This is a genomic window from Marinobacter sp. 1-4A (assembly GCF_016597725.1).
GTDB lineage: Bacteria > Pseudomonadota > Gammaproteobacteria > Pseudomonadales > Oleiphilaceae > Marinobacter.
Map to the genome: position 1 here is coordinate 230,687 of NZ_VCGY01000004.1, position 57,339 is coordinate 288,025.

Annotated in this window: 54 protein-coding genes (2 of these 54 only partly in view); 34 read left to right on the plus strand and 20 right to left on the minus strand. The window is 52.4% G+C overall.

The annotated features are described in order from the left end of the window. Positions 1 to 463, minus strand: partial view of a type II secretion system protein N gene (locus FE845_RS10820; RefSeq protein WP_200364410.1) — the 5' portion only. 188 nt of this gene lie to the left of the window's left edge; 463 of the gene's 651 nt are visible here — the first part of the coding sequence; its start codon is at positions 461 to 463; its stop codon lies beyond the left edge, outside the window. A gap of 231 nt (positions 464 to 694) precedes the next feature. On the opposite strand from FE845_RS10820, the gene gspE reads away from it, so the two are divergent. From gspE to gorA, 11 genes are read left to right on the plus strand one after another with little or no spacing between them, the layout of a single operon-like run. Beyond that, positions 695 to 2,203, plus strand: coding sequence for a type II secretion system ATPase GspE (gspE, locus tag FE845_RS10825; RefSeq protein ID WP_200364412.1), 1,509 nt, complete (start codon positions 695 to 697; stop codon positions 2,201 to 2,203). Between the two features lie 3 nt (positions 2,204 to 2,206). Further along, complete coding sequence (gene gspF / locus FE845_RS10830; protein WP_200364414.1) at positions 2,207 to 3,418, plus strand: type II secretion system inner membrane protein GspF; 1,212 nt, start codon at positions 2,207 to 2,209, stop codon at positions 3,416 to 3,418. A gap of 36 nt (positions 3,419 to 3,454) precedes the next feature. Next, positions 3,455 to 3,907 carry a type II secretion system major pseudopilin GspG gene (gene gspG, locus FE845_RS10835; protein WP_200364416.1) on the plus strand — a complete coding sequence of 151 codons (453 nt, stop codon included), beginning with the start codon at positions 3,455 to 3,457 and terminating at the stop codon, positions 3,905 to 3,907. 3 nt (positions 3,908 to 3,910) lie between these two features. Further along, positions 3,911 to 4,447, plus strand: a complete 537-nt coding sequence (gene gspH, locus FE845_RS10840; RefSeq protein ID WP_200364418.1) for a type II secretion system minor pseudopilin GspH — start codon at positions 3,911 to 3,913, stop codon at positions 4,445 to 4,447. Then, on the plus strand, positions 4,444 to 4,845 hold the full coding sequence (gene gspI / locus FE845_RS10845) for a type II secretion system minor pseudopilin GspI (protein WP_320159687.1): 402 nt from the start codon (positions 4,444 to 4,446) through the stop codon (positions 4,843 to 4,845). Before gspH ends, gspI begins: the two co-directional genes overlap by 4 nt. A gap of 10 nt (positions 4,846 to 4,855) precedes the next feature. Next, complete coding sequence (gspJ, locus tag FE845_RS10850) at positions 4,856 to 5,596, plus strand: type II secretion system minor pseudopilin GspJ (protein ID WP_200364420.1); 741 nt, start codon at positions 4,856 to 4,858, stop codon at positions 5,594 to 5,596. A 6-nt stretch (positions 5,597 to 5,602) separates the two neighbouring features. Then, positions 5,603 to 6,613 (plus strand): type II secretion system minor pseudopilin GspK, encoded by a 1,011-nt coding sequence (gene gspK, locus FE845_RS10855; RefSeq protein WP_227714262.1) that lies wholly within the window; start codon positions 5,603 to 5,605, stop codon positions 6,611 to 6,613. 2 nt (positions 6,614 to 6,615) lie between these two features. Beyond that, complete coding sequence (gspL, locus tag FE845_RS10860) at positions 6,616 to 7,920, plus strand: type II secretion system protein GspL (protein WP_200364422.1); 1,305 nt, start codon at positions 6,616 to 6,618, stop codon at positions 7,918 to 7,920. A gap of 4 nt (positions 7,921 to 7,924) precedes the next feature. Continuing rightward, positions 7,925 to 8,455: a type II secretion system protein GspM gene (gene gspM, locus FE845_RS10865; protein WP_200364424.1), complete on the plus strand. Its 531-nt coding sequence runs from the start codon at positions 7,925 to 7,927 to the stop codon at positions 8,453 to 8,455. 55 nt (positions 8,456 to 8,510) lie between these two features. Then, complete coding sequence (locus tag FE845_RS10870; protein WP_200364426.1) at positions 8,511 to 9,179, plus strand: GNAT family N-acetyltransferase; 669 nt, start codon at positions 8,511 to 8,513, stop codon at positions 9,177 to 9,179. Between the two features lie 26 nt (positions 9,180 to 9,205). Beyond that, positions 9,206 to 10,567: a glutathione-disulfide reductase gene (gene gorA / locus FE845_RS10875; RefSeq protein WP_200364428.1), complete on the plus strand. Its 1,362-nt coding sequence runs from the start codon at positions 9,206 to 9,208 to the stop codon at positions 10,565 to 10,567. Between the two features lie 29 nt (positions 10,568 to 10,596). On the opposite strand, the gene FE845_RS10880 is transcribed toward gorA, so the two are convergent. From FE845_RS10880 to FE845_RS10890, 3 genes are read right to left on the minus strand one after another with little or no spacing between them, the layout of a single operon-like run. Next, positions 10,597 to 12,543 (minus strand): ATP-binding protein, encoded by a 1,947-nt coding sequence (locus FE845_RS10880; protein ID WP_200364430.1) that lies wholly within the window; start codon positions 12,541 to 12,543, stop codon positions 10,597 to 10,599. Then, positions 12,536 to 13,522, minus strand: a complete 987-nt coding sequence (locus tag FE845_RS10885; RefSeq protein ID WP_227714263.1) for an ABC transporter substrate-binding protein — start codon at positions 13,520 to 13,522, stop codon at positions 12,536 to 12,538. The genes FE845_RS10880 and FE845_RS10885 overlap by 8 nt, the downstream gene beginning before the upstream one ends. Before the next feature lie 35 nt (positions 13,523 to 13,557). Continuing rightward, positions 13,558 to 15,756 carry a TonB-dependent receptor plug domain-containing protein gene (locus tag FE845_RS10890; protein WP_320159688.1) on the minus strand — a complete coding sequence of 733 codons (2,199 nt, stop codon included), beginning with the start codon at positions 15,754 to 15,756 and terminating at the stop codon, positions 13,558 to 13,560. 132 nt (positions 15,757 to 15,888) lie between these two features. Here FE845_RS10890 and FE845_RS10895 point away from each other — a divergent pair, with 132 nt between their 5' ends. Then, positions 15,889 to 16,344 (plus strand): hypothetical protein, encoded by a 456-nt coding sequence (locus FE845_RS10895; RefSeq protein ID WP_200364432.1) that lies wholly within the window; start codon positions 15,889 to 15,891, stop codon positions 16,342 to 16,344. A 13-nt stretch (positions 16,345 to 16,357) separates the two neighbouring features. On the opposite strand, the gene FE845_RS10900 is transcribed toward FE845_RS10895, so the two are convergent. The 4 genes from FE845_RS10900 to FE845_RS10915 form a co-directional block, all read right to left on the minus strand. Then, the gene (locus tag FE845_RS10900; protein ID WP_200364746.1) at positions 16,358 to 17,344 is read right to left on the minus strand and encodes a bile acid:sodium symporter family protein; all 987 of its coding nucleotides are present in this window, start codon (positions 17,342 to 17,344) and stop codon (positions 16,358 to 16,360) included. 2 nt (positions 17,345 to 17,346) lie between these two features. Further along, on the minus strand, positions 17,347 to 18,024 hold the full coding sequence (locus FE845_RS10905) for a FadR/GntR family transcriptional regulator (protein ID WP_200364434.1): 678 nt from the start codon (positions 18,022 to 18,024) through the stop codon (positions 17,347 to 17,349). Positions 18,025 to 18,106: 82 nt separating this feature from the next. Next, positions 18,107 to 19,588, minus strand: a complete 1,482-nt coding sequence (locus tag FE845_RS10910; protein WP_200364436.1) for a flavin-containing monooxygenase — start codon at positions 19,586 to 19,588, stop codon at positions 18,107 to 18,109. A 108-nt stretch (positions 19,589 to 19,696) separates the two neighbouring features. Next, on the minus strand, positions 19,697 to 20,590 hold the full coding sequence (locus FE845_RS10915; RefSeq protein WP_200364438.1) for a LysR family transcriptional regulator: 894 nt from the start codon (positions 20,588 to 20,590) through the stop codon (positions 19,697 to 19,699). Positions 20,591 to 20,711: 121 nt separating this feature from the next. Between FE845_RS10915 and FE845_RS10920 the strand changes: the two genes are divergently transcribed. Together FE845_RS10920 and FE845_RS10925 are read left to right on the plus strand one after the other, a co-directional pair. Beyond that, on the plus strand, positions 20,712 to 22,331 hold the full coding sequence (locus tag FE845_RS10920) for an NADH-quinone oxidoreductase subunit L (RefSeq protein WP_200364440.1): 1,620 nt from the start codon (positions 20,712 to 20,714) through the stop codon (positions 22,329 to 22,331). Beyond that, positions 22,328 to 24,838 (plus strand): YbcC family protein, encoded by a 2,511-nt coding sequence (locus FE845_RS10925; RefSeq protein ID WP_200364443.1) that lies wholly within the window; start codon positions 22,328 to 22,330, stop codon positions 24,836 to 24,838. Before FE845_RS10920 ends, FE845_RS10925 begins: the two co-directional genes overlap by 4 nt. On the opposite strand, the gene FE845_RS10930 is transcribed toward FE845_RS10925, so the two are convergent. Both FE845_RS10930 and FE845_RS10935 read right to left on the minus strand, forming a co-directional pair. Further along, positions 24,835 to 25,107, minus strand: a complete 273-nt coding sequence (locus FE845_RS10930; protein WP_200364445.1) for a YebG family protein — start codon at positions 25,105 to 25,107, stop codon at positions 24,835 to 24,837. The two genes, FE845_RS10925 and FE845_RS10930, sit on opposite strands and share 4 nt — an antisense overlap. A gap of 127 nt (positions 25,108 to 25,234) precedes the next feature. Continuing rightward, positions 25,235 to 26,203 carry a beta-ketoacyl-ACP synthase III gene (locus FE845_RS10935; protein WP_200364447.1) on the minus strand — a complete coding sequence of 323 codons (969 nt, stop codon included), beginning with the start codon at positions 26,201 to 26,203 and terminating at the stop codon, positions 25,235 to 25,237. 741 nt (positions 26,204 to 26,944) lie between these two features. On the opposite strand from FE845_RS10935, the gene FE845_RS10945 reads away from it, so the two are divergent. Further along, positions 26,945 to 28,003, plus strand: coding sequence for an NAD(P)H-dependent flavin oxidoreductase (locus FE845_RS10945; RefSeq protein WP_200364449.1), 1,059 nt, complete (start codon positions 26,945 to 26,947; stop codon positions 28,001 to 28,003). Between the two features lie 87 nt (positions 28,004 to 28,090). Continuing rightward, complete coding sequence (locus tag FE845_RS10950; RefSeq protein ID WP_200364451.1) at positions 28,091 to 28,816, plus strand: glutamine amidotransferase-related protein; 726 nt, start codon at positions 28,091 to 28,093, stop codon at positions 28,814 to 28,816. A 45-nt stretch (positions 28,817 to 28,861) separates the two neighbouring features. Here the strand turns inward: FE845_RS10950 and gabT are convergent, their stop codons facing one another. Next, a complete protein-coding gene (gene gabT / locus FE845_RS10955) occupies positions 28,862 to 30,193 on the minus strand; it encodes a 4-aminobutyrate--2-oxoglutarate transaminase (RefSeq protein WP_413785080.1) in 1,332 nt (443 codons plus the stop codon). A gap of 29 nt (positions 30,194 to 30,222) precedes the next feature. Then, on the minus strand, positions 30,223 to 31,686 hold the full coding sequence (locus FE845_RS10960) for an NAD-dependent succinate-semialdehyde dehydrogenase (protein ID WP_200364453.1): 1,464 nt from the start codon (positions 31,684 to 31,686) through the stop codon (positions 30,223 to 30,225). A 114-nt stretch (positions 31,687 to 31,800) separates the two neighbouring features. On the opposite strand from FE845_RS10960, the gene FE845_RS10965 reads away from it, so the two are divergent. After that, positions 31,801 to 32,718, plus strand: a complete 918-nt coding sequence (locus FE845_RS10965) for a LysR family transcriptional regulator (RefSeq protein ID WP_200364455.1) — start codon at positions 31,801 to 31,803, stop codon at positions 32,716 to 32,718. A gap of 10 nt (positions 32,719 to 32,728) precedes the next feature. Here FE845_RS10965 and FE845_RS10970 read toward each other — a convergent pair whose 3' ends face one another. Continuing rightward, on the minus strand, positions 32,729 to 33,931 hold the full coding sequence (locus FE845_RS10970; protein WP_200364457.1) for an esterase/lipase family protein: 1,203 nt from the start codon (positions 33,929 to 33,931) through the stop codon (positions 32,729 to 32,731). 245 nt (positions 33,932 to 34,176) lie between these two features. Between FE845_RS10970 and FE845_RS10975 the strand changes: the two genes are divergently transcribed. The 5 genes from FE845_RS10975 to FE845_RS10995 all read left to right on the plus strand — a co-directional run bounded on the left by FE845_RS10975 (position 34,177) and on the right by FE845_RS10995 (position 37,971). After that, positions 34,177 to 34,581 carry an antitoxin Xre-like helix-turn-helix domain-containing protein gene (locus tag FE845_RS10975; RefSeq protein WP_200364459.1) on the plus strand — a complete coding sequence of 135 codons (405 nt, stop codon included), beginning with the start codon at positions 34,177 to 34,179 and terminating at the stop codon, positions 34,579 to 34,581. After that, entirely contained in the window at positions 34,581 to 35,297 is a 717-nt protein-coding gene (locus FE845_RS10980) for an RES family NAD+ phosphorylase (RefSeq protein WP_200364461.1), read from the plus strand. Before FE845_RS10975 ends, FE845_RS10980 begins: the two co-directional genes overlap by 1 nt. A 71-nt stretch (positions 35,298 to 35,368) precedes the next feature. Then, positions 35,369 to 36,034: a response regulator transcription factor gene (locus FE845_RS10985; protein WP_200364463.1), complete on the plus strand. Its 666-nt coding sequence runs from the start codon at positions 35,369 to 35,371 to the stop codon at positions 36,032 to 36,034. After that, the gene (locus FE845_RS10990) at positions 36,031 to 37,362 is read left to right on the plus strand and encodes an ATP-binding protein (RefSeq protein WP_200364466.1); all 1,332 of its coding nucleotides are present in this window, start codon (positions 36,031 to 36,033) and stop codon (positions 37,360 to 37,362) included. Before FE845_RS10985 ends, FE845_RS10990 begins: the two co-directional genes overlap by 4 nt. Positions 37,363 to 37,485: 123 nt before the next feature. Then, complete coding sequence (locus tag FE845_RS10995; protein WP_200364468.1) at positions 37,486 to 37,971, plus strand: hypothetical protein; 486 nt, start codon at positions 37,486 to 37,488, stop codon at positions 37,969 to 37,971. Positions 37,972 to 38,033: 62 nt separating this feature from the next. Here the strand turns inward: FE845_RS10995 and FE845_RS11000 are convergent, their stop codons facing one another. From FE845_RS11000 to FE845_RS11010, 3 genes are read right to left on the minus strand one after another with little or no spacing between them, the layout of a single operon-like run. Next, entirely contained in the window at positions 38,034 to 40,259 is a 2,226-nt protein-coding gene (locus tag FE845_RS11000) for a PepSY domain-containing protein (RefSeq protein WP_200364470.1), read from the minus strand. Between the two features lie 18 nt (positions 40,260 to 40,277). Next, the gene (locus tag FE845_RS11005) at positions 40,278 to 40,751 is read right to left on the minus strand and encodes a DUF2271 domain-containing protein (protein ID WP_200364472.1); all 474 of its coding nucleotides are present in this window, start codon (positions 40,749 to 40,751) and stop codon (positions 40,278 to 40,280) included. Positions 40,752 to 40,768: 17 nt separating this feature from the next. Beyond that, positions 40,769 to 41,146, minus strand: a complete 378-nt coding sequence (locus FE845_RS11010; protein WP_200364474.1) for a PepSY domain-containing protein — start codon at positions 41,144 to 41,146, stop codon at positions 40,769 to 40,771. 167 nt (positions 41,147 to 41,313) lie between these two features. Here FE845_RS11010 and FE845_RS11015 point away from each other — a divergent pair, with 167 nt between their 5' ends. From FE845_RS11015 to FE845_RS11060, 10 genes are all read left to right on the plus strand, one after another. Continuing rightward, positions 41,314 to 41,979: a response regulator transcription factor gene (locus FE845_RS11015; protein WP_200364476.1), complete on the plus strand. Its 666-nt coding sequence runs from the start codon at positions 41,314 to 41,316 to the stop codon at positions 41,977 to 41,979. Continuing rightward, complete coding sequence (locus FE845_RS11020; protein WP_200364479.1) at positions 41,969 to 43,306, plus strand: ATP-binding protein; 1,338 nt, start codon at positions 41,969 to 41,971, stop codon at positions 43,304 to 43,306. Before FE845_RS11015 ends, FE845_RS11020 begins: the two co-directional genes overlap by 11 nt. Positions 43,307 to 43,362: 56 nt before the next feature. Next, complete coding sequence (locus tag FE845_RS11025; protein WP_200364481.1) at positions 43,363 to 44,649, plus strand: ferric reductase-like transmembrane domain-containing protein; 1,287 nt, start codon at positions 43,363 to 43,365, stop codon at positions 44,647 to 44,649. Between the two features lie 44 nt (positions 44,650 to 44,693). Further along, the gene (locus FE845_RS11030; RefSeq protein WP_200364483.1) at positions 44,694 to 45,020 is read left to right on the plus strand and encodes a BON domain-containing protein; all 327 of its coding nucleotides are present in this window, start codon (positions 44,694 to 44,696) and stop codon (positions 45,018 to 45,020) included. A 58-nt stretch (positions 45,021 to 45,078) separates the two neighbouring features. Beyond that, a complete protein-coding gene (locus tag FE845_RS11035) occupies positions 45,079 to 45,768 on the plus strand; it encodes a VIT family protein (RefSeq protein ID WP_200364485.1) in 690 nt (229 codons plus the stop codon). A 204-nt stretch (positions 45,769 to 45,972) separates the two neighbouring features. Further along, positions 45,973 to 46,362 carry a GtrA family protein gene (locus FE845_RS11040; RefSeq protein ID WP_200364487.1) on the plus strand — a complete coding sequence of 130 codons (390 nt, stop codon included), beginning with the start codon at positions 45,973 to 45,975 and terminating at the stop codon, positions 46,360 to 46,362. Continuing rightward, positions 46,346 to 47,386, plus strand: coding sequence for a glycosyltransferase family 2 protein (locus FE845_RS11045; protein ID WP_200364489.1), 1,041 nt, complete (start codon positions 46,346 to 46,348; stop codon positions 47,384 to 47,386). The genes FE845_RS11040 and FE845_RS11045 overlap by 17 nt, the downstream gene beginning before the upstream one ends. Continuing rightward, the gene (locus tag FE845_RS11050; RefSeq protein WP_200364491.1) at positions 47,370 to 48,869 is read left to right on the plus strand and encodes an ArnT family glycosyltransferase; all 1,500 of its coding nucleotides are present in this window, start codon (positions 47,370 to 47,372) and stop codon (positions 48,867 to 48,869) included. Before FE845_RS11045 ends, FE845_RS11050 begins: the two co-directional genes overlap by 17 nt. Then, the gene (locus FE845_RS11055) at positions 48,859 to 49,578 is read left to right on the plus strand and encodes a response regulator transcription factor (protein ID WP_247114688.1); all 720 of its coding nucleotides are present in this window, start codon (positions 48,859 to 48,861) and stop codon (positions 49,576 to 49,578) included. Before FE845_RS11050 ends, FE845_RS11055 begins: the two co-directional genes overlap by 11 nt. Then, positions 49,575 to 50,864: a sensor histidine kinase gene (locus FE845_RS11060; protein WP_200364495.1), complete on the plus strand. Its 1,290-nt coding sequence runs from the start codon at positions 49,575 to 49,577 to the stop codon at positions 50,862 to 50,864. Before FE845_RS11055 ends, FE845_RS11060 begins: the two co-directional genes overlap by 4 nt. On the opposite strand, the gene FE845_RS11065 is transcribed toward FE845_RS11060, so the two are convergent. Then, the gene (locus tag FE845_RS11065) at positions 50,849 to 52,864 is read right to left on the minus strand and encodes an LTA synthase family protein (protein WP_200364497.1); all 2,016 of its coding nucleotides are present in this window, start codon (positions 52,862 to 52,864) and stop codon (positions 50,849 to 50,851) included. The genes FE845_RS11060 and FE845_RS11065 overlap by 16 nt on opposite strands. Positions 52,865 to 53,012: 148 nt before the next feature. Beyond that, the gene (locus FE845_RS11070) at positions 53,013 to 54,221 is read right to left on the minus strand and encodes an MFS transporter (RefSeq protein WP_200364499.1); all 1,209 of its coding nucleotides are present in this window, start codon (positions 54,219 to 54,221) and stop codon (positions 53,013 to 53,015) included. 94 nt (positions 54,222 to 54,315) lie between these two features. Between FE845_RS11070 and FE845_RS11075 the strand changes: the two genes are divergently transcribed. After that, on the plus strand, positions 54,316 to 54,669 hold the full coding sequence (locus FE845_RS11075; RefSeq protein ID WP_200364501.1) for a YkgJ family cysteine cluster protein: 354 nt from the start codon (positions 54,316 to 54,318) through the stop codon (positions 54,667 to 54,669). A gap of 24 nt (positions 54,670 to 54,693) precedes the next feature. Here FE845_RS11075 and FE845_RS11080 read toward each other — a convergent pair whose 3' ends face one another. Then, positions 54,694 to 56,028, minus strand: coding sequence for a sensor histidine kinase (locus tag FE845_RS11080; protein WP_200364503.1), 1,335 nt, complete (start codon positions 56,026 to 56,028; stop codon positions 54,694 to 54,696). Next, positions 56,015 to 56,680: a response regulator transcription factor gene (locus FE845_RS11085; RefSeq protein ID WP_200364505.1), complete on the minus strand. Its 666-nt coding sequence runs from the start codon at positions 56,678 to 56,680 to the stop codon at positions 56,015 to 56,017. Before FE845_RS11085 ends, FE845_RS11080 begins: the two co-directional genes overlap by 14 nt. Before the next feature lie 205 nt (positions 56,681 to 56,885). Here FE845_RS11085 and FE845_RS11090 point away from each other — a divergent pair, with 205 nt between their 5' ends. Then, a protein-coding gene (locus FE845_RS11090; RefSeq protein WP_200364507.1) for a cupredoxin domain-containing protein crosses the window boundary here: on the plus strand, positions 56,886 to 57,339 show its 5' portion. The gene runs 80 nt beyond the window's last position; only the first 454 of its 534 coding nucleotides appear in the window; its start codon is at positions 56,886 to 56,888; its stop codon lies off the right edge, out of view.

Genomic DNA, 57,339 nt, shown 5'->3' on the forward strand with positions numbered 1-57,339 from the left:
ATTCCGGGAAATACAGGTTTTCCAATTTTCCACCGCGGTCAAGAATAACGCGGTTAGCGTGCACGGAACGGAGTTTTGCATTGCCGGGAAGTTCGTCACCCACAAGGAAAACATCTGTTTTGCTTTTGTCATCTTCAATGAGCGCACTGCCGGGGAAGTCGCCGTCGGCTGCCAAGACGCCACGGAGAAAAATTCTGAGGTTGGTTTCGGGTAAGTCCTCGGTGTCTTCCTCTATGTCCGTTCCATCAAGTTGTGCTGTGCCAAAAAACTCTAACGATGACAGTGCAACGTTTGGCGCGCTGCGTTTTTCGGTTAAGGGTTGCGTAATTGCCTTTTGGCTTTGCGCCGTTTGTTGGCTTTGCGCTTGCCAAAAACTATAGCCCTGCCATGCGGTAACCCCCACCATGGCCAACCCCGCAACAAGAGCCAGAGCGAGTGGAATCTTCGGATTGATAGAGAGCATTGATAATCCTGAATGCAAGTTCGCAAACTGCCAAAACCGGTAACCTAGAAAAACACTGAAAGTACCACAGGTTATCAGAATAGCGTCTTTTATTGAGAGTATAGTGTACAGGGTTATTCAGCAGGCCTATATCCTGTGGTAGCCTTCCTGAACTCTATAAAACAGAAAGGGTTGCAGAGTGTGCGGGCGCGCACAAAACCCTGAAAGCCTGATAATAAAACGAGGAAAACCTTGACCACAGAAACCGAACTTCAGCCGCAGGATGCTCCGCTGGGTCGTCTTCCCTTTACCTTTGCAAAGCGCAACGGCGTTATTCTGACTCGCTCAGAAGAGGGCAACCCGGTTATTTTGGTCAGGCCCGGCGCTCCTCACTCTGCACTGGCGGAAGCCAACCGCATCAGTGGTGGCCGTGCACGATTTACCACAATCGACCCGGACCATTTTGATCAAGCGTTAAATGCTGCTTATCAGAACGACTCGGCTGAAGCCATGCAGATGGTTGAAGGCATTGGCGATGACATGGATTTGGCCTCGCTGGCTGACTCGGTTCCCGAAACAGAAGATCTGTTAGAGCAGGAAGACGATGCGCCGATCATCCGCCTTATTAATGCCATTCTTACCGAAGCGGTAAAGAGCAGCGCCTCCGACGTGCATATTGAAACCTACGAAAAGCGCTTAGTTGTGCGGTTTAGAGTTGATGGCGTATTGCGGGAAGTGGTGCAGCCCAAACGAGCGCTGGCGCCGCTGCTGGTTTCGCGGATAAAGGTTATGGCAAAGCTCGATATTGCGGAAAAACGGGTGCCTCAGGATGGCCGGATTGCACTGAGAGTAGCGGGTCGCGAAGTGGATATCCGGGTTTCCACCATGCCGTCATCCAGTGGCGAACGCGTTGTACTGCGATTGCTGGATAAACAGGCCGGGGCTATACGCCTTGAATCACTGGGCATGGCGCCAGACGACCTAAAGATACTGCGCCGGCTCATTCATCGGCCATACGGCATCTTGCTTGTAACCGGGCCGACCGGCTCTGGTAAGTCCACAACCCTGTACGCCTCACTTCAGGAAATAAACGATCGTACCCGCAACATCCTCACGGTCGAAGACCCTATCGAGTACAACCTGCCGGGTATTGGCCAGACTCAAGTTAATCCCAAGGTTGAGATGACCTTTGCGAGGGGCTTGCGTGCCATACTGCGTCAAGACCCTGACGTGGTGATGATTGGTGAAATTCGGGACCTAGAAACCGCAGAAATTGCCGTTCAGGCCAGTCTCACAGGCCATCTTGTTCTCTCCACACTGCACACCAATACTGCCGTTGGCGCCATCACCCGGCTTATGGATATGGGCATCGAGCCCTTCCTTATCTCATCAAGTCTGGTCGGCATTGTTGCCCAGCGGCTTGTGAGAGTGTTGTGCAAAGAATGCCGTGAACCTTATACGCCCACAGAAGAGCACTGTGAATTTCTGCAGCAGGACTTTGCAACGCCGCCGACTATTTATCGGGCAAAAGGCTGTGAGCACTGCAACCAGCTGGGTTACCGAGGTCGAATCGGTATTTATGAAGTGGTTGAGGTAACGGAGGACATCAGCGCATTGATTCACAAGCGTGCGGGTGAGCTGGAACTGGAGAAAGAAGCGCGGCTGAAAGGCCCGAGCATACACTCAGACGGTGTTCGCAAAATACTGGAAGGTGTAACCACTGTGGAAGAGGTGCTCCGCGTAACGCACCGGGGCCAGTAAACTATGCCAGCCTACGAATACAAGGCCTTAGATGCCCGGGGAAAACAGAAGCAGGGCGTGGTGGAAGCCGATGCTCCCCGTGCAGTACGCCAACAGCTTAGGGAAAAGGGGCTCACGCCACTGACGGTTGAACCGGCTGTTCAGAAGCGCACACCCAGCAACCCGTTGAGCAGTGGAGGCTCTCTGGCAGCCGCTGACCTTGCGCTGGTAACTCGCCAACTGGCAACCTTGATTCAATCGGGCATTCCGATTGAGCAAGCATTATCTGCAACGGCCCAACAAACAGCCAAGCCGCGTATCAGAAGCATGCTGATCGCCATTCGCGCCAAAGTGATGGAAGGGTATACGCTAGCAGATAGTCTTGGCGAATTCCCCAAAGCTTTTCCGCGCTTATACCGATCAACAGTTGCAGCGGGCGAGCATGCCGGGCACCTAGACTTGGTTCTGAATCGGCTGGCTGATTACACAGAGAATCGGCAGGAAGCGCGCCAGAAAATACAGCTAGCGGCCATTTATCCCATTATTCTAAGCTTTGTGGCGATAGCCATTGTGGTGTTCTTGCTGACCTATGTGGTACCGGACATTATTGATGTTTTCGTGAAGCAGGGGCAGGAACTGCCAGCGCTGACCCAAGCCATGCTGGCTATGTCGGAATTTCTTTCCAGTTTCGGTGTCTACCTCTTAGTGCTATTGGTTGCGGCCTTTATGGCGTTTCGCTACGCACTCACGAAACCGGCCTTTCGCATGCGCTTTCACAAACGTCTGCTGCATTTGCCGTTATTTGCCGGAATGGTTCGGGGGGTTAACACCGCCCGCTATGCCAGTACGCTTAGTATATTGACAACCAGTGGTGTGCCCTTGGTTGATGCTATGAGAATCGCCGGAGAGGTGTTGTCCAACGACTACCTGCGTCAGGAACTTCGGGATGCCGCACGCAAAGTGAGTGAGGGTGGGTCTCTGCATCGGGCACTGGATCAGTCCGGCTACTTCCCGCCCATGATGCTTCACATGATCGCCAGCGGTGAGGCCAGCGGGGAGCTGGATAGCATGCTAGAACGCACCGCCAACATGCAGGAGAACACGCTGCAATCCAAGATAGCTGCCATTGTTGGGCTTTTTGAGCCCATGATGCTGTTGATAATGGGGGTGGTTGTTCTGATTATTGTGATGGCGATCATGCTCCCCATACTGAACATGAGTAATCTGGTCGGTTAGTATTTTTAACATTTCAAGCCAACAACGAGTGATGTAATGACGATGAAAAATGTAAACATGCCGCAGTCCAGCCAAGGCTTCACCCTTATTGAAATCATGGTTGTGATGGTGATCCTCGGCCTTTTGGTAGCAGTAGTAGCACCAAATATTATGGGCCGGAGTGATCAGGCAAAAGTCACCGTAGCGGAAACCCAGCTCACCAACATTTCGAAAGCTCTGGATATTTATCGATTGGATAATAGCCACTATCCCTCAACCCAGCAGGGCTTGGAAGCTCTGCAATCGCGCCCAAGCGGCAGCCCAGAGCCTAAAAACTGGAACCCCGACGGTTACATGAAAAGTATCCCGCAAGACCCCTGGGGCAATGAGTTCCAGTACGTAAGCCCTGGACGTGAAGGCGCATACGATCTTTACTCTTTTGGCTCCGATGGCCAGGAAGGTGGTGAAGGTGACGCTGCTGATATCAGTATCTGGAACATCGGCGGCTAATTCATGCGTTATGTGGAACCAGGAAACAGCAGCGGCTTTACGCTCATTGAGATAATGGTTGTCCTGGTTCTAGTGGGGCTGCTTGCAGCTCTGGCGGTTTTCACCATGGGTGGAAACTCACAACAGCGGGAACTGCAGAACGAGGTGCGGGAACTGTACCTGTTAATGCAGACCGCATCGGATCAAGCTGTGCTCAACAACCGGGAACTTGGCTTGCTGTTTGAAGAAAACGGCTACCAGTTTGTTACCTACGAAGACGAAACGGGTGACTGGGGAGCCTCAGGAGAGCGCATATTCAGAGCCAGAAGCTTCCCGGATTGGTTAGTAGCGACTCGGTTCGTTGAAAACGATGCGCCTCGGCTAGCGTCGGCTGAAGACGAACTCCGGCCCGATGTGGTGTTTTTCTCCAGTGGCGAGACTACGCCTTTCGAGTTGGAGTTCACGGTCGGTAGCGAGACAGATTACACCCAAATTTTGGCGTCCGACGGGATCTCTCCCATCGAATGGCGTCGTCCCGGCCTTGAGGAAGACAACTGGTGAGGCCGCAGAACCCCGCAAAGTTCTCGACATCCGTCGGAGGCTTCACTCTTATAGAAGTGATGATAGCCCTGCTGGTCTTTGGCCTGATCGCAACCGCATCCGCAGAGGTGGGTAGCCAATACATTTCCAGCTACGAGAGAATTCGCGACAAAACGCTTGCGGCCTGGCTCGCCGACAATCGCATTAATGAAATCCGGTTGGAGCAAAGCTTGCCCGGCATCTCTGAAAACTCGGAAGACAAAGAGTACGGCACTTACAACTGGCAGGTGACAACAAAAATTATTGCCACCCCCGAGCCTAAAATGCGGCGGGTGGAGGTTGAGGTTGCCCGTTACCGGGATGGCCGATCAGACCCTTACCCGGTACACACACTTTCCGCCTTCATAGGTGAGAAATGAGAGGCGGGAAATGAGAGTAGTGAATCGCCAGCGAGGCTTCACGCTTTTAGAAGTTCTTGTCGCTATCACCATCACTGCGGTTATCGGCATTGGTGTATGGCAAGTTTTGAGCGGTGTCATTCTCTCCCGCGACCGTGTGGATGAGCTGGCAGAACGTTTTGATGGTTTGCAACGCGCTATGTTGCTTCTAGAGCGAGACATCACCCAGATAGTAAACCGGCCAGCCAGAGACCTTTACGGCGATTTCAAGCCAGCTTTCACCAGCCGCGAGGACGACTTTACGTTGATGCTAACCCGTCAAGGCTGGCGCAACCCGCTCGGTATTCGCCGCAGCAGCCTGCAGCGGGTCGGTTGGGAGTATACCGGTAACGAGCTTAGGCGCAGATATTGGCCAACGGTTGATCAGGGCCAAGAGGACAACAGTCAGGACCTTATGCTACTTGAAGGTGTTATGGCCTTCGATTTGCAGTTTTTGGATGACCAGAATATCTGGCAGCAGCAATGGCCGACTGACGAGGCCATGTCGGCGTTAACGCCGAACAGCCGGCCGGAAATACCTTTTCCTCTGGCGATAGAAATTACCCTAGAGCACGAACGTTTCGGCGAGATTGTTCGAACCTTTGTATTGCCAGACTTTGACGCCGTAAGCGCGCAGGGCTTGCTGACCCAGCTAAATGAAGCCCGCGAAGAAGCGGATGAGGAGAATGAAGAGGAATCTGCAGACGGCGGCGTTCAGGGGCAGGGAAGTTAAGACATTATGATGACAAGCCTCCCAGAAACTGGCCCAAGAACACAGCAGGGTGTTGCGTTGATCATGGTTCTACTCGCCATGGCGCTGGTTGTCATGCTGGCTTCTGGAATGACCCAGCAGCAAAATATAAGGGTGTTCAAAGCCGGACATTATTTGGCACAGCAACAAGGCCAGAGTATCGCACTCGGTGCAGAGGCCTTTGCCCGTCAAATCCTTATAAAAGACTTTGAAGACGATAAAGAAAACGGCCAAATGATTGATAGCTTGGATGAGTTCTGGGCAATGAGTGCAGCTATTCTGCCTTTGGACGACAACGGCGTCGCCGAGGTGCAGATAGATGATCTTGGCGGGCGGATAAACCTCAATGATTTAGTAGCAGTCAACGGTCAGGTAGATCCCATGACCAAAGACCGTGTGGCACGCTTGCTGATGGCTTTGGGCATTACCGAAATATCGGTTGACGCTTTGGTGGATTGGATTGATCCGGATGATCAAACAATCAGTGCCTACGGAGCGGAAGATGGCCAATATCTTATGGCAGAACCCGGTTTCCGAGCAGCAAATCAACCGTTTGTCAGCGTGTCTGAGCTTAGGTTGATTGAAGGCATGACTGAGGAAGTATACGTAGCACTGCGGCCTCACGTATCCACCTTGCCTGTCAGTGGCCTAGGCATCAACGTGAACACAGCAACGGCTGAAGTATTGATGTCGCTCTATGAAGAACTAACGGCGGCTCAAGCTGAGTCTATTATTGAAAAGCGTGATCAGGAGCCGTTCGAAAATCTTCAAGATTTTTTAGAGCTTCCGGAGGTGCCTGCATCGGGACGCAATACTGCAGGGTTAGGGTTGCAAACCCGTTTTTTTGAAGTTGTTTCACGGATTACCTACGATAACCGTGTTGTAAATATGGTGAGTACGGTTTTTCGCAATCAAGAAGGTAATGTCCGGACGGTTCACAGGGATACCGGGCAAAAGAATCGCATTACCAAAGAGCCCTATACAATTTCGGAAGGATAACCATGTCATATCGCCTTTACGTGCGACCCTTGCCACCATTTACGGACCTCGGAGTAAACTCGGAGGACCGGCTGTTTAACTGGGTGCTTTATGATGCCGGCGGCGACGCTCAGGCTCAGGGTAGCAGCGATTTTCGCAACACAATCGAACAAACGCTGAGTCAAAACGGGCTTGATGATGTGCTGCTGGTGGGCCTGATTCCGGGCGATGAAGCCATGTTTTGTGTGGCCGATATTCCGGCAAAGCAAAGCCGGTTCATCAATCAAGCTTTGCCTTATGCTGTTGAAGAGCAAATAGCCCAAGATATTGACAGTGTTCATCTAGCGCTTGGCCTTCATACTCAAGAGGGCTTTCGGGTAGCTGCCGTTGATCGTGAACGCATGGCTCAATGGCTTGAGCTGTTTAGTGGTTGGTCCCATGCAAGACTGGAGGCCATACATCCAGATGCCGCATTGCTCCCGGTCACAGATGGCGGCTGGTCTATTTGTTTAGACGGCGAATCTGCGATGATGGCGAGCGACCGTGGCGAATGGCTTAGCATGCAGTCTGCCAACCTCGGTATGTTTGCACACACCTTGGCGACGCCGCCTTCCGAAGATGTCGTAGCGGAAGTCCCTGTGGTGATCTACGGGACTGAGGCCGAATTTGAAGAGCAACAAGCCGTGTTGGGCGAACTCATGGCGCCGGGCCGACTTTCTGTGCGCCGGGAATCGCTGGAGTTAATGCCACTTGAACTGTTGGCACATGCCCATCACCACCATTTATGTCGGCCTATCAACCTTTGCCAACGGGACTTTTCTATCAAAGGAGGGAAGGAGAGTCCGCTAAAGCCTTGGAAGCCCTTGATCGCCGTCGCGGCAGTTTGGTTTGTGGTCCAGGTGGCACTGGAAGCCGGAATGGGCTTTTATTACCAGCAACAAACTGAAGAACTACGCGATGAGGCCATGTCAGTTTACCGAAAGGCTTTTCCCGAGGATCGCCGAACCCACGCGGGTAACGTGAAGCGTGTTATTGAAGGCCAATTGCGCATGGCCGGGTCCGATGGCCCTGATGTGGATTTTGTAACGCTTATGAAGTACACAGGCCAACAGTACTCGAATGTGGCGGGGTCCGGTTCGGTAACGTTTAACTCAATTAATTACAGCCAGTCCCGGGGGGAATTGGTGGTTGATGTGCGAGCGGAAAGCTACGATCGCCTAAGCACGTTACGCAACGGCCTGTCTGGCCAGGGGCTTGATGCAAAAATAGGCTCGGTTGTTAACGAATCCAGCGGCGCCCGTGGCCGCCTGACGGTATCGGGAGGCTGAAACCATGTTAACAAAACTGAAAGAGCAGCCTATAGTTGGGAAACTAACTGCACAGTATGACCAACTTCCCAGACGGGACCAGCAAGCCCTTAGCGTTCTGGCGATTGCCTTATTTCTTGGGATTGTCTATTTCATAATCTGGAGCCCGGTTTCCAGCTTTCATGATGAGGCAGCTGCAAGCAAAGAAAATGCTTCGGAATTGGTTGCCTGGATGCGATCCAATGAGCAGGTTATCCGACGCTTGGGTAGCAGCGGGGCAGGGCCCACTACTGGGTCAGTTGATATACCCGCCGATGGTCGTGCATTGATGGGGTTAGTAACCCGCTCAGCAAGGGAATCCGGCCTTACGCTGCAACGTTTTGAGCCAAGCGGCGATGCAGCTATTCGAGTTTGGTTGGAAGCGGTTCCCTATGCCGAGGTTGCAGCCTGGCTTGAAATGCTCAATGGTAAGCATGGCGTTGTGATTGATCAGGCGTCATTGGATAGTTCCGGTGGGCCCGGCCGTGTGTCCGTTCGCCTAACATTGACAATCTGAGTGTGAGTAACGGGGTTCCGGGGTTGTCGCTCCGGACAAAGGCAGGAGCGAAATCATGAGTAACGATAACGACACTAGTAGCAAGCCCGAACCGGTCATTGTTCGGCTGGATGTCACTGCGCTAAACGAAGCCAGATCGATTCTGTACGATGCCTACCGCAACGAGCCCACCTTTCAGCACCTGTTCAACCATCGTAAGCCCGGTTACAACCAGCGCGTTCGGGCAACCGTGCGCGAGTTGGTTGATCTTTACTTTGATCTGGATCAGGAAGCGGTTGGCGTGATGGTCAACGATACTCTGGTGGCGGTGGCGTTTATTGGCGACCCGGATTTGCGGTTGAACCTGGCAAATCAGCTTAGCTGGAGAATCCGCATGGTGTTAACGGCGGGTTTTGCTTCCACCCGACGCTACCTGCATTATCACGAGAGATTACGCGCAATTTTGCCCCAACCATTGGCGCACCAGTTACCCTTGATGGGTGTTAACCCAAAGTACCAGAACCGCGGATACGGTCGGCTTTTGTTACAAGCCGTTCAGCGCCTATGTGCGGAAAACCCCCGTGGAACAGGGTTGGTTCTGGATACTGGAAATAGCCGTTACTTACCCTTTTATGAGTCGGAAGGCTTTCGCAGCCTTGGAAAAATCAAAGTCGGCAGCTTTGAGGATCACATTTTATTCCGTGAGATCCACCCTGAAGCAAAAGCCGCGGCCAATCAAAATTAACGTTGTAACAAGCAACAGGAGACACTGTGTCTGACAGCCTAGATTATGATCTGATCGTTATTGGTGCCGGTTCCGGTGGTGTGCGCCTTGCGCGTATGTCTGCCGGACGCGGTGCTCGGGTAGCGGTAGTTGAATCCCGCTATCTTGGCGGTACCTGCGTTAACGTGGGTTGCGTACCCAAAAAACTGTTTGTTTACGGGGCGCATGTTCGCGACGAGTTAGAAGATGCCGCAGGTTATGGCTGGAACCTTCCGATGGACAGTGTCAGCTTCGACTGGCCCACGCTTGTCGCCAACAAAAATACCGAAATAGAGCGGCTCAATGGCATTTATGGCCGTCTGCTTGAGAACGCAGGCGTTACCATCATTGAAGGTACCGCCTCCATAAAAGATCCGAATACGGTTGTTGTGGGCGATAAAGAATACACAACCAAACACATAACAGTCGCGACGGGTAGCTGGCCAGTTGTACCAGACATTCCGGGTAAAGACTGTATTCTCACATCGAACGAGATGTTCTATTTACCTCAACTGCCCAAGCAGGCAGTAGTCTGGGGTGGCGGCTATATTGCTGTGGAATTTGCCGGAATCTTGGCGGGTCTTGGGGTGGAGACCACCCTGTTGTACCGGGGCGACCTATTCCTTCGCGGCTTCGACGAGGACGTGCGCCGCTTTACCGAACAAGAAATGCGCAAGAAAGGCGTGCGTCTTGAATTTGGCGTAACGATTGAGTCTGTGGAGCCAGAAAACTCGCACTACCGGGTCAAGCTTAGCAATGGCGATACTATGGAGACCGGGCTAGTGATGGCTGCGACAGGCAGAAGAGCCTTGGTCGATGGCCTTGGTCTGGCCGAGTTGGGTATAGAGCTGAATGCTTCCGGCCATGTGGTGGTGGATGATTATTTCCAGACCTCAGTACCTTCGGTAACCGCCCTTGGCGATGTGATCGGTACGCCACAACTGACGCCAGTGGCATTGGCACAGGCTATGGTGCTGTCGCGCAGAATGTTCGGAGATGGCGAGGGCGAGATGGACTACACTGCGATTCCAACGGCGGTTTTTTGCCAACCGAACATCGGTACCGTGGGTCTAACGGAAGAAGAGGCTCGGGAAGCAGGGCACACCTTGAGAATCTATCGTTCGGAATTCCGGCCCATGAAATACGTGCTTAGTGGCCGCGATGAACGCTGCCTAATGAAGCTTGTGGTTGATGACACAACAGACAAGGTTCTTGGTGCACACATGGTTGGGCCGGATGCCGGTGAAATCACTCAAGGGCTTGCTGTGGCTATCAAAGCTGGCGCAACCAAAGCCCAATTCGATTCCACCATGGGCATACACCCCACATCTGCAGAAGAATTTGTCACCATGCGCGAGCCCGTGGCCTAAGACGCACCTGAGCCCAAGGAAGGGCTCATTTAAGATAGCTCTACCCACCGACTTAGAACTTCCCGCAGCCCCTCTTTCCTAACAGGCTTTGATAAGTAGTCATCCATACCACTCTCAAGGCAGCTTTTCTTTGTCTCTGGCAATACGTCAGCTGTAAGGGCTACGATAGGCGTTCTGCCAAGGCCGCTGGCCGCCTCCCACTCTCTGATATGACGTGCTGTTTCATAGCCATCCATAACGGGCATTTGGCAATCCATAAGAATGACATCAAATGCCGGGTGGCTTGATTGTATTTGCTCCAACGCCTCTCTGCCGTTTACCACTGCTTCTGTTTGAAAACCAAGACGGTTAAGGAGTGCTACGGCAACACGTTGGTTCACCAAATTGTCCTCTACCACCAAAGCGCGCTTGGAAAGCGGTAGCTCAGCCTGTAATGCCGGTGCTTCGGTAATTCTTGGGTTTTTGGCTTGCGGTGCAAGCTCCAAAGGCAGCTCAAACCGGAACGACGAACCCTTTCCGGGATTCGTTTCAACCTGAATATGCCCGCCGAGAAGCTCAACCAGACGCTGAACCAGAGATAACCCTAAACCAGTACCACCGAACCCGCGGTTGTCGCCAGCATCAAGCTGTTCAAACGAATTGAAGATGTCTGGAACCCGGCCGTGGGGAATGCCACTGCCTGAATCGCTAACCGAGCAGTTGATGATGATGCAGCCATCTTCAACACCAAAGCAGCCCAACTGAACGTTCACAAAGCCGTCGGTAGTAAACTTGATGGCGTTATCAAGCAGGCATGCAACAATCTGGCGAATCCGCGGTGCATCACCGTTTACCAGAGGAGTTTCAGGCCAGTCTCCGTAGAAATTCAGTGTCAGAGCCAAACCTTGCTCTTCCGCTACATGGCGGTAAGAGGCAACGCAGTTTGTAACAAGCGTGTGCAGGTTAAAAATCTGGTGTTCAAGCACCATCGCCCCGCTGTCCATACGGGAATAATCGAGAATATCGCTGATGACTGTTAGCAGGTCTTCTGTCGATTGACGGGCCGTCTGCAAGTAATCCCTCTGCCTTGGAGTCAGAGGCTCTTCCTGAGCCAGATCAATCATACCAAGTACACCGTTAAGCGGAGTGCGCAGTTCATGGCTCATGGTGGCCAAAAACTCTGATTTGGCATGGCTGGCGGTCTCTGCTTTTTCCCGCGCATGCTCTGACAGTGCCAATGTTTGATCTCGCGATGTCTGTAGTGACGCCAGATGTTCGCTTAACTCATTAAGCTGATGCTCGATGGCAATAATTTCGCGGGAATTCGGGCGCCCGTTTACCTTGGTGGCCCGATAATCGCCTGCAATAAGACGGCCGATTCGACCGGATAGCTGGTTAATAGGGGAGAGAATTGTGTTCAGTATATGGTTGATGACCAAAATGGTGAACAAGAGTAACGTCAACCCCACTATGAGAGACGACCAGAGAATATCTTTGCGTCGAGCCTCTAGTGTTTTATCGCTCACACCTACCTGCACCGTACCCACTCGCAATGCGCTCGAGTTACTACCGGGTACCGGCTCGAACCACAAAGTTTGACGATCGGTTGCAAACTCGAGTGGCTGTTGGAGTATCTCTGCCTGATAAATCTGGAATTCACTTGTATTCGCTAAGTCAGGTTTGCTGTCCGCAGGTGCAAACCCAATCTGTTCGCCAGCCACATCCGTTATGCGAATCCAGTCGGCTTTGCTGTAGCGGATCGATTGAGAAAGTATTTCCTGCAGTGCCAAAGTGTTACCAGAAACCACTGCATACTCAAGAGACGGAGCCAGGCTGTCTGCTAACAACTGGTTGCTGTCGGCCAGATCGCGCCTTGCATCTTCAAGCCGCGCAGAGGTAAAAAATCCCATGAGCGTTATAAACATCACCACTGCAGGCAATGCGCCCAGCAACAGAAGTTTTCGGGATAGCGGCGTACCTATGGAGTTTTCACTCATCGCCTTGCTCTCTTTGTTCTTGTAACCATTTCTCAACGGCCTGAGCAATCTGCTCGCGGGTATCCAACGGGATGTTTAGGGAGCGGGCAACCTGCTCATTAATCTCAACCCGGGATTGTGACGGATAACCCGGTGGCGGGAAGGCACCGGTTTCGAAAAACGTTTTTAGGTAATCCGCAGCCATCTCGGCCATAGCGGGGAAAGGCGCATAGCCCGACGCAAGTGAGCCGGCCTTTACATAAGCTTGGCTCGGGCCTATGACAATTCTGTTTCTACGATAAGCGGTAAGCAACACGTGTTTTATGGTTCTTGGGTTGTATATTGCGTCGTCTGGTGCCGCCAATAGGAAGTCACCGTAACTTAATGCCCTGATGAGCGTTGGGATAAGTTGTTTGTCGTCGTCCACTACGAACAACCGCGCTTCAAGCTTGTAAGCGGGGAGTTGATCAATAAGTGTATCGTAGAGTTCTGCGGTATCCGTGGTAGAAATCAGTGCGATGCGGGTGGCCTGCGGGAGAATTGCTTTCCCGATAAGCGCTTGCCTGAGCAGCGGGGCGCCGTGATAAACGCCCGAAACTTGTCCCGGGGAGCGGCGAACGAAGCCTTGTAGGAAATCGGGTTCGACCAGCAGGGCAAGCAGGGGCGCCTTGCGGTTAACCTGTCGTATACGGGAAAACGCACGGGGGCCCAAGGTAACGATTGGGCCATCCTGAGTTAGCGCGGCTTGTTCATCTGATATAAGAATCAGGTCGTTTTGACTTTCCAGATTCTGTTCGAGAAGTTTTTGAACATGCTGATCTAGCGCGACGTTACCCGAACCGGCTAGGTAAACAGGAGCGCGACCATTGCTCTGAGCAAATGCAGCCGGTGCAGCTACCAATATAGCCGCCATCGTCACAACGCACAGAATGGCCTTTGTAGTCAGCAATTTTTGCGCTGAGACAACCCTGTGCAATAAGGACAATGCTCGTTTTGCCATACCATCCCGGGTCTGAAATATTCCCTGATTAGCGATCAGAAGCGGAGGCCCGCTTCAATGAAGAACTGGTTTTGGTCCGCGATGTTATTATCACGGCTGATATCCGGCACCTTATTAATGTAATGTTGCATGGTTAATGCAAGTTCGGCCGAGTACCGCGGCTGGAAAATCCGCTTTGCTAGCCGGAAATCGATGCGCTCGAACCGTGTATTACGGAATTTATCCGCCCAGTAATAGGCTGTAGAACCCTTTAGGCCGAAGGGCAGGTTCTGGATAAGTGCCAGACTGCCAGAGTGCCTTAACGAGAGGCGGCCAAGTAGGTTGACCGCGTACTCTTGTTGACCAATGTCGATATTGCCGTCCTCATCCACAATACCTGCGCCTGTGTACCAATCGTCCTGATCAAGGTAACCGTAGCTGGCTCTGAAGGTGGTTCCGGGGAACTCAAGGGAAGCTTCAACCTCAAAACCTTTTTGATCGATACCCACGTTGTTATCAATCGTCCAATCATCAAACTGGATGACACCACTGATCATGTCGCGAAGCTTATCTTTGAACACCCGCACTTCCAGGTACAATTGACCTTGTTTCATAGGAAACTGTCCGAAGTAACTGATTTCTCTGGAAACGATGGTTTCTTCTTCAAGTTCTTTACCTAGAGTTACGTAGGACGGATGCTCCCAAACCGCTGTACTGTTAACCCGGTAGCCCTCATAAGCGGCATACTTTTCTGGGCTGACATTCCTCAGTGTATATCCATAATCCGGATCTTGCTCAAAACCATCGGGGGTTCGAACGGCCTTGGAGTAGACAAACCTCAGTGCGTGGTTATTATTGAGTGTGAAGTTTGCCGCAACGCGCGGCGAGAAGTAGCCTTCATCAGTTGTTGTAGTTCGCTCCCAGTTGCCCCCGGCATTCAATGTGAGCCAGTTAATAGGCGTGTATTCCACATTACCGAATACTCTGGATTGATAGTTATTACCGCGCCCGTTAAAAAAGGTTTCGGAGCGATAGGTGTCTTTGCGAAACCCCGCCCCTGTTACCAGCTTCAGATCATCGCTGATCAGCAATGTGTCCTGAAGCTCGAATTCTAGCCGCGAATCTTCGGAGTCTGCGTTTGTTTCTGCAATGAGCGGGATTCCTCCCGACTGGAAGCATAGGGGCCGGTTCGGTCTGTAATAGAGAGGCTCGCCATTCTCCAGACAAGCGACCGCGGACTCTGGAATAGATACTGGCCAGCGTTGCCTGCGGTCGTAATTTTCAAAGCTCGCTTGGAAGTGAAAAAAATGGCTTTGTGAGGTTGTGAAGTTCAGTTGAGTTTGTAGATAGTAATCCCGCACATCTATGTCTGGGTGGTCAGTTGCCTCTAGCTCACCGTTTTTATCAATATCTTGTTCATTCAGTCCATCAACAACACCAACACGGATATCCGCGTTAAAACCGGAATTGACCTTCCAGCGCGAGTCATAGTTGAAGGTGTTTATGTCGTGACCATCGTGAAAGGGTAGGCGTCCATTGTTATCGAGTTGATAATCAAATCCACCAAATTTGCGCTTTTCATAGGCCAGACGCCAGTCGTAGCTGTCACTTACATCGCCAACCGAAGCAAAGGTGCGGATATAATCTCTGGAACCGCGAATAGCCCGAACCTCAACACCAGACGTATCTGCCGGGTTGCGAGTGATGATATTGATGGTGCCCAAAAACGCGTTTATCCCGTACGCCGCCGAGTTTGGACCCCGGCTTACTTCTATCCGTTCGATGATCTCTAAGGGGACTGGCATGGTTTGCCAGTCCATATCTGATAGGGTGGCGCGGTGCGCAGTGCGGCCATCAACCAGAACCTGCATTCGTCGTTGCTCGTAATGCACGGTGCCGTGATAGGTCGTCACGGGTGTGCTGCTGCCAACTTCGCCCACAACCATCCCTGGAACCAACCGAAACACTTCAACTAGGCTCATGATGCCGAGATCTCGGATCATTTCGCCTTCGATAACCGTGGTTGTTCCGGGAACCCGCGTTTTCGGTTGTCGAAGCCGGGTTGTTGTAAGCACTTCCGGGATCTCGTCGTTGAAGCCATAAAAGCCCATTGGTTCGGGGCTGTCAGTAAGTGGCTGGGCGACTGCAAACACTGGGTTAAGGAAGGCGGAGGCTAGCAATACTGCTGTCACGCCATGGGCGATAGAAACCGCAGGAGGCTTTTGGGTGTTTTTATCGAAATTCGTAACGGGCATAGGTGTCGTTCTATAATCTGCCGAGTTAAAGGACGAAGCCTTGATTTTGTATTTTGTCGCTATCGTATTTGACTACACGCTGTTTGTCTCTCAAAAAACATAATGAATTGATAGGGTGGGAGTGAGCCTGATATGGATTCGAGCGAGGTTGATCGCGAGCTAGACGCCTCAGAAGGGCAAGTTGTCCGTGAGGTGATAATTCAGATCAAGGCACTACTGAATGATTCTGGCCGAAGTGGGGATGCAGGTATTTGGCGAGCCATACTCTGCGAACCGCCAGCGGATCAGATGCCATTACGGCGCGAAATCGGTCGGCAACTGGAACCACAGCTTCGGCCTATGGCCGAAAACGGAAGTTTTCCGCCCCCTGTTGTCGGGTTTCTAGCGGAGTGGTTTGACTGGCATAGTTTGCAGGAAATCGTGGCTCAGGAAGATGAACGTAGATACCCGGAGCCAGACCCAGATCGGGATAGAGAACCTCGGGATGATGAAACCCCGCAAATGGTTAACTTTTGGCCAGCTGTAATTGGTTGGGTTATCGGGCTTGTGATACTTGCCACACTGTTTGGTGGCATGGGCGGCGGCTAATGCCACCGCCTTGTCATTCCTTTTTGGCTTCGGCAATCTTTTCCCGGTATTTTTCAGCCAGTATGGCCCCTAAAATCACCTGCACTTGGTTGTAGCACATGATTGGCAAGACAATCATGCCGAACCCCGGGTGGCCTGAAAAAAGCACTTTTGCCATGGGCAACCCAGACGCCAGACTCTTCTTGGAGCCACAGAAAACAACCGCCGCTTCATCCTCCAAGCTAAACCCGAATCGCCGCACCAAGAACCTCGCAAAAAACATAAACAAGGCCAGCAATCCTATGCAGAGCAGGATCGTTAGGACAATGGCTTTTACCGGGAGGTTTTGCCAAAGGCCGCTTTCCACAGAGTGTGAGAAGGCGGAGTAAACGATCAACCAGATCACGCATTTATCGTAGCGCGCCATAAGGGATTCGTTGCGACCAAGAAATCCCCCCAGAATGGGCCGCATAGCATGGCCTACCGCGAATGGCAGCAGCAGCTGCAACATAATATCTTTAAGTGCTTCGCCCACTGCAAAGTCGCCACTACCGGCAGAGCTCACGAGCAGTAACAGCAAGAACGGGGTGAGCATCATGCCAAACACGTTAGAGGCGGCAGCGCTGCAAATAGCAGCCGGAACGTTCCCGCGCGCCATAGCGGTGTAGGCAATAGATGAAGATACGGCGGATGGCAGCACGCCCAAATACAGAAAGCCAAGCCCCAAATCGGAGGGCATCCAAGAAGGTGCAAAGCTGCTCACTCCGTTAATAGGCAGTACTACAAGAGGAAAAAAACCAAAAGTTAGAGCGGTTATAAGTATATGCAGCCTCCAATGGGAGGCGCCCGCAACGATTTGCTCACGGGACAGAGCTGCACCATGAAAGAAGAAGAGTAGGGCGACAGCCACTGTTCCCGCTGTCGCCAATAATTCTCCTGCGGTCCCCGTAGCAGGTAAAAACGAAGCCAGGGCGATGGCTCCGAGCAACATGATGGTAAATGTGTCTGGTCTAAACTTCATGGTCATGAGCCTCTCTTTCGAAGAGCTTTGAGGCTGGGGGCAAGAAGGTCCCGGGCAAGTCTTTCAGCTTTCAATGAATCCTGACGTCGAACGGCGGCAAGAAGCAGTTCATGATCTTCCTGAGAGGGCTCGGGCAAGTCTGTGTCGTTTTCTGTGCGCTCAATGGTATGAGTAATGGCGTGGGAGAAGTAATCATACAGCTCTGCAAGCGCCGAGTTGTGGGACGCAGCTACCAGTGCATGATGAAAACGCTCATCATGGTGAATGCGTTCCGCGAGATTCGAATCGGCTTTGCCCCGTGCGTCGAGCGCTGCGGTCATAGCCCGAAGGTCTTGGTCACTGCGTCGTTGCGCCGCCAGTTTCGCCGCTTCGGTTTCCAGCATAATCCGCACTTCTAACTGGTCCGTGAGCTGAGTACGGGCGATGCGCTTAAGGGTTTCGCCTGCTTCTCTGGTTGCTCTCACGTAGGTGCCATCACCTTGTCGCGTTTCAAGCATGCCCACGTGCGCCAAAACCCGAACGGCTTCGCGCACTGTGTTACGGCTGACTCCGAGTGATTCTGATAACTCAGATTCAACAGGTAGCTTGTCGCCAACGGGCCATTGTTCGGTCTCTATGGCATGTCTCAAGCTTTCGATGGCGGTTTCAACCAGTGAGCCTTTTTGAATCTTTTTTAACATGGGCCTATCATCCGCTTAACTGATCACCCAATCATCCTATGAATGTGGGTTGAAAGCAAATGCCTTGATCGAAAGCCCGGGATTACCCGGCCGGGCTAAGGAACTGGTAGTCAGCTGTATTTACGTTGCGGGTAGCAAGGCGATAGGTGAAGGTAAAACCGGGCCAGTTCAGGGTGTTTTTGCCATTTGCATCAAGATACCAAGAGGAACATCCCGAGTTCCACACACTGCCTTCAAGGTCTTCTTGAACGCTTCTGGCATAGCGCTTTAAACGGTCTGCGCGAACGTCCATGACGGTACCCGGGTACTTTTGTAGAGCCTGCAGGCAGCCGAGAACATACTGGAACTGGGATTCCAGCATATAAAGAATCGAATTATGGGCCAGGTTGGTATTAGGGCCATACAACATAAACAGGTTGGGAAAGCCTGAAACCGTAATGCCCTTGAAGGCTGTCGCGCCATCTTGCCAAGCCTGATTCAGCGTTATGCCATCGCGCCCGGTGACACGAATCGGAGACAGAAACTCTGAAGCACGAAAACCTGTGCCGAAGATTATGGCGTCTACAGGGTAGTGTTTGCCCGACTGAGTTTGAACGCCGCTGGCATTTATTTTTGCGATAGGGTCTGTCACCAGATCCAGATTGGATCGATTGATGGCCGGATACCAGTCGTTGGAGATCAGAATTCGCTTACAACCGATCTGATAGTCCGGAATGATGTGTTTTAGCTTTTCGGAATCAGTAATGTGTTTACCAGCTTCCTTTTTCGCCTGATGTGCAAACACATTCAACAAACTACTAAACCCGGTAAAAGCTAAGCCGCGACTCTCGTTCTTCCAATAGATTAGGTATCGGTAGAGCCGGTCCCAAGCTGGAACGGCTTTAAACAATGAGTGCTCCCAAGGCTTAAAGCGCCGATCCGGCTTTGGCAGAACCCATGCAGCCGAACGTTGAAACAGCGTGAGTGACTCCACCTTGCCAGCAATTTCCGGCACAAACTGGATGGCACTGGCACCTGTACCGATAACTGCAACGCGTTTGTTTCGGAGATCATATTCGTGGTTCCAGCGTGCAGAATGAAAGCAAACGCCTTTGAAATCCTCCATGCCTTCGATGCTGGGCCAGGCTGGCTGGTTGAGTTGGCCGGTTGCCGTTATAACTATCTGGGCTTCAAGCGCTTCACCATTGGTTAGGCGAAGTGTCCAGAGGTTGCGGGCGCCGTCAAACACCGCCTCAGCGACTTCGCAGTTGAAACGGATCTGCTCTGCCAATCCATATTTTTCAACGCAGTGCTCCATATAGCCGAGCAGTTCATGCTGCAGGCCAAACTTTCGGGACCAGTCGTGTTTTGGCTCGAACGAGTAGGAGTAAAAGTGTGATTGCACATCGCAAGCGGCGCCAGGGTAGGTGTTGTCGCGCCATGTGCCACCAACACGTTCGGCTTTTTCCAATAGGATGACCTTGGTGAACCCTGCTTTTTTCAATTGGATGGCCATACCGATGCCACCAAACCCGGTTCCAATTATGATGACAGACGGCTGCCTAGTGATCGTTTGCTGAGTCATGTTTATACTTCCAACCAATTAAAATAATGACGCCTTGTTCACTATACGTTCCCGGTGTTCGTGTAGTTATGGCTATTTGCGCCAGATTTTCTGGTCAGACTGATCAATTCAAGGCTGCATCATGAAGTCTTCAACTGGCTGAGATAGCAGCTCTCGTAAGGCTGGAGTTTCGAATTGGCGCCGAATACTGATGGCATAAAATTCCTCATAGACACCGGGCAGGGCACCATAATCGATTAGATCACCGTTACGAAGTTCATCCCGCACCACAACAGGTGGCAGCACCGCAAAATGTCCGGAATCCCGGGCCAACAAACGCATCATGGCCATATCGTCTACTTCCGCGACCAGTCTGGGGCGCACTTTGTGATAGTCACACAGTTGATCAAAGGCTTGCCGAATGTTGTTGTCCGCGCCAGGCACGATCAAGCTACGCCCTTCAAGGAAGTCTGGAAATGTCACTGTTTGGCCAGACTCCGGCGGCCCGATAATACTTACAGGTTGCTTCGATATCAGCTTGGAGCGCCAAGGGTTAGCCTCATCACCCCGCACCGGTTGGTTGGAAAGTATTAAGTCTAGCCTGTGCGCAGATAAGCGCCTCAGCAACTCATCAATATCACTACTTTGCAGACTAAACTCGAGGTTTTCTCGCCCGAGTAGCGGGTGCAGAAAGGCCTCCTGAAAATTTCTGGACAATGTTGCCACTGCGCCGATGCGGAGCACTTCTCGGTTAACGTGTGCACCGGAGGCAAACACGGCAGCAAGCTCTTCACCTTGGCGGAATATTTCTTCAGCGTAGGAAAACGCCATTCTTCCCGCTTCGGATAACTTGAGGCGCCGCCCTTCGCGGATAAACAAATCATGCCCCAGACTCTCTTCCAGTTTTCGTATTTGGCCGGAAAGTGCGGACTGGGAGATATGCAGGGAGTTTGCGGCACGGGTTAGGTGCCCGGTGCGGGCAACCATCCAGAAATAGTACAAGTGGTGATAGTTAAGCTTCATTTACCCGCCCTTTAATCGTTCTCTTAAATAGAACAGTAACTCAAGTATAAACCATTTTTTATATCAGTCTATTGACGGCAAAGTACCGGGGTCAGCAAAGATGTCTCAGGAGAAAGCCCCCATGAATGATCTCGTCTTATTTTTGTCCACCGCTGTATTGCTAGCTTGGCTGGCGGTGCCAGCGTCTCTGCTTGCCGTCGCCGGCTTCAGTGCCTGGACTGGCAACCCGCTTAAACAGAACCACTGCTGGCGCCTAGCCGAAAAACTGCTGGTGCTCTCAATGGGTGCGACACTGTTGATTGCTGCCATCATGCTGGTTGACCTTCAACACGGTGGTGCGACAAGTTCGTTGGCTTTGCCGGGCCGCTGGCTGGGGCTTTATCCCTCTGGCGTTGCAGTCTGGATGGCTTTAATGGTGGGCTTCATTGGCTGGGTGATTCTGCGTTTTTCGGAGCGTTACTTGCGAGGCGACCCGGGGCGTGAGCGGTTCTTGCCATGGTTTTTGCTAACCATCACCTGTGTACTGGTTCTGGTTATGACCAACAACCTACTTGTGCTCGCAGGTGCTTGGGTAGGTGTGAGTATTTCGCTGCACCAACTTCTTACTTTGTATCCCGAACGTCCTCAGGCTCGCATGGCAGCCGTACAGAAGTTCATTGTAAGCCGAGTGGGAGACATACTGGTGGTGGCTGGCGTGGCTTTGCTCTACCTTCATCACGGCACCTTTTACTTGCCGGATATGGTGCAGGCACAAACTGCATTGGCGTCGTCGTCCCTTGCATTAACTCTTGCCTCTGTGGCGCTTGCTCTGGCCGCTCTTCTTAAATGCGCTCAGATTCCGTTTCACGGCTGGCTGCTAAGGGTAATGGAAGCGCCAACGCCGGTATCAGCTCTGTTGCATGCAGGTGTTATCAATCTAGGCGGCTTTCTTTGGCTGCGTCTTTTCCCGGTGTTTGACGGCTTTACAGTTGGGCACCTGATTCTTCTCACCATCGGTGGTCTTACCGCAGTTATCGCTGTGCTTACCATGATGACCCAGTATTCCGTGAAGCATTCGCTGGCTTGGTCTACTTGCGCACAAATGGGCTTTATGTTGTTTGAAATCGGAATGGGCGCCTACACGCTGGCTCTTTTACACCTGTTAGCGCACTCAGTTTACAAAGCCCATTCATTTTTGGCGTCAGGCAGAACGGTTAAAGCCTCTTCAGTGGGTCTCTTTGCCCAGCAACGCTCGTCAGTAGGGCTGTTGTGGGCGCTTATCACTGGAGGAGTTGCGGCGTTCATTTTGCTTCAGGTACCCAGCTTGGTAGAAGAGAACCTAGTGTTTGGAGCAATGCTGGTGCTTGCGGTTGCTAGTGCTGTGATGACCGTGCCCGCTGGTGCAACCGTTGTATCAAAAGCTCGAATTGCCTTGCTTGCACTTCTTCTAGTACCGGCTTACGGAGTGCTGCATGCGCTAGTTGGCCCCGCTGTACCAGAGCACGTCAACTTCGAAATTCCACTGTTGGCCTACACCATCGCCGGCGCACTCGTGGTTGTAATCACCACAGTTTCCGGACTGATTATGTACGGCAGCGACAGCCCCTTCACCAGCAACCTGTGGCGCCACTTCAGCAAGGGTCTTTACCTTGAACTGATGTTTGACCGGATTACCCATCGGCTTGCTTCTGAAGCACTGAACGCACCGCACCTGCTCAAGAGAATTCCCCATCATCCATTCACCATGGAGAAGAAATCATGATGGATTCTAATGCTGCTGTATCTGCACCTGTTATGGACGAAGTGGACTTCAAGAGCGCCATAACACGTACCTGCGGTTTAATAGCCCCCATCTGGCCACTGGATAAATGGATTGCCGTTAACCCTTTCTGGGGCCTCCGGGATCAGCCCGTTAAACGCGCAGAGCGCATCCTGGAGCAAAGAGGCGGCTTCTCTTTTCTGATGCCCGCGGCGTTTTACCGTGAGGCGTGGGAGGGCGGGAGAATTTCCGACGCGGATCTAAAGGAAAGTCTGGCTCAGAGCGGAATTCAGTCCGATATTCAACCGCTGTTTGATCTACTGAAGCATGAGCGGCCAACAGAGAGACCCCTTTGCTTTTCGGTTCTCGATGCCTTTCCAGCCAATGCGGAGGGTGTCAACGCCGCCGATGCGGTGAATGGCGACATTGGGCGTCTTTGTGGTGCCTACTTTGACGCTCGGCAGGGCCGCTGGTCCTCCGCAGAAAAAAAGAAGGGTAAAGGTGGCTTTTTTGAATTTTGGCTTACGGCCGCCCAGCAAGATCTATCTTTGGACTACCGAACAGGTATAGCTGGGGCTCGAAAGCGCCTAAAGGCAATAAATGAAACACGGTTGCAAGCCGTAAAAAACGCCGTGGCTGTTATTAACCTGAATACTGACGAGCTGGAAGTGCTTTGCCACAACCTGTTGTTGCGTGTACTTGGCTGGGCCTCGTGGAGCAGTGGTGTAGACTGGCGTGCAGGTCTAACCGGAGAAGACTCTGAAGCAAGAGAATCGCTACTCTCTGCTTTGCTGGTTTGGGAATCTGTTGCCCTTGAGTGTGCATCTAATGAGCAGATTAAGGCGAGAACAGCGGCTTGGGCAAACATTCGTCAGACCCTGCAAGCAGACGGCACGCTAAATCTAAACGCTGCAAATGATCAAAAAGCAAAGCTATTGTGGGTCTGGCAGCGTGCCTATGAAATCAGCTACCAACGCAAGCTTGTTCATATCATAAGTGAGGATCGTCAGGCCGACCGGTGCCAAGAAGTCGATCCAAAGTCGGCCAACGTGAAAGCGGATGTACAGGCAGTATTTTGTATCGATGTTCGCTCAGAAGTTATGAGGCGGCATCTGGAGAATGATAACCCGCGCGTGCAAACACTCGGTTTTGCCGGATTTTTTGGGCTACCGGTTTCACACCAGAGCCACGGCCCTTATTCTGAGGTGCAAAGACTGCCCGGGCTGTTGGCGCCAGCCTATCGGCTTATCGACACCGAGGGAAGCACCGCAAGTGATAACACTTTGAATCGCGAGCTTGATCAAAAAGAAATCACACGGGAATCCGTGCGCCATTCCAAATACAGCAGCCTTTCCACATTCACTTTGGTTGAAACCACAGGCCTTGCTTGGGCGTGGAAGCTACTGAAAGACAGCCTACATCAGAAAAAGGCTCAGCAGCCGAGCGGCATTGCGAGCGCAAGAAATAACAAGCTGGTTCATCACTTAGGGGGTGACCCTTTGGCGATATCCGAGAAGGTTAGGTTAGTCTCAGCCTTTCTCAAGGGCATGTCTTTAACTCGTGATTTCGCGCCCATGCTGGTATTTGTTGGCCATGGCACGCAAACCGACAACAACCCTAATCACGCAGGCTTGGCTTGCGGCGCGTGTGGTGGTCAGAGTGGTGGGGTGAATGCGCGGTTGGCCGCTTCATTGTTTAACGACCCACAGGTGCGCGAAGAACTTGTAGAAGAAGGTATTCAAGTGCCTGATTCAACCTTCGCTGTTGCCGCAGAGCACTGTACGGTAACCGATGAAATCACGGTGTTTGGTCACAACAGTGTTCCTGAATCCCACCAGTCTCTTCTGGCAGAGTTGGAAGCCTCCTTTGCGGCGGCTGGCAGGGAGGCAAGAAAGGAGAGGGCGACTCCCCTCAAGCTGAACGGTCTTGATGACAACGAGTTGCTCACCTCGATGCGTCAAAGAACCATAGATTGGTCGGAAGTTCGGCCTGAGTGGGGGCTTGCGAATAACGCTGCGATTATTTTTGCAAAGCGGGATCTAACCAGAGGGAAGAATCTTGCGGGCAGAGTGTTCTTGCACGATTACGACTCAGAGCTGGACGCTGAAGGCCAGATTCTGGAGGCTTTAATGGCTGCGCCTATGATGGTCGCAAATTGGATTAACCTACAGTATTTTGCGTCGGTGACCGCTCCCGAAGTCTATGGTGCAGGTAATAAACTGCTGCATTCTGTTGTGGGGGGCAATCTTGGTGTTATTGAGGGGAACGGTACAGATCTGAGAATTGGCCTACCGCTACAGTCCGTGCACGATGGCACCTACTGGCGTCATGAGCCGCTCCGGCTCACGGTGCTGATTGATGCTCCCAGAGAGCGCATACAAGCCATTATCGAGCGTCAGCCAGACGTTCAGCGATTGGTGCAGAACGAGTGGCTATGGTTGCACAGGGTTCTGCCTGAGGGGGGTCAGGAGCGGTTTGATAAGGGTGTATGGAAAAACTGCTCAGGCTAATCCTGAGCAGTGTTCAGAAGGTCTGGTTTTTTCAGGGCTTTTTGGAATAGATCTTTGTCCTCGGCGATGACCATGGCGCATTTTTCCGCCAGTTCATCGCTCAGGCCTTCAACGTTTCGGGCCAGATAAACCTGAATCTCTTCCGCCAACTCCAACACCTTATCTCTGGCATCGGCATCTGCTTTCGATGTAAAAAGCATGGTCTCAGGATTTTTTAACGCCATATCCAGGCCGTCCCTATCGGAAAAATAAACTGCTTGTACCGCCATGGTCATTCCTCGCAGTGAATGTCTGCTTTACTGTATAAAAACACAGTGTAGCCGACTCATCCTGAGAAATATACCCACTTGGAACAAAAGCAATCAGTCCGTACAGGGAGCTTTTTAACAACGCCGATCAATAACGCAGCAGCGCTGAACCCCAGGTAAATCCACCCCCAAACGCTTCAAGCAGAAGAACTTCATTACGCTGGATGCGTCCGTCCCTTACCGCAACGTCCAAAGCAAGAGGAATAGATGCGGCCGAGGTATTGCCGTGCTCGTTAACCGTAACGACCACCTGATCCATGGACATATTCAGCTTTTTTGCTGTGGCGGAAATAATCCGCAGATTGGCCTGATGGGGCACCAGCCAGTCAATATCAGACTTTTTCATCTGGTTGGCAGCAAGGGTTTCGTCCACAATTTTACCCAGAGTGTTCACGGCAACCTTGAAGACTTCGTTACCTTTCATTTCGACGAAGGCCAGCCCGGCTTTTACCTGATCGTAGCCATCGGCAATACCGCAGGGGACATGGAGAAGTTTTTCGTACCGGCCGTCTGCATGAATGTGCGTGGATAGAATACCTGTCTCTTCATGGGCCTCGAGAATCACCGCACCCGCGCCGTCTCCGAAAAGCACGCAGGTACCGCGGTCTGACCAGTCTATGATTCGGGAGAAGACTTCCGCTCCGATAACCAGAGCTTTTTTACTGCTTCCGGTCTTTATGAACTTGTCGGCAACCGAGAGAGCGTAGACAAAGCCACTGCATACGGCCTGTATGTCGAAAGCGGGGCAGCCACGTATACCCAGCCTAGCTTGTAGAATGCAGGCAGAGCTAGGAAAAATCTTGTCCGGGGTGGAAGTGGCAAAAATGATCAAATCAATATCGCTGGCGTCGATTCCAGCTGCTTCAATCGCATTGAGCGCCGCCTGTTCGGCAAGATCTACAGTTGTTTGGCCTTCAACGGCAATATGCCGTTGCTCAATACCGGTGCGTTCACGGATCCACTTGTCCGTGGTATCAACCATGTTTTCAAGGTCTTTGTTGGTAACAATGTTCTCTGGCAAGTAGGAGCCAGTGCCGGCAATGCGTGCAAAGGTCATTCGCGAAAATCCCACGGTGTATCCGATTAGGGAGCATGCGTATTTCCTGTGACCTCATTAATGGTCAGAGGCATGGAACACGCTTCAAACGCTCCTTGGCTTTCGAACATGCTATACCTCTGAACCTTTGCCTGTTATTAGCGGTTTGTCAAAGACGCCGGTAAAAACCGCTGAGGCGTTACTCGATAAAATTTGCCTGGCTAGCAACTAACGGCGAGAGTTCAATGTTCCAGTGCGCCATTCCGCTTTTGCTGTATACATAATGCCCACTCAGAGACTTAATCTGCGGTATACGATCTGGCTGTATGCCGTTGAGTATTAATGAAGCCAAGCGGGCACCGGTAAGACCTTCCTGATACGCGGAAATGGTAAAACCGCCCAAAGCTTCCTTCGCCCCGATACTGATGTCCCAAAATGAGAAAATCGGGACCGGTGAACTGAGGTGGGCCTGATTTATAAGCTCTTTGGGTTGAACGTAATTGTTCTCAGTGTCTCGAATCGTATGGTGAGTGCCTACGATTATGGCATCGTACTTGGTGTATGCATTTTCAGCAGTGCTTATAGCAGCAATAAACGCACCAAACCTTTAACTGATTGTTTATTTTGACTTTGTTTTTTTTCCACCATTAGACTGTCCGGATAGCCAGACATATATGTTTGTTTTTCCGGACAGCATGGTGCAACTGACCCGTTTTCCGGACAGCCTGTGGTTCATAGCCTGCATCCGACAAGGAGACCTTTGTGAATACTCGTGAAAGATTATTGAAACGATTAGGTATTGCCTACCCGATCATTCAAGCACCAATGGCTGGCCTATCCACACCTGAACTCGCGGCCTCTGTGACCAATTCAGGTGGCATGGGCTCTCTGGGAATCGGTGCCAGTACACCTGCTCAAGCTCGCTCAATGATCGAGCAGACTCAGGCTCTGACCTCCGGATCCTTCAACGTGAATGTGTTTTGCCATCAGCCTGCACAACGTAATGCAGCGATAGAGGAGACCTGGGTACGTTATCTGGCGCCTTTGTTTGCCGAGGCGGGTATAGAGCCACCAGACACACTCAGTGAAATCTACACATCGTTTGTTGGGGATAACGAAACACTCGACTTGCTGCTTGAACTGAAACCCGCAGTTGTCAGTTTTCACTTTGGTACGCCATCGGCTGACTGCATTGCTGCACTGAAACGGGCGGGGATATATACCATGGCGACAGCGACGAGCCGGGCGGAAGCTGCGAAGATTGAGGCCGCAGGAATTGATGCGATTGTGGCACAGGGTATTGAAGCGGGTGGACACAGAGGAACTTTTAATCCTGACGCAACGGATGAAAGCTTGAGCACTCTAGCGCTTGTGCGGTTGTTATTGCAGCAGACAACCCTGCCGATTATCGCAGCCGGTGGAATAATGGATGGTTTCGCGATGAAAGCCGCGTTGGCATCAGGTGCGGCTGCCGTACAACTCGGTACAGCATTTGTATTATGCCCGGAGTCTGCGGCAAATGAAGGGTATCGGGTAGCGCTGAAAAGCGAGAGAGCAGCAGAAACACGATTAACGAAAGTGCTCTCTGGGCGACCTGCGCGAGGAATCGTCAATCGGCTTATTTCATTTGGTGAAGCCAAAGATAGCCCGCCGCCTGCAGACTATCCCGTTGCATATGATGCTGCTAAGCGTCTAAACGGGGCAGCCTCCATGCTTGGAAACCACGAGTTCGCTGCGCACTGGGCAGGGCAAGGCGCACCTTTGGCGCGAGAACTACCGGCAGCTGATTTGATGGCATTAATTCTGGCGGAGAGCGTATGATATCCGGTCGACAGGTCAGCAACCTCAAGGGATGCACATGACAGTCATAACGCTTACGTGGGGCTGTTTTAAGCCTGAGGAACCCGAATGAGTTTAAAAGTTGGCATTCTTGCCGCTGGCATCACGCCTGACGACCTGCTTCCTGAGTTCGGCTCCTATGCCGAAATGTTCAAACGCCTGTTCAAGCGGGCTGGCTATACCTTTGAGTACCTTACCTTCGACGTTCGCGACGATGATTTTCCGGCTTCGGCCAAGGATTGCGATGCTTGGATAGTGACAGGGTCAAAAGCCAACGTTTATGAGGATCTTCCTTGGATGCGGCGGCTGAAATCGCTGATCCTCGAAATCTACAAGGCCGATTTGCCCACAGTGGGTATCTGTTTTGGACATCAGATCATTGCAGAGGCGTTTGGCGGTAACGTTAATAAGGATCCGGGTGGCTGGGGAGTAGGTCTGCACCGTTACGAATTGGTTCCAGACACCGGGGAAGTTGGTGCGGGCATGACCGGCTTCACCCTCAGTGCAATGCATCAGGATCAGGTTTTGGTAAAACCTGAGTCAGCAAAGGTATTGGCCCATTCGCCGTTCTGTCCTTTTGCTGCATTGCAGTACGATGACCGTATCCTGACCTTTCAAGCGCACCCAGAGTTTGATGTCACCTTTGAAACACGCCTTGTTGAACACCTGCGGGGCAAGCCTGTCCCCAAAGATAAGGCAGATCAGGCTTTGGAGGGCCTAACTTTGCCATCGGCAGCCACGGATTCCACCGCCATTGCTCACTGGATGGCAAACTTTCTGCAGCGCGGAGAGTAGAAAAAGCAAAGGCGCCCGAGGGCGCCAAATGTGCATTCAGCTGGATTAACGGCTGCTTCCGCTAAGGGCGGAAAAGCACGCATCGAGAATATCCATACTCTCATCAATCAATGCATCGCTGATCGTCAGGGCCGGCAGGAAACGAATCACGTTGCCACGAATGCCGCAGGACAGCAGAATCACCCCTGCTTTGGCAGCCTCGGAAACCACGGCTGCGGTCAGTTCGGGATCGGGCCGATTAACATCGCCGTCAACCACCAGCTCCATAGCGATCATGGCACCCAGATTGCGCACATCTCCAACTCGTTGTGGATAGCGTGATTGCAGCTGCCGGAGGCGCCCAGTAAGCCTTTCGCCAACCTGCAACGCACGTTCACATAGCTGTTCTTCCTCAATAATATCAAGCACAGCAAGCGCAGCTGCGCATCCGATCGGGGAGCCGCCGTAGGTACCCCCAAGACCACCGGGCGCAGGCTGATCCATAATGTCAGCCTTACCCACCACAGCAGCGATCGGGAAGCCACCGGCAATGCCTTTGGCCATTGTCATCAGATCCGGCTCAACATTGGCGTATTGGATGGCAAACATCTTGCCCGTACGGGCAAAGCCGGTCTGGATTTCATCGGCAATCAGCAAAATACCGTGCTCATCACAACGCTGGCGCAGGGCCCGCAGGAATTCTGCGGGGGCGTGGTAGAAGCCACCTTCACCCTGAACAGGCTCGACGATAATGGCGGCGACCCGATTGGGCTCGATATCGCATACGAACAGATCGTCAAGAGCTCGCAACGACTCTTCAACCGAGACGCCGTGATAAGCATTAGGGAAGGGCGCATGGTAGATCTCGCCAGGGAAAGGCCCAAACCCAACTTTGTAAGGCTTAACCTTACCTGTCAGCCCCATTGTCAGGTTGGTACGGCCATGAAAACCGCCCTTGAAGGCAATAACGCCGGGGCGCCCTGTGTATGAACGTGCAATTTTTACGCAGTTTTCAACAGCTTCAGCGCCAGTCGTTACAAAGATGCTTTTCTTTGGAGTATTTCCCGGCGCTATGGCATTGAGTTTTTCGGCTAGCTCGACTGCAGATTCATAGGGTGTGACCATCAAGCAGGTATGGCTGAAGCGCTCTAACTGCGCCTGGACAGCAGCCTGAATGCGTGGGTGGCTATGGCCCGTATTGCTAACGGCAATGCCAGCGCCCAGATCGATAAATCGATTGCCTTCCACGTCCCATATTTCAGCGTTGAGCGCTTTGTTTACGTATACCGGATGCAATGCACCCTGACCTTGAGCCATGGCTGCGGCGCGACGGATATGCAGGGATTCATTTGTCACGGCTGTAGTCTCCTGATTCATGACGGCTGTCTTCTGGTTCATGACTGGTTTCTCCTTGTTTGTGGGGCGCTTCAGCGAATGCCGCCCATGCACAAGTATTTGATTTCAACAAAATCATCGATGCCGTAGCGTGAGCCTTCACGGCCAATGCCGGATTCCTTGATGCCGCCAAAAGGCGCGACTTCTGTGGAAATAATGCCTTCGTTGATTCCGACCATGCCAAACTCGAGTGCCTCGGCAACGCGCCAGACCCGGCCGATATCGCGGCTGTAGAAATAAGCTGCAAGGCCAAAAGGCGTATCGTTTGCCAACGCCACAGCTTCCGATTCCTCACTGAACCGGAACACCGTCGCCACAGGGCCGAAAATCTCTTCCGTTGCGATAGACATGCTGGTGGTTACACCGGTCAACACGGTGGGCGGGTAAAAGTTAGAGTGGTCCGGAACGGCGGTATTCTGCTGAGTAATTTTCGCACCCTTGGCAAGCGCTTCCTCAACCAAGCCGTGTACTTTATTGACTGCTTTATCATTAATCAGAGGGCCAATGTTAACGGCCTCACCAAAGCCATCTCCAACGGTTAGGTTGTGCACAGCCGTGTTCAGCTTTTCAATAAACAGATCGTGAATACCGTCTTGAACCAGAATACGGTTGGTGCATACGCAGGTCTGTCCTGCGTTGCGGAACTTAGAGGCCATCAACCCAGCAATGGCCGAATCCAGATCAGCATCATCAAAAACAATAAAAGGCGCGTTACCCCCTAATTCTAAAGAGACCTTCTTTACGGTATCTGCGCACTGACGCATCAGCAGTTTGCCGACCGGCGTAGAGCCAGTGAATGAGAGCTTGCGCACACGGGAATCCTCACACAGTGTGCGACCAACTTCCGGAGCTTGAAGCGTAGTTACAACGTTCAGAACGCCAGCTGGAATTCCGGCCTGAAGGCTTAGCTCGGCCAGCGCAAGCGCACAAAGCGGCGTATCTTCGCCCGGTTTGATGACTACGGTGCAGCCCGCAGCCAAAGCTGGTGCAACTTTGCGGGTGATCATGGCAATAGGGAAGTTCCAGGGCGTGATCGCAGCAACCACACCTATGGGTTGCTTGATGGTCACCAGTCGCTTGTCCGGGCCATGGGCAGGAATTACATCGCCGTATATGCGCTTGGCTTCTTCTGCAAACCATTCAACAAAGGAGGCACCATAGGCGACTTCTCCCTTCGCTTCTGCAAAGGGCTTTCCCTGTTCACTGGTCATGATAGTGGCAAGATCATCCTGATGCGTAAGGATAAGATTGAACCAGTTACGCAGAAGGATGGAGCGTTCTTTCGCTGTTAGGGCCTGCCAAGGTTTCAGTGCTTTTTCGGCAGCGTCGATCGCAATACGGGTTTCGTCTGCTCCTAAGTCTGGAACGGAACCAATCGTGGCGCCGGTACTGGGATTAAAAACAGGAAACAAACGTAATTTATTAGCCTGGACCCACTGTCCATTGATGAAAGCGCGATCCCGGAACAGATCGGGCTGATTCAGTTTTAACGTCATACAGAGCTCCACAACCTACTAAAAAGAGAGTCATCTAGGTGGGGGGATAGTAAGACCGAGCATTTGTGTGATAAACATAAATGATCAGGCGTATACGTTGAGAGCGATCAAACAATGAAAAAAGATCTGAAAGTCAGACTGGGGCAAGTAGGGGATTACGAGATACGCCTGCTCAAAGTGTTTGAAGCCGTGGTTGAGAGTGGTGGGTTTTCAGCAGCAGAGGGAGAGTTGAATATCGGCCGCTCGACCATTAGCACGCACATCGCAAACCTTGAAGATCGGCTGAATCTCAAGCTTTGTTTTCGCGGCCGCAGTGGTTTTTCACTTACAGAAGAGGGGGCCGAAGTTTATGAACTGATGAAGACACTGCTCTCGGCCCTTGAGGGTTTTCGCTCAGGCGTAAACGCCCTGCATGTAAGTCTCACTGGTGAACTGCGTGTTATCGCCAGCGACACCATTTGCATGGATCCGCAATCCGGGCTCTCGGAAGCGATTGCCCGATTTTCCAAAGCCGCGCCCGATGTGAATGTGCTGCTGGATGTAAAGTCCCTCAGCGACATCGAGCGAATGGTCTTGAACGATGAAGCAGATATTGGCCTGATTCCCCAGCATCGTCAGCTTTCCGGGCTGGACTATCGTCCTCTCTATGTCGATGACTGCCACCTCTACTGCAGCCGCACACACCCGCTGTACCATGCAAAACCATCGCCTCAACTGCTAGATCAGGTGCTCTCCAGCAAAGTTGTTCATGCAGGCATTCACACCAGTCCGGAAGTTGGAGCCCAACTGGCCGACATGAACAAAGCGGCGATTTCCTATTTCTATGAAGCTCGATTAGCGATGATACTATCTGGCGCATACATCGGGTTCATGCCAGACGCCTACGTTCAGCGTTACGTTGATGAAGGGGATTTGCGCGCCCTTGTGCCAGAAACCAAGCACTACTCATTAGGAATCTGCACGATTACACGCACATACGGCAGGGCGAAAAGAGCGCGAGAGCTTTTTTTGGAACACTGGGTAGGTGTTTAAAGCAAGGATATCAGGCCAGCCATTCCAGTATTTGGTCGTGCACCACCTTGTTGTCTAGAAGCTCCAGATGGTTCAGCTTTTCGAACACTCGATAATCTTCCGGACGAATGTGCAGTCTTCTCAGATCGTCAGCATGGTGCCCCTTGGCGCTGTCTAATCGAACCAGAAGGTCACCCACCATCGTGCTGGGTATGGTGGATACATGCTTACCCACGGTTGCGGCGATAAAATAATGCCGCGTACCTTCGTGTAGTGGAACGGGTTTGCGATAGTCCGGGTGGAAATCATCTTGATCTATGCCTTGCCAATCATCGTCAAGCAAATTGCCATGCCGAAGATCCTTGATGCCAGCACTTGTGTGCTGGGCTAGAGCAAATGGACTGGCATAGCGGAACTTCTTCATAACAAAGGTCAACAGATTTCCGGCTTTGGCCAAGGCTGCGCCGTGGTGGGGTGAACCAAGATAAAGCGCATTTTTTAATAGCTTAGGCCAAGACAGTTCACGCTCACTGGCGTACCAGCAAGCGCTGCGGATAACCAGCCCACCCATGCTATGGCCGATTAGCGTAAGTTCTTCAACTCCCACGGGCCAATTCTCAACTAAAACCTGAAGTTGTTCTGCTAACTCCTTGCCATTGCTCGAAATATGACGCCCGGTATTGTAGTTCAAATATAGGGGCGTGTAACCTTGAGCACGCTGCAATTCGGTACCCAGATTGCCTTCACTATGGCCTTTCCAGTACTCATGTGAGAGGCACAAGCCATGAACCAGTACGAGAATTCGTGGGCTGGCATCCGGAACCACAGAGGTCAGGTTTGCGGATTTAGGCAGCACTCTTTCGCCACTGCTGTTCCGGAAATTCATGGTAATCGCCAGAGGATTATTACTGGCTTCCAAATGATCTCCGCAGACCCCGTTTAGCGCAGCGGCTACTTTCACGTTTTGGGGCAACTGCGATGACTCATCGACCATGGAAAACCTGTCGAGAGACGTGTGCAAGCCTCGCTGAAGTACAGAGGTAGTTGATTGAATTACTCTGTAGGTTCGGCCTTGCCGCGCTTTGGGAGGTAAGCCTGCAATATCACGCAGTCGGTTCAGCGGGTTGGCGTCTTTCACAACCGTGCGGTGCATGGTTTCCGTAATATCGGTAACGCCGCTGGTAAGGTCCAAAAGTAGTTGAGCTGAACCATGCAGGGTTTTGATTGAGACCATTTTACTGTGCTCCAGAAGTTCGTTCAGAACGTGCTGAAAAAACGATACAACCACTATCCAACGAATGATGGCCCTTGCACATGGCCTGTTTTTAGGCAGAGACGGTCATTTCGGTATTATTCCGATTAAACAGGCTGCGATGCCAAAATTCATTACACAGACCACTCTTGAGCATGCGCTTTCATAATTGATCAGAACTAAGTATATTGTTCATATATGAACACAAGCTTTGCAGGTGATGAGCTATGACAGCGGTAGTTGAGCGAAAAAACACAGAGAGTGACCGCGAGGCCGAAAAGGGACGCGTTGCCCTCAAAGGGTTCTTCCGGATAACGGAAGAGTGGGGATGTAGTGCAGAGGAACGAAGCAAGCTGCTCGGCGGGCCATCGAGAACAACGCTCTATAACTACTCCAAACTGAACCCAACCAAGCTTTCTAACGACACCATGGAGCGCATCAGTTATATCCTTGGGATTTATAAAGCGTTGCAGGTACTTTACCCGACCCATGAGCGTGCAAACCGAAGAATTCGCCTGAAAACATCGGAAATACCTTTCTGCGGTAAGTCTGCAATGGAGTTCATGACCCAAGGCTCCATGATGAACCTGATGATGACCCGCCAATATTTTGATGCCAAGCGAGGGTGGTGATGTTTTCTACCCCTCCGCTGCACCTTCCCGAATGGCAAACCTACCGAATTATCCCCAGCCACTATCCTCCCATAGACCTTTTCGAACGCATCTACGAGCCAGACGAATTTGAGTTGGCCTTCGAAATTGAAAGCATGACCAATCCTCGATTGCGGGACGAAGCAGGTGATATCCATCTGGTGAAACCCTGCGACCGGATCAGCGGGCCTGGCAGCTCGCCGGTGATGGCATCGTTTACGCATATGGGCTTTGGAAGCCGCTTTGCCGACCGACATTTTGGAGTTTACTACGCGGCTAGTTCGTTAGAAGTTGCTATTCGCGAGACCGTTTTTCACAAAGAACGCGAGCTATCTGCCGCCAACGAAGATTCCATAGAGCTCACCATGAGAGCCTACATTGGTTCCGTAGTGATGAGGATGCACGATATCCGTGGGCCCGAGTTCGAAGAACTGCATAATCCGGACGCTGATGATTACGGGTTAAGCCAGAAATTTGCGGGCCGATGGCGTAATAAAGGATCAAACGGGCTGCTATATAACAGCGTTCGGCACCCGGGCGGTGAGTGTATCGCAGCGTTTAAACCAAAAGCGGTTTCTATACCGGTGCAAGGGCCGCACCTGAAATACTTTTGGGATGGCGACAAGCAGCGCATTACCCATTGGGCGGAGATAGGGGAGGCGCACTCCCTCACTGGGCGGATGAGTGAGTTTGACTGAGGGGTGGTATGGTGGAGCTGCGAAATGGGTCGCAAAACCCCACAAAGTGATTCCATCTACAGTTACTGCCTATGAAAATTCTACTGGTTGAGGATGACAATTTACTCGGTGACGGAATTGCTGCGGGTATTGCACAGTCCGGCCTGGTGGTGGACTGGGTATTGGATGGGCAGCAGGCCGATACTGCGCTGGCCACAGGCACCTACGATGCCGTTGTACTTGATTTGGGTCTTCCGGGGCTTTCTGGAATGGAGGTCTTGAAACGAGCCCGTGCAAGTGGAAAAGACCTGCCGATTCTGATTCTGACCGCTCGTGATGCCGTGGAAGATCGAGTGGCCGGCCTGGATGCCGGTGCCGACGATTACCTTGTAAAGCCGTTTGATCTTTCTGAATTACAGGCACGCCTGCGGGCCTTACTCCGCCGCTCCAAGGGGCATGCCGACCCCGTCATCAATCAGGGAGAACTCCAGGTCGACCCTGTCAGTCATTCGGTGTTTTGGTCTGGAAAGTCGGTTGATCTGTCTGCACGTGAGTTCGCCATTCTCCACACATTGCTACTCAATGCCGGGAGAGTTATGTCAAAGGCACAGATTGAGGAGCAGCTATACGGCTGGGGAGAGGAGATCGAGAGTAATGCAATAGAAGTTTTTGTTCATCACCTGCGACGAAAATTGTCTCCGCAACTGATCCGTACTATCCGCGGTGTCGGGTACATGATTGAGAAAACCACACCATGAGATCGTCGCTGCGTTGGCGCCTGTTTACAATTCTTGCGGTATCCGTTTTGCTGGCCTGGATTGCGACTGCGTTCTTCACTTACCTCGATGCGCGCCGTGAAATCGGCATTACGCTTGATACCCGGCTCGCTAACGCAGCTGAACAGATCTCGATGCATCTCGACAGCTCACGAAACCCCGGTCTGATCTCTCAACAGATTCGTGACTATACCGGCACAGTGCTGCAGGTCTGGAAACGTGACGGATCTCTGCTCCTCGACTCAGGAACAGCTCCTGAAGAACGCCTGGGTACACAGCGTGATGGCTTCGAAACCATCACCATCAATAATATTAACTACCGGGTTTATAGCCAGTGGGACAAAGCCGGTGATATCAACGTGCGCGTTGGTGAGCGCTATGAACTGCGCGACGCACTGGCAGAAAGTATTGCGCGGCATTTGTTGCATCCTCTGTATTTTGCGGTTCCTGCGCTCGGCATACTGATTTGGCTGTCGGTTGGCGCCGGGCTTGTACCCTTGTCCCGTTTTACCCGGGAAGTAAAACAGCGTGAACCAGACAAACTTGATCCCCTTGATCTCACCGATACGCCGCGGGAAGTTATGCCGTTGCAGGATGCGCTCAACGCTCTTTTCGCACGCTTGCAGGTTTCACTGGAGCATGAGCGACGCTTTACGGCCGATGCGGCTCATGAGCTGCGTACGCCGCTGGCGGCCATAAAAACTCAGGCCCAGGTAGCGTTTGCTGCGCCCAACCCGGAACAGCTGGAGCATGCGCTAAACAGGATTGTCAGTGGTACAGACCGTGCGGCTCATCTGATTGAACAGTTGCTGGTGCTTTCGCGAGTGGATTCAGAGCAAGCACCGGCGAATCCAGAACAGCTCAAGCTTTCTGCAGTAGTGAACGAGTGCGTGGCTTCGCATGCTCAGGTGGCGATACGCAAGGGCGTGGATCTGGGGTTCGAGGCGGCCGATGAGGGTGTGGTCCTGGGTGATGCAACCTTGCTTGCCATTCTTGTACGTAACCTCGTGGACAATGCCGTCCGTTACACGCCTGCGGGCGGGCAAGTAGATGTTCGTGTTAGTCGCTCCGCTGACCATGTGATGCTTCGTGTTGTTGATACTGGCCCGGGAATTCCGGAAAAAGTGCGGAATCTGGCGGTATCGAGGTTCTATCGCGGGCTTGGCAGCGGCGAAGAAGGCAGTGGGCTCGGGCTATCGATCGTAGAACGCATAGCTAACCTGCACGGAGCTTCTTTGAAGTTTGACGATAACAGTGATGCCGGGGAAGGTTTGATGGTATCCGTGGGTTTCAGAGCAGCTTCAGAATAGAGAGGGTCGATCCTTTCGGGTTGCAGATATTTTTTCGGTAAAGTACATCCTTAAGCGAATATTAAGGTGATTCAGGGATACTTCTTTCAAACCAACCAAACGGTGTACTCAAAGGAGCATTTCATGAACATCAAATCCCGTTTTTCGAAGTTTGCAATCATCACCGGCATGACGCTCAGCCTGACAGCATTCACCACCGTGGCAGCAGCAGCCAATAACGAACATGAGCATGGCCACGGTGAAATGGAGTTACAACTGAACGACGGAAACAAGTGGGCTGTTGATGCGCCACTCAGCCGCGCCATGAATAACATCGGAAGCGCCATGCATAAGGATTTGGACGCCATTCATTCTGGCAAGCTGGAAAATGAAAAATACTCTGTGCTGGCGAAAAAAATCAACAATGAAGTCAACTACATGGTTGAAAACTGCAACCTTGAGCCTGAGGCAGATGCCCAGCTTCACCTTATCATTGCCGAACTGATGGAAGGGGCAACCGTAATGGAAAGCAAAGCCAACGCGCGGGATGGCGCGGTGCAAGTCATGGGCGCAATCGAAAGTTACACTACCTATTTTGATGACCCGAATTTCGAACCAATTAAACACTGATGATTAGCCTGGTACACCCGGTCAATAGGGGATCGGGTGTACCAGGCGATTCGCCTTATTCTTCAGTAAACATCTTCCAGGTAGCGGCCCTCATTTCTCAATTTATCTACATTCAGGTTTAATGGCTTGAGGATTGAATCAAACACCTGTCGTACACTGGCGGCCATATCCCGGCCTCCACATACCAATATCTGTGCACCTGTCTCAATCCTTTGTCGCAGTGCAGTTTGATCGGCCATGATGGCGTCCTGAACGTAGGCTTTGTCTGCCGACCGTGAAAAGGCGGTGTTCAGTTCGGTCAGTCGGTGGTCATTCAGATAACCGCCCAGTTCTGGCTGATAGAGAAAATCCGATGTCGGATTACGCCCGCCCCAGTAGAGGTACATGGGGTTGCGCTCTGTATTTTTCCGGATAAAGCCTGCTAGTGGGCCGATTCCTGCGCCAGCGCCAATGAGAATAATGGGCCTGGTGCCCCCCGCCGGTCGAAAGCCGGGGTTCTGCTGGATGAATCCGCTAATCCGGTCTCCCGGTTTGAGACTGTGCAGATACCCGGAACACAGGCCATTGGCCTGTTTACGAACACAGATTTCCAGTTGACCATCCGACGCCGAGGACGCCAGCGAATAGAACCGGGGAGCCTTATCTCCGGGGGGCGAAACCCCAAACAGATCGCCAGCCTCGAAGTCCGGCAGGTTCTCCCGGTTTTGAAACAGAAGTCTCTGCCAGAGACTTCTGTCACTTTGTACCGGCTTGAAGCGCAAGATGCTGGTAGGCGCATTCACCGCAACCCCGTAGTCCACACGCTCAACAAGCTCGAACCCTGACATCACTTCAGGCGCGGGGTTATGACTCAGTGCTAGCGGAATGCCCATATACTCGCTGATTGCCTCGCCCCATTCCCGAAACTGTGTGGCGGAGCCGCGGTCAATACGGGTAAGGGGATGCATTTGCTTTAGGCCTTTGTTGCTGAGCGCTTTATCCACATTCAGCCCATACTGGCAGAACTTCGGGAACTGTTGGTCGCCAAAGCCGAGAACCACAAACTTCAATCCATCATCTGGCTGAAAGCGCTCAAGCCGAGTCATAAACTGACTGGCAGAGGAGGGCGCATCACCATCACCATAGGTTGACGTCAGAATGAAAAGCGCACTGACCTTCGGATAATGCTCAGCCAGATCATTCATGGGCGCGCAGTGTACTTTCTTTCCTGCCAGATTGAGCTTGTTCTGAAGGTCCATGGCAAAGCCCCAAGTGGTGTTGCCTTCCGAGCCCACCAGAATGACGGTGTCAGCGGCTTCGATGTTCGCATTTTCACCCAGACTTATGGCAGATGATCGCCGTTGCCACCAGATCTGCAGGCCGGTGAATGACAGTGCCGGCACGGTCAGCGCCGCTATCCCGAGAATCAGACCTAACCACCATAAGCCTTCACCCGTATGCAGGCGAACCATCCAGTGCTGGAACTGGCTGCCGGTAGAACGCGGCTGGTACTGCAGCAGTTCTCCGGTTGCCCGATCCACGAAACCGGAACCCTGAGTGGTGCTCAGGGAGTAGACGTCTGTGGGGCCATCCGGATAGGGGAATACCAGTTCCCGTAGTTCGTTGACATCCACGTTTTTCAGCGCGCTCAAAGAGCCTGCCGGTGCTGGTGTACCGCCTGAAACTTCTGCAGGAAAAGAGGGCTCCGTAATCGCACCCTGTGGTAACAGGCCAAACCTGACAGCCGACATATAGCTGCCAGTCAGTGCTGACAGTAACAAACCAATCACGGCAAATCGTGCCAGTTCGGCGTGAATCCGGAGGCCACCGGAGCCTGGAATGGGCCGGACAATCGCATTCCAGCCCCCCAGGCGTCGAGCCAACAGAAAAGCTCCGGACAGGCAGATCAATACCATCAGTGCCGCCAACACCCCGGCCAGTATTCGCCCGGCATCATCAAGAAGAAACGATCGATGCAGGTTCTTTGCCCAGCGCAAGAATGCCGATGGCTGGTAGGGTGCAATAGCTTCTCCGGTAAGAGGGTTAACCAGGTCGGCACCCGGCTTGCCATCACGACTGTAATAAACGACAACTTCGCCCGAGAGAGAACGTGCGATCTGTTCGGTACCGGGATAATTCACCACCACGCGCTCAGCCAGATCAGCCACGCTGAGTTCGCCAGCGGCCGGGACAACAGCACGCGACCGCTCAAGTGCCGGTACTGCGGACAAAACAACTCCGGAGGTCGCCAGCACTACCAGCAATAATGCAGCGACCAACCCGGGTAAACCATGGAGCTTGCGCAACATTAATGTGTCTCCCGCCGTTTACTTGAGGTCATAGACAAAGGACTGAACATAGCCGCGGCCGGATACCGTTTTCCCGGAATCCTCTGTGGTCAGAGGCACCACCACATCCGAACGGTTGTCACGCATGTCTTCAACGGCAGTATCAACACGAATCTGATAACCGGAGTCGATCAAAGCGTCTTCAAGTTCCAGAGTCACTTTCAGGGCGCGGCCGCTGGTCACACTGGCGCCGGTCAGGCCGTCGTATTCAGCCTGATTCAGGCCACTGCCCCGTGCCCAGTCCCGCAGGTGCTTGTAATATTTGCTTTTCTCTCCTGAAATCCAGAGAGTCCCCTGGTACTGTCCGTTGGTATCCGTAAGGTAGAGAGCCAGATAAGCCCCGTCACCGCCATAGTTTTTCAGCTGGGTGGTAAAGGTGACTTCCCGAGCCTGGGCATAAGCCGGCAATGCCATTACCGTTGAAAGCCCTAGAGCAAACAGAATTTTTCTCATGACGTAATCTCCTTTAATTACTCAACCGTTACGCTGGGTCGGCCTTTGACAATGCCCTTCCGGGGAACCCGATCTTCATTGGTCGGTTCGCTATAGCGCTTGGATCTGTCACGATGGTCGTCATCGTCGTCCTCCCGCTCCATTTCCATCAGCTCAAAGGTCGCCGGAGAGAACTCAGCTTCCACGCGGTAACCATTTGGATCCCGACCTTTGACCTCGTAACAACCGTCGTCCACCTTGATGCGGAACACCGTCCAGCCTTCGGCTTCCAGCTGTTTCCGGAGGTTTTCCCGTGGCTGCCATTGGGCAACCGGGTCATCGCAGTCATCGTCAGCCAGGGCGGCACCGCTCACCAGCAGTAACGAAAGGCTGATAACAATGGGTTTGAGTTTCATGGCTTGTCTCCCGTTGAATCGGTTTAATCAACCCTAAGGCTTTTACCTGACAGTGGGCTGAACAGGAGGCCGAGAAGCAGAATGGTCAGCAGATTGGTAAGAGGTTCAGGCTGCTGTCAGGTGAGGGCTGTAGTATCTTCAGATCGTGAACAGGCAAAAGGTGAAACATGCGGGTACTGTTGGTTGAGGATACAACCGGGCTGGGTGAAGCCGTGCGGGATCAGATCAGCGAGGACGGGCACGCCGTGGACTGGGTGCAAAGTCTTGGTTTTGCGGAAACCAGCGTGAAAACCACCGCTTATAATCTGGTTTTGCTCGATTTGATGCTGCCGGATGGCCACGGTTTTGATTTTCTTAAAAAACTGCGAGCAGCCGGTGACACAACGCCCGTCATCATTCTGACCGCCAGGGACCAGGTTTCAGACAGGATTGCAGGGCTGAATGCCGGTGCTGACGATTATCTGATAAAGCCTTTTGATTTATCAGAGCTGTCTGCCCGGGTAGCGGCCGTGGCACGCCGCTATCGCGGCAATCCGAACCCTCTGGTGCATATTGGCGATCTTGAAGTGGATCTTGGTGACCATCGCATTAGCCGCAACGGCGAGCCAGTGGAGCTCACCGCCCGGGAGTGGGCGCTCTTTGAAGGGTTTTTGCAGCGCCCGGGAATACTGCTGTCGCGTTCACAGCTTGAAGATCGGCTGTACGAATTCGGGGCCGAGATCGAGAGCAATACCATTGAGGTCTACATTAGCCGTTTGCGCAAAAAACTTGGGCGCGACGCCATAGTGACGGTCCGAGGTATGGGTTACCGGTTAAACGCTTATGACCACTAAAACCAGCTTGCAGAAAACCCTTGGTACCTGGCTTACCCTCGGCGTGACCTTGCTTTGGCTGTTGGGCGTGATTGCTTCCGGGGTTATTGCGCGCCATGAAATGAATGAAGTGTTCGACAGCGCCCTGGAAGAGACGGCGCAGCGCATCCTGCCATTGGCGGTGACCGATATTCTCAACCGGGAAAATGACACAGGCGATCAGCGGGCATTGGCCCTGAAAGAACACGATGAATATCTCACTTATCTGGTTCGAGACGCGTCAGGCAAGCTGCTGCTGCAATCCCATGACGCAGATCCGCGTATTTTCGGTGCCAAGCCTCGCGAAGGATTCTCTGAAACGCCTACACACCGGATATACGGCGAGGGGGCCATCAGCGATACCCTGTTCATCGAGGTTGCCGAACCCTTGGGCCACCGCCGCGAAGCCATACTGGATACCAGCCTTGCATTGCTCACTCCACTGGTGCTTCTGATTCCCATCAGCCTGGTTGGTGTGTGGTGGGTGATAAAACGGTCGCTTCGTCAGGTGGTTATACTGCAGCAATCGATAGAAACCCGCGGTGGCAGTGACCTCTCTCCGGTGGCGGTAGACCGCCTGCCAAAAGAGTTTGAACCTACCATGGTTTCAGTTAACCGCTTATTGGAGCGTTTGCGCAGAGCGCTTGAAGCCGAGCGAAGCTTTACTGCTAACAGTGCCCATGAATTGCGAACGCCACTGGCAACGGCGTTGGCGAAGCTTCAGCGGTTAAAAACTGAAGCCCGGGATGCCGGAGTTAAAGCGCGAGCCGGCGAAATTGAAGAATCGCTTCGCACTTTGTCCAGATTGTCGGAAAAGTTGCTGGAACTGGCCAAGGCTGAAGGTGGCAGTGCTCTGTCTGAAAACGAAAATGATTTGGTGCCTATCCTGCAAATGATCACCAACGATTACGAGCGTGAAGCTCCCGGTCGCCTCAAGCTGAATTTGCCAGGCAACCGCGTAATGTCATTACTCGATCCTGATGCCTTTGCCATCCTGGCACGAAACCTTATAGAGAATGCACTCAGGCACGGCGCAGCCGACCGGGCAGTACATATAAGCCTTACAGGTGAGGGCACTTTACGAGTCGCTAATGCAGGTGATGTTGTACCGCCAGAGAAGCTCGCATTATTGCGCAACCGTTTTGTACGCTCCGATTCGAAAACACTGGGCTCCGGTATCGGACTTGCCATAGTGGACGCCATTGCCACCGGCGCAGGTACTGCCCTTAACCTTCGATCACCAGCCTCAGGCCAAAGCGGCGGTTTTGAAGCAGAAGTGAATATTGTCGTGCAACACTCAGGGGTTTAAGGCTGGTGTCAGGTTAATCTTGCAGAATTCAGACAAACCCAAGCCGGAGTTTGTTTGTGCCTAACCTACGTACCAGTGTCACCCTTTTTCTGCTTTTGGCGGCTCAGTTCAGCTTCTGGGCCCCGGGGCTGAGCTATGAAAATTTCCTCACACTCAGTGGCTATCTTGCCATCAATTTCATGTCTATCACTATGCTGCTGGCAACCCGGCCGGTATGGCTGGAATCGCCATTACGTGGATTGGACAGCATGTATCAGTTGCATAAATGGACCGGCATTCTGGCCGTCGTTTTTGCGCTGTCACACTGGTTGATTGAAATGGCGGATGACGCCCTCGAAGCGCTGCTTGGATCAGATCGCAGCTTGAAGGAAGCTGACTTCTCCGGCCTGCTGGACAGCTTGCAGGATGGCGCTGAAGACCTCGGCGAGCCCGGCCTGTATGTGCTGGCGTTTCTGGTTGTTATCACTCTCCTGCGTTGGGTGCCTTATGGTTACTGGCGCCACCTGCATCGGGTGATGCCAGTGATTTATCTGGTACTGGCCACCCACGCATTGTTGCTGGCCCCGCTGAAATGGTGGCAACAACCCACTGGTTGGCTGATGGCGCTGTTGATAGCAGGTGGTGCCGTCGCAAGCCTGCAATCGCTAACCGGGCAAATCGGCAGGAGTCGTCGCTATAAGGGATTGGTTCAGGCCGTCAGGCAGACACCAGCTAACATCACGGAAGTTGTCTGTGAGATGGGCAAGCGGTGGCCTGGCCATCAAGCCGGACAATTTGCTCTGGTGACCTTCGACCGGATGGAAGGAGCGCATCCTTTCAGCCTGTCCAGCGCTGACAATGACAGCGGGCAGCTCAGTTTCCATATCAAGGCGCTGGGGGACTACACCCGCAAGATCCCGCGGAAGCTACGGAGTGGTCAGGCAGTTACGCTGGAAGGACCTTATGGTCGCTTTGACCCCGACAGCGGCAGAAAAAATGCCCAGCAAATCTGGGTTGCTGGCGGCATCGGTATCACACCGTTTCTGGCTGCCCTGGAAAAGCGCCTTATCAATACCGACCAAATATATCCAGGGGTCACACTGCATTACTGCACTGCCGAAGCCTTGGGTGATCCCATGCTGGCTCGCCTGCAACAACTGGTGCAGCAACTTCCGGACATATCGCTGCACATCTACGACAGCCTGCAGGGGCAGTGGTTGACCGCGACGCAACTGAAAATCCATGACCGCAGAGTGGATATCTGGTTCTGCGGCCCGCAGGGCTTGGCTAAAGCCTTGCGAAGCGGTCTGAAGCAACAGTCCATTTCATTACGCTTTCACCAGGAAAGTTTTAAGTTTCGTTGAAACCGGGCTTGTCTTTCAGCCCAGCCAACAATGAGTAGAGTCCAATGAATAAATATCGTGGAACACAGTTCTTGAGCATCACTTTGATCACCGTTGCGCTGTTGACTGCTTGCAATAAGCCTCCGGGAAATTTCGAAGGTCTACAGCGAACCAGCTCGAACGCCGTCAACGTGGCGGATGCAGACGTAACCGAAAACGTCAAGAGGGCCTTGCAGGGAGACCCTGAACTTATTATCGTGACCACGCGGAAAGGTGATGTGCGCCTGGTTGGCGTCGTCGACACGCAGAGGCAAATCGATACCGCCATAAAGCTCGCTCAGAGAGCGGACGGCTTCCATACCATCCATAATGAGTTGATCATCAGGAAGTGAGCGTGCTGCGAGGGGTTTTCTACAGCATCGTTTTCAATTTTATTTATTGGGAAAACCTATGAGTCATAGTGAAGTCCATCGGTCACATCGCGTGGGTTGGTTACGTGCAGCTGTATTAGGTGCAAACGACGGAATAGTTTCCACGGCAAGTCTGATTATTGGTGTGGCCGCCGCTAGCAGTGCTCATGAAGGCATTCTTCTGGCAGGACTTGCCGGGTTAGTAGCGGGCGCTATGTCTATGGCTGCTGGGGAGTACGTGTCCGTTAGCTCGCAGTCCGATACGGAAAAGGCAGATCTGGCTATTGAAAAAAGATCATTGGAGCAGGATTTCGAGTTTGAAAAAGAGGAACTCGCTTTAATATACGAAAGCAGAGGGCTTGAGCCGGCTCTCGCGAAGCAAGTCGCTGAGCAGTTAATGGCTCACGATGCTCTTGGTGCACACGCCAGGGATGAAATAGGCATCTCGGAAACGGTTAGCGCCCAGCCCGTCCAAGCGGCATTCTCATCGGCAGGTACCTTTACCATTGGTGCCGCACTTCCGTTGGCGGCGGCATGGGTTGTACCGGGTAGCCAGCTAATTTATGTGGTTGCAGTATCCTCTCTGGTTTTTCTCGCGCTTCTGGGCGGGGTTGCGGCAAGTGCAGGTGGGGCCTCGATTACTATCGGCGCAATCAGAGTTACATTTTGGGGCGCACTCGCAATGGCAATCACGGCTGGCGTAGGGCGAATATTTGGCGTGGTTGCGTAAGAGATTTTTACTCGCCACTTATATTTCAAGCCTACTTTAACTATTCGGCTCATTATCAATCCGCAAGCCTGATTCAGGCGCGGATCATCTCACGTTTTGACATTTTCCTGATAAAACCTCCACAAAGCTGTGACACAAGGTAGGTCATCATACCCACTCAATGTCAGGTCGACTTCATCAGTCGCCAATGGAGTGGTTATTGTCATGAACACACTATTACCTCGCCAATTACGGGGATTTGTGGCGGCCGGCGGTTTTGCCACGCTGTTCCACTGGCTTGTAATGGCCGCATTGATCGCTGCCGGGCTTGAACCGGTGCTGGCAACAGCTAGCGGGAGCGTGTCTGGCGCGGTGCTAAATTACGGCCTCCAACGGCGCCTGGCATTTCGCAATGCCGGCCCTCACAGGGTTACGGTGTGGCGTTATATCGGCTCCTGTTTTGGCGCCTGGTTCTGCAATCTCGTCTTCTTTTTCCTGCTCAACAACGTTCTGGCACTGCCCGTAACGCTGTCACAAATCGTGACTACAGGGCTTGTCGCTGCACTGAATTACACCGTTTATCAGAGGTTGGTTTTCCATGAACAAACGCGTTGAATTCCCCGTGGTACCTTTTGATGGCCCGCTTGACAAGCCGCTGTTATCACTGGTGGTGCCGCTGTACAACGAACGCCCGATGCTGCCTCTTTTCTTTGATCGGGTGCTACCGTTGCTTGCCCCCCTGGACGTGCACTGGGAGATCGTGCTGATTGATGACGGCAGTGATGATGGCAGTGCCCAATACATCCGCAGCGTTATTGACCGAATGCCCGGCATCCGGCTGATCAAACTGAGTCGCAATTTTGGCAAAGAGGCCGCAATGACCGCAGGGCTGGAGCACGCCAAAGGCGATGCGGTGATCGTGTTGGATGCAGACCTGCAAGATCCACCTGAGCAAATTCCGGCCATGGTCGAGTGCTGGCAGTCGGGTGTTGACGTTGTCCTGATGCAGCGGCGCTCACGGGCTGGCGAAACCGCGTTCAAACGCTGGAGTGCGCATCTGTTTTACAGGTTGCTGAACCGAACCAGCCGAACCAATATTCCCGTCGATACCGGTGACTTTCGGTTGATGAGCCGCAAAGCCGTTAATGCGCTGTTGGTGCTGACAGAGCGCAACCGCTATATGAAAGGCTTGTTCGCCTGGATTGGTATGCCTACTCAGGTTATTCAGTACGATCGGGAACCCCGAGCAGCGGGTGAAACCAAATGGGATTACCCTGGGTTGGTGGGCCTGGCACTGGAAGGGCTGACTTCATTTTCCGTGTCGCCATTGCGCTGGGCAACTTTGATCGGGCTTATCGCCGCCAGTATGGGCGCGGTATTCGGGCTGTGGATTGTGGTCAAGGCATTAATGCTGGGCGATGCCACCAGCGGTTACCCCTCGCTCGTGGCCATCATCAGCTTTCTTGGCGGTATTCAGCTGATGAGTGTGGGTATCGTGGGTGAATATGTCGGCAAGACCTACATGGAATCAAAGCAACGCCCGGTATATCTGACAGACGAAGTGATCGAAAATCTGACTGGCACACGCCAGCAAGTGCAGCTTAAAACAACGGGGGCGCGACATGTCAAAGCGGTTTAACGTGTGGCTGCTGATACTGGTTGCAGTGCTGGTTAGCCGTTTTATTGGTATGGCATTCTTCCCCTTTGCCGATACAACCGAGCCGCGTTACGCAGAAATTGCACGCCTGATGGCGGAAACCGGTGATTGGGTTACGCCGTGGTTCGAGCCCGGAGTTCCATTCTGGGGTAAGCCGCCCTTATCGTTCTGGGCTCAGGCGGCAGCCATCAAGGTATTTGGTGTTTCGGAATTTTCCCTGCGGTTTCCCTCCTGGCTGGTGACGCTCGCCATGGTGTGGCTGGTATGGAGACTGGCGCGGCAAATCTGGAATGTTCAGGTTGCTCAGTGGAGTAGCCTGGTTTTCGTGACCATGGCACTTACCTACATCAGCGCCGGCGCCGTGATGACCGACGCCTTCCTGGCATTGGGCACCACTCTGACTCTGGTCAGCTTTTGCCTGGTAATGGCAGGAGAGGGCGGATTATGGCGGTGGCTTTTCTTCCTTGGGCTGGCCATGGGGCTGCTGTCCAAAGGGCCGTTAGCCCTGGTCTTGGTCGGGATTCCCATCGTCATGTGGTTACTCCTTTCATGGAGGGAAACCATTAACAACCTGCGACGGCTGCCCTGGTGGCGGGGAATCCTGTTGACGGCCCTATTCGTCTGCCCGTGGTATATATTGGCGGAACTCAAGACGCCAGGTTTTCTGGATTACTTTATCGTTGGGGAACATGTGCGTAGGTTTCTGGATCCGGGGTGGGCAGGGGATCTCTACGGCAGCGCTCATAATCAACCTAAAGGCATGATCTGGATGTTCTGGTTGTGGGCTTCGTTCCCGTGGGGCATCGTTGCGCTGGTGAGTCTGGCACTTGCGTGGTTCAGGGGGAAAAGACGAGATATTTTAAGCAAGACAATATCAAATCCGGGCGTCAGCTTTTTGTTGGTCAGCGCACTGGCACCCATGCTGTTCTTCACGTTAGCAGGCAATACACTTTGGACTTACATATTACCCTCGTTACCGTTTACAGCTATTTTAATCGGTCGTTGGGCGTCGGAATGCCAGTCTTTCTGGTTGCTCCGCTTGCGAGGTGGCTTGGCGGTTTTGGTCCCGGTTTTATTGACGCTGTTCGTAGGTCTTTCCGCCACGGGTTGGCAGTCACTCAAGACAGAGAAAGAGCTGGTAAGTTATTATCAGTTGAACCGGACAGCCAACGATAGCCCGTTGATCTATCTGGACGACCTGCCATTTTCAGCCCGGTTCTACTCAAACGGAACCGCTCTGGAGATGACAAAGAGCGGATTGAACAGTTTTCAGACGGCCGATGCGTATCAGCATTGGTATGTTGCGGTTCCCAGAAACTGGCCAGCCGATAAAGTGGCCAGCTTAGCCATCTCGACTGATAAGGTCATGGAAAATAGACGCTATCAATTGTTGGTCATTGAGGAACTGCCAAGGGACCAGCAGCCATTGTCTGACGCCAACGGAGTTCGCTCGAGTGACATCTAATCAGGCACAACTCAGGTTGTTAATCGTTGAGGATCAGGTCGACCTTGCTGAAAATCTGTTTGAATTTCTAGGTGAAGATCGTTACGCACTGGACTTTGCTGCTGATGGTTTGACCGCATTGCATCTACTGGCTACGCAAAGCTATGACGTTATCGTGCTCGACCTGATGCTACCCGGCGTCAATGGCTATGATATTTGTAAGCGTATACGTAATGATCTGCAATGCCAGACCCCCGTCATTCTGATGACCGCATTGAGTGGCCTGCCCGACAAGGAAAAAGGGTTTGATTGCGGTGCGGATGACTACCTTGTGAAGCCTTTCGAGCTGCGTGAGTTGCAATTACGGGTTGAAGCTCTGCATCGGCGCTACGCGCCACAGAGGCCAATTCTGTCTGCGGGTGATCTTCGGTTCGATCCTGGCACGTTGGAAGTCGAATTGAACGGGTCGAAAACGGCTTTGTCCGGCACCCCTGCGCGCCTGTTTGAATTACTGGTTCGTGCATACCCGAGTTTTCTCAGCCATGAAGCCTTGAGCGATGCTTTATGGGGGGCTCACCATGGGGAAATGGAAGGGAACAGCCTTCGTACCCACATCTACACACTTCGAAAGTCGCTGCAGTCTGGCTTGGGTAACGGTCTGGTAAAAACCATCCATGGGCGGGGATACAGCCTTGACGTTCCCGAGAAGGCCCGCGTGAGCACATCATGAAGTCATCTTTGACTAAGCGCCTGGCCAGAACCCTGTTTTTCCTGATTGCCGCCACTACAGCGACCTCCATGATTATTGTTGAGATGTTTGTTTATGATGTTGAGGACACCATTCTGGATCTGGAACTCAAGGCGGAGGCCGAGTATTTCGCGGAGCAACTCCGGGAAGGGCGCTTTCAACCCATAAAAACAGCACAGCTGGAGGCCGTTTTCCTGCCAGAAGGCGAGGCGGAGGCTTTGCTCCCGGAATATTTCCGCAGTCGCCATTTACCATTTTCTCAGGAAGTAGAGATAGGCCAGACAACGCTGCTGATAGTAGGAGCGCAGTTGGAATCCCCCGATGGCAAACTTTTCCTGGCCCAGGATATTACGATTATGGAAAATCGTGAGGCTCTGGTTCAGCTAGCTCTTGCTGGTGTCGCTGGTTTCATGCTCCTGATTGGTTTTATTGTTGCCCGCACAGGAGCCGGGTACTTGGTACGCCCTTTCAAAAAGTTAACTCGTGAAGTCCTTAACACAGCCCCCGGTCCGTCGATGCCACAAATCACTACGGATTACCGTGATCAGGAGTTTTGTGACATAGCTCAGGCATTTAACCGCTTCCTGTCAGAGCTTGAACATCACATTGAACGTGAGAAATCATTTGTGAAACTAGCCAGTCATGAGCTGCGCACGCCGTTGGCCGTGATGAGTGGCGCCCTGAATGTATTGGAGCAACGGCAAAGCCTGTCGGCGGCGGATCAGAAAACCCTCGCCCGTATTCGCCGGGCCATGCAAACCATGCGCGACGATACAGAGGTTCTGCTTGAACTTGCCCGTAGTGAAACGTCTGAAAGCGATGCGAGAACCATTGTGCTGCAAGATGTCGTTAAGAACACTGTTGATGATCTGGAACATGGGTATCCAGACCATTCTGGGCGGATCACGCTTTGCAACAATAACCCCACGTTGCGAGTCATAACCCATCCGGCTCTGGTGCGCATGCTAATGCGTAACTTGCTACAAAATGCGCTTCGCCACACTCGCTCTGAAGTGGAGGTAAGAATAATCGATAACAAAATCTCGGTGAGAGATTTTGGGGCCGGGTTGCCCCTTCAAGTGGCCGAGCACTTAAATACGGTTGGGGAACCAAGCGCTATCACCTCGGTAACCGGCGAGTTCAGCAAAACCACCTTTGGGTTGCTGATCGTTAGGCTGGTGTGTGAGCGATTGGGCTGGGATTTGGAGGTAGCCAAGTCGGACAGCGAAGGCACTGAGTTTGTCATTCACGTTCATAACCTGGTTTGATCCTGTTCGTCAGGTAGACCATAGGCCTGCTCCCGGTAAAGTTTCAGGGGCAGCAGCGCATGGGCTAACGCTTTTTTTGTGGCCGCGTCCTCTGGAGCGCCGGCTAAATATTGAGTCCTCCCGACTTGTGGCGAGTAGATACCTGCCAAGGGTTCTTGCTCGGGGCGCAATACCGTCACGTTGTAGTCGCTGTCCATCCATGCATAGTAATCGTTAAACTGCATAATCGCCCGACCGGGTGCGTCAGGAAATCTCACCAGATCACGTCCAACCATGGGGTTCTCACTGGCAATACCCATGAGTGAGAGCAACGTTGGTGCAAGATCAATCTGGCTAGCTATTGTTTCAATGCGCCGGCTTTCCACACCCGCTCCCAGAATCAGCCCTGGAATGTGAAAGTTTTTGATGGGGACCAGCTCATCGCCCCAAACTCTGGCGTCGTGATCGGCCACAATCAAAAACAGAGTATCTTTCCAATAATCACTGTTCCGCGCGGTGTCTATGAAATCACCCAAGGCATGATCTGCGTACTTGACGGCATTATTGACTGTGCTTTTCTCTTCGTCGTACTGCTCAATTCGGTTGTCCGGATATTCAAACGGTGTGTGATTTGATGACGAGAATACCAGTCGGAAAAAGGGTTCTTCGGAGGCATGAAGCGTTTGAAGTTCTTCGTGGGTCTTCGTGAACAGGTCTTCATCGCTCACCCCCCAGCTTCCGGTAAAAACGGGATTGACGTAGTTCTGTTGGTCCAGGATGTTGTCAAAACCATTACCCGAGAAAAAACTGCGCATATTGTCAAAATGCGCCTCTCCGCCGTAGATAAAACCGGTGTTGTAACCTTGGTGTTTTAACAAATCAGCCAGTGTGAAAAAACCGGTTTGGGACAGTGATAGTTTCACCACACTGCGAGCGGGAGATGGCAAGAATCCGGAAACCACAGCCTCGATACCCCGAACAGATCTCGTGCCTGTTGCATACAGATTCTCAAACCACCAACCAGAATTTTTCAAAGCCTCAAGGCGGGGGGTTGCCGGGCGTCCACCCAAGGATTCAACAAAAGTCGCGCCCAGGCTTTCCTCCAGAACAATCACGAGATTAAGAGGGCGCGGCCGTTCTTTTACCGGTATTTGTTGATGCAGCGTCGGAAAATGCCTGGAATTGAATTCTGCTCCACGGAGCCAGGGCGCGCTCCGGGTCTCGTTCAGTATTTCAGACATTTCCATCTGTCCGTAACGGGCATCTGCGTCTTCCTCATGTTTAAGGTTGTAGACGGCAAAAGCCACTGACCAGGTAGAGTTGATAATCAGTGAATTCACCATGGCGTCTGATGTCAGTGCAAACATCGCCGGGTTGGCGGGGCGGTGGCCAGTAGTAGAGCGAACGCTCATAAACACAGCAATAACCACAAGGGGCCATATCAGAATCGCTTTACGATAATTGCCCGGCGAGGGCTCTCGTGCCCACGGTCGCAGTAACCAAGCGAACAGACCAGTCAGTAGTACGCAAAGAAAAATCCCGATGATAACGGCAGGCAAGTAGCCCTCCCAAAGCATACTCATTACTTCCTTGGGATAACTCAGATACTCGATGAACAAACGGTTGGGCCGAGTATCGTACTCGGCGATAAAGGTTGGGGTAGCAAACTCCATGAAAAGAAAAGAGAAAACGACAATCAGCGCCCAAAAAACCGTCAATCGCTTCCAGGCTAACCAGCTGAAGCGATGGCCCAGAATCGGTAAAAGCAAAACCAAAGGTGCCACGACCATGCCAGCCATGATCAGGTCTGCCCGCAGCCCATGGAGGAAGATATCAGGCCATACCGTTGTCTCCGTAACCCGGTGGAATTGCCATGCCACCAACAGAGTTCTCGATAGACTACCAATGAGAAGTATCGCAAAAAACAACATTAATATCGGTGTGTAGGCACCGGCCCAGCGGAAACCTCGATAAACGTGTCTGGGTAGGGAGTGACGTTTGGAACAAAAGGATAAAGGCATGCCTACACTCTCCGTCAGAGCAGCCAGAGAACTCTCAGTCAGAGGATTCTCCCAAGCGACTCATAAAAGGGGAGTGCAGAATAGAGGGTGGGGCGTCAGTATTTGGTCAGAAAAATATCAAAAAAATGTTAAATAACAGCAGTGAGTTTTAACTGCGCGCTGAAGGTGCTCGCTCGCCACTCAGTTGTTTCTGCGCCACAAGGAAAATCAGCAACCCGGCAACCGCCGTCGCCGAACCCACGTAACCAGTAACTTGCCAACCCATACCTGCGCTTATAGCCATGCCACCTAGCCAGGGGCCAATCGCATTGGCGAGATTAAACGCCGCATGATGGGAAGCTGCAGCCAAGGTTTGAGCACCGTGGGCAACGTCCATTAAGTGAGTTTGCAGGGCAGGGCCCATCGCCACCATCAGTGCCACCAGAAAGCAGGCAATTAAAATGCTCCAGAGGGAGCCCGTGGCCACTGGAAACAGCGCCAGCACTACGGCAGCCCAAAGCAGAATCAGCCCCACGCTTCTGAACTGAAAGCGATCAAACAGCCAACCGCCCAGTATATTGCCTACAAAACCACCTAGACCAAATACAAATAAGCCAACAGGGATCCAAATTGGCTCTACCTGAGTGACGTTCAGTAGCGTCGGTGCCAGATAACTGAACACGCAGAACATACCGGCAAATCCGACTGCACCGATGGCCAGTGGATACAAGATTTGAGGGCTATTGAACGCGCGCAACTCGCTTAGGGAACTGTGGCGTACTTCATCGCGGTTTAAAGGCAGAAAAACGAATACAAGCACTGTGGTTATTGCAGCAATAACGGCCACAAAGCCAAAGGCATACCGCCACTCCAGATGCTGCCCAAGCAATGTGGCCAGCGGGTTCCCAAACAACAAAGCCAGGGCCAGCCCCATCATGATGAAGCTTACCGCTTTAGCTCTTTGATTGAGCGGCACTAACGATGCGGCTACCAAGGCCGCAACACCGAAGTAGGCACCGTGGGGCAGGCCGGCAACAAACCTGGAAACCATCAAGGTTTCATAACTGCCAGCCATCGCACTGGCGAAATTACCCAGCGCATAAAATGCCATGAGAGCAATGAGCAGATGTTTGCGGAATAGCTGAGCACCAAATATCGCCAGAACCGGTGCACCTACAACAACCCCGAGAGCATAAGCACTGATCAAGTGCCCAACCTGAGGCTCGGTAATACCAAAATCCAGTGCCACATTGGGCATAAGCCCCATAATGGCAAATTCACCGGTGCCAATGCCGAAACCACCGATGGCAAGAGACAATATGATCAGAACGATTTTCTGGCGTGAGTAATTCGCCGTGGCAGGTGAGGGTTCAGGCATGAAATACAGAGTTCCCGGATTGGTAAAGTAGCAGCCGGGCATTGTATCTTAGGGCGTACTTACATACGACAAGAGGGCTGAACGGTGATCATCAATGTATCGTAACCGGGACATAATCGCGCGACTGCGTGAGGACATTCCTACATTCGAGTGTGTGCCCGGTTGCCACGATTGCTGTGGCCCGGTAACAACCTCTTCAGAAGAGATTTCACGTTTACCTGTGAAAACAGATGCCGAGCACGAAGCTGCGTTGAATGAGTTCAACTGCGTACACCTTGGCCCGGATGGATGCACCGTGTACGAAGAACGCCCGTTGATTTGCCGGTTGTTTGGTACAACCCCGCGCATGCCGTGCCCCAGAGGTCGCCGCCCCGAGAACATGGTTGACACTGAAACCGAGCGTCAGGTGCATCACTATATTGCGACCACACGACAGGTTTTGGTGTGAGCTGATCTGTTGCGGTAAAAAACATCAGACAGCGATTTCGATCCTTACTTGCAAACCACCTTTTAACCCGTTTGAAAACGAAATCTCGCCGCCATACCGATCAACTATCTCGCGCACGATAGCAAGGCCAAGCCCGTGTCCGGGTGTTTGTTCATCCAACCGTTTTCCTCTTTTGCCCAAGTGAATTCGTTTATCTTCTGCAACCCCGGGACCATCATCTGTGACAATGACCTGAACCAAACCAGTGCTTTGTTCCAAAGAGAGCTCAACGCATTCTGACGACCACTTCCCCGCATTATCGAGCAAGTTCCCTAATATTTCGTTCAAGTCGTGCTCCTCTATCGGCCAGCGAAACTCCTCAGTGAGTGACGTCGATAGCTCAAACGACTTTTCTGGATAGAGACGACCCAACATCCACAGTAGATCTCGAGCCTGTTTTACCGGATATGCACTTTTGCCCACCTGTGGTCCGGCAAACTGGCTGCGGCGCATCTCTGCTTCCAGTTGTTTGTCGATATCACTTAAGCGCGACCCCATCTCATGTCTCAATTCATCATTAAGCGGCCGACTGGTATCTTCGAGAACCTGCCTGACGGCAGCGATGGGCGTTTTAACGCTGTGAGACAGGTTTGCGAGCGCTTCCCGGGAGCGCTCAAGCCGCTGGTCCAGAGAGTCCAGAAGTTGGTTGAGTTGTTGCACCAGTGGCCGGAATTCTTCCGGGGCCTCCACGTTTATCCGGGAAATTTCACCGCTCTGTAGACGTTTTAGAGTCGCCTTCAGTGATACAACTGGCCGCATCGACAAACTAATGCCGAACCAGATAATCCCCACGAGCAACAAGATCAACAATATCGATACAATTGCGGTCCAGACATGCAGCTCAGCTTGGCTGTTTTGTAGCGCGCCCATGTCTTCTGAAACGATCACGGTAATAAGGGTGTCGTTCACCAAAAAGGATTTTCGATAGGCGAGGATATCGGAGGGTGCATCAGATATTTCGGCGCCGTGTACTCTGATACTTTTCTGCTCATCCGATTTCAGTAATGGCCTCAGCAACGGATGCCAGGATTGGGGGGATATGACCGTTTGAGCGGAAGACTGGATAGCAAAGGCATGATGGAATACTTCTTCAAAATAATCCCCAGTCTGAAGCATGTCTATCTGGCCGCCGGCTTGGCGAATATGGTGCTCTAGAAAAGCCACTTCATCCTTCAAGCGGCTCTCCACAAATTCCCGGGACATTCGCTCCAGAAGCAATCCGTGCACAAACCATGCGATGGCCATCAAGCCAATGCCTGCGGGTAATAGCAGGAGCAGAAGTGCCCCTTTTATGGACACAGGCTTTCTAAACAGAGTCATTAAACAGATATCCCTGACCGCGCCGCGTTGCGATGGTTTCTGCGCCAACCAGTTTTCGCAGGCGCCGGATGTATGCCTCGATGATATTTTCGTTGGGGCTTTCGTTTAGATTATATAGCTGCTCCATGAGCTGCTCTTTGGAGAATATATGACCAGGCCGTCCCATCAGACAGCGCAGTAACCGGAATTCCGTACCGGTCAGGCTGTGTTCGGTGCCATCTTCGATTTGCAGGCATTGCCGATTCTCGTCGAGCTCAAACCGCCCCACTTTTACCGTTGAGTGAACCCTGCCTTCGCTTCTGCGCATGATGGCGTTCAAACGGGCAATCAGCTCTTCCGTTTGAAAGGGTTTGGCCAGGTAGTCATCTGCGCCAGCTTTGAGGCCGTTTACCTTATCTTGCCAGTCCCCCCTTGCGGTGAGGATCAGTACCGGAAAAGTGACTTTGCTTGATCGCCACTTTCTCAGCACATCCAGACCGTTTCCATCTGGCAGCCCGAGATCGAGCACGCCTGCTTTGTAGTCTTCCTGTTTTCCTAAAACTACCGCCTCTTTGGCTGTGTGGGTGATATCCACACTGAAGCCAGCCTTCTCAAGTTGGCTGGTAAGCCCCTCCGCAAGCAGTCGGTCATCCTCCACCAGCAGTAGTCTCATGTATCGCTTCCTTTTTTAAGTCAGAACAGGCAACAGCAGTGTCGCTTATCAAACTGAATTGAGCCTGAACTGCAAATAAATCCGGATTTTCAGAAAGAGTTCAGGTTCGTGCGCGATGGTATCAAGCGTTTTAGCACAACATTCACGTTGCGGGGCAAACGCAGATTTCGAACGCACGTTACGCCGCACCATAGGAGAAGGTTTAATGAGTCTAGCAAAGTTCGCAGTTGCAGCAGTTGCCATGTCAATTTCGTTAACAGCACTAGGCGCGGGTACCCACGGAGGCGGACACGGTCACAGCGCCAAGAGCGGCGAACCGGGTAAAGCGTCTGATGCCAGTCGCAGCATTACAGTGGAGATGTATGACAACTACTACGAGCCTGAAGCTATCGAAGTCAAACCAGGAGAAACGGTGCGTTTTGTGGTTCAGAACAAAGGTCAATTGGTGCACGAGTTCAACATTGGCACCCCCGAGATGCACGAAGCCCATCAAAAAGAAATGATGATGATGGTTGAGCACGGCGCTATTCAGGGCGGAAAGCTCAATCACGACATGATGGAAATGGATATGGGGCACGGCAAGTCCATGAAGCACGACGACCCGAACAGCGTGCTGTTAGAGCCGGGAGAGAGCCAGGAAGTCATCTGGACGTTTTCTG

Excerpts from the sequence above, each read along its gene's own strand:
- FE845_RS10975 (WP_200364459.1), top strand. The coding sequence starts at position 34,177 with ATGACAGCGGTAGTTGAGCGAAAAAACACAGAGAGTGACCGCGAGGCC.
- FE845_RS11045 (WP_200364489.1), top strand. The coding sequence starts at position 46,346 with ATGAACAAACGCGTTGAATTCCCCGTGGTACCTTTTGATGGCCCGCTT.
- FE845_RS11075 (WP_200364501.1), top strand. The coding sequence starts at position 54,316 with ATGTATCGTAACCGGGACATAATCGCGCGACTGCGTGAGGACATTCCT.
- FE845_RS10885 (WP_227714263.1), bottom strand. The coding sequence starts at position 13,522 with ATGGCAAAACGAGCATTGTCCTTATTGCACAGGGTTGTCTCAGCGCAA.
- FE845_RS10950 (WP_200364451.1), top strand. The coding sequence starts at position 28,091 with ATGAGTTTAAAAGTTGGCATTCTTGCCGCTGGCATCACGCCTGACGAC.
- FE845_RS10960 (WP_200364453.1), bottom strand. The coding sequence starts at position 31,686 with ATGACGTTAAAACTGAATCAGCCCGATCTGTTCCGGGATCGCGCTTTC.
- FE845_RS10925 (WP_200364443.1), top strand. The coding sequence starts at position 22,328 with ATGATGGATTCTAATGCTGCTGTATCTGCACCTGTTATGGACGAAGTG.
- FE845_RS11070 (WP_200364499.1), bottom strand. The coding sequence starts at position 54,221 with ATGCCTGAACCCTCACCTGCCACGGCGAATTACTCACGCCAGAAAATC.
- FE845_RS10990 (WP_200364466.1), top strand. The coding sequence starts at position 36,031 with ATGAGATCGTCGCTGCGTTGGCGCCTGTTTACAATTCTTGCGGTATCC.
- FE845_RS10935 (WP_200364447.1), bottom strand. The coding sequence starts at position 26,203 with ATGACCTTTGCACGCATTGCCGGCACTGGCTCCTACTTGCCAGAGAAC.
- gspJ (WP_200364420.1), top strand. The coding sequence starts at position 4,856 with ATGAGAGTAGTGAATCGCCAGCGAGGCTTCACGCTTTTAGAAGTTCTT.
- FE845_RS11005 (WP_200364472.1), bottom strand. The coding sequence starts at position 40,751 with ATGAGAAAAATTCTGTTTGCTCTAGGGCTTTCAACGGTAATGGCATTG.
- FE845_RS11065 (WP_200364497.1), bottom strand. The coding sequence starts at position 52,864 with ATGCCTTTATCCTTTTGTTCCAAACGTCACTCCCTACCCAGACACGTT.
- FE845_RS10915 (WP_200364438.1), bottom strand. The coding sequence starts at position 20,590 with ATGAAGCTTAACTATCACCACTTGTACTATTTCTGGATGGTTGCCCGC.
- FE845_RS10910 (WP_200364436.1), bottom strand. The coding sequence starts at position 19,588 with ATGACTCAGCAAACGATCACTAGGCAGCCGTCTGTCATCATAATTGGA.
- gspM (WP_200364424.1), top strand. The coding sequence starts at position 7,925 with ATGTTAACAAAACTGAAAGAGCAGCCTATAGTTGGGAAACTAACTGCA.
- FE845_RS11015 (WP_200364476.1), top strand. The coding sequence starts at position 41,314 with ATGCGGGTACTGTTGGTTGAGGATACAACCGGGCTGGGTGAAGCCGTG.
- gspG (WP_200364416.1), top strand. The coding sequence starts at position 3,455 with ATGACGATGAAAAATGTAAACATGCCGCAGTCCAGCCAAGGCTTCACC.
- FE845_RS11085 (WP_200364505.1), bottom strand. The coding sequence starts at position 56,680 with ATGAGACTACTGCTGGTGGAGGATGACCGACTGCTTGCGGAGGGGCTT.
- FE845_RS11010 (WP_200364474.1), bottom strand. The coding sequence starts at position 41,146 with ATGAAACTCAAACCCATTGTTATCAGCCTTTCGTTACTGCTGGTGAGC.
- FE845_RS11035 (WP_200364485.1), top strand. The coding sequence starts at position 45,079 with ATGAGTCATAGTGAAGTCCATCGGTCACATCGCGTGGGTTGGTTACGT.
- gspK (WP_227714262.1), top strand. The coding sequence starts at position 5,603 with ATGATGACAAGCCTCCCAGAAACTGGCCCAAGAACACAGCAGGGTGTT.
- FE845_RS11020 (WP_200364479.1), top strand. The coding sequence starts at position 41,969 with ATGACCACTAAAACCAGCTTGCAGAAAACCCTTGGTACCTGGCTTACC.
- gspL (WP_200364422.1), top strand. The coding sequence starts at position 6,616 with ATGTCATATCGCCTTTACGTGCGACCCTTGCCACCATTTACGGACCTC.
- gabT (WP_413785080.1), bottom strand. The coding sequence starts at position 30,193 with ATGAACCAGAAGACAGCCGTCATGAATCAGGAGACTACAGCCGTGACA.
- FE845_RS10995 (WP_200364468.1), top strand. The coding sequence starts at position 37,486 with ATGAACATCAAATCCCGTTTTTCGAAGTTTGCAATCATCACCGGCATG.
- FE845_RS10880 (WP_200364430.1), bottom strand. The coding sequence starts at position 12,543 with ATGAGTGAAAACTCCATAGGTACGCCGCTATCCCGAAAACTTCTGTTG.
- FE845_RS11060 (WP_200364495.1), top strand. The coding sequence starts at position 49,575 with ATGAAGTCATCTTTGACTAAGCGCCTGGCCAGAACCCTGTTTTTCCTG.
- FE845_RS10905 (WP_200364434.1), bottom strand. The coding sequence starts at position 18,024 with ATGTTAAAAAAGATTCAAAAAGGCTCACTGGTTGAAACCGCCATCGAA.
- FE845_RS10900 (WP_200364746.1), bottom strand. The coding sequence starts at position 17,344 with ATGAAGTTTAGACCAGACACATTTACCATCATGTTGCTCGGAGCCATC.
- FE845_RS10970 (WP_200364457.1), bottom strand. The coding sequence starts at position 33,931 with ATGGTCTCAATCAAAACCCTGCATGGTTCAGCTCAACTACTTTTGGAC.
- FE845_RS10930 (WP_200364445.1), bottom strand. The coding sequence starts at position 25,107 with ATGGCGGTACAAGCAGTTTATTTTTCCGATAGGGACGGCCTGGATATG.
- gspH (WP_200364418.1), top strand. The coding sequence starts at position 3,911 with ATGCGTTATGTGGAACCAGGAAACAGCAGCGGCTTTACGCTCATTGAG.
- FE845_RS10985 (WP_200364463.1), top strand. The coding sequence starts at position 35,369 with ATGAAAATTCTACTGGTTGAGGATGACAATTTACTCGGTGACGGAATT.
- FE845_RS11050 (WP_200364491.1), top strand. The coding sequence starts at position 47,370 with ATGTCAAAGCGGTTTAACGTGTGGCTGCTGATACTGGTTGCAGTGCTG.
- FE845_RS10870 (WP_200364426.1), top strand. The coding sequence starts at position 8,511 with ATGAGTAACGATAACGACACTAGTAGCAAGCCCGAACCGGTCATTGTT.
- FE845_RS10890 (WP_320159688.1), bottom strand. The coding sequence starts at position 15,756 with ATGCCCGTTACGAATTTCGATAAAAACACCCAAAAGCCTCCTGCGGTT.
- FE845_RS11040 (WP_200364487.1), top strand. The coding sequence starts at position 45,973 with ATGAACACACTATTACCTCGCCAATTACGGGGATTTGTGGCGGCCGGC.
- FE845_RS10980 (WP_200364461.1), top strand. The coding sequence starts at position 34,581 with ATGTTTTCTACCCCTCCGCTGCACCTTCCCGAATGGCAAACCTACCGA.
- FE845_RS11080 (WP_200364503.1), bottom strand. The coding sequence starts at position 56,028 with ATGACTCTGTTTAGAAAGCCTGTGTCCATAAAAGGGGCACTTCTGCTC.
- FE845_RS10895 (WP_200364432.1), top strand. The coding sequence starts at position 15,889 with ATGGATTCGAGCGAGGTTGATCGCGAGCTAGACGCCTCAGAAGGGCAA.
- FE845_RS11000 (WP_200364470.1), bottom strand. The coding sequence starts at position 40,259 with ATGTTGCGCAAGCTCCATGGTTTACCCGGGTTGGTCGCTGCATTATTG.
- FE845_RS10965 (WP_200364455.1), top strand. The coding sequence starts at position 31,801 with ATGAAAAAAGATCTGAAAGTCAGACTGGGGCAAGTAGGGGATTACGAG.
- gspF (WP_200364414.1), top strand. The coding sequence starts at position 2,207 with ATGCCAGCCTACGAATACAAGGCCTTAGATGCCCGGGGAAAACAGAAG.
- FE845_RS10920 (WP_200364440.1), top strand. The coding sequence starts at position 20,712 with ATGAATGATCTCGTCTTATTTTTGTCCACCGCTGTATTGCTAGCTTGG.
- FE845_RS11030 (WP_200364483.1), top strand. The coding sequence starts at position 44,694 with ATGAATAAATATCGTGGAACACAGTTCTTGAGCATCACTTTGATCACC.